Raw genomic sequence first — 53,960 nt, forward strand, 5'->3', positions numbered from 1 at the left:
AGGAGCTCCGCGAGGCCATCGAGGAAACCATCGCAGGCGACCTCATGGACGAGGACTACGACGACGTGGCCGACGCCGTTGTGCTGTGGTTCCGTGACGACGACGGCGACCTGACGGATGCGCTGGTGGATGCCACCACGTACATCGAAGAGGGCGGCGCGATCCTGCTCCTCACGCCGAAGACCGGCCGTGCGGGGTATGTGGAGCCGAGCGACATCCAGGACGCCGCCACGACGGCCGGCCTGACCGCTTCGAAGAGCGTCAGCGTCGGCAAGGACTGGAGCGGCAGCCGGCTGGCGACGCCGAAGGCGGCCAAGTCCAAGAGGTGACCGTCCTCGGACGGGCTGGACATCGCCCCAGCCCGTCCGGGAGTCCCCGGTGTCCGCTGCGTAGGGTGGAGCCGAGCGTCCTGCCGCGCTCTCACCCATGCAGCCCACCGAAGGGAAGCACGACGATGGCGATCCAGGTCGGCGACAAGGCGCCCGACTTCGAGCTGAAGGACAACCACGGCCGGACCGTGAAGCTCTCGGACTTCCGCGGCCGGAAGAACGTGGTCCTGCTCTTCTACCCCTTCGCCTTCACCGGCGTGTGCACCGGCGAGCTGTGCGAGCTGCGCGACAACCTGCCCAGGTTCGAGGACCGCGACACCCAGCTGCTCGCCGTCTCCAACGACTCCATCCACACCCTGCGCGTCTTCGCCGAGCAGGAGGGCCTGGAATACCCCCTGCTGAGCGACTTCTGGCCGCACGGCAACGTCTCGCGCGCGTACGGCGTCTTCGACGAGGACAAGGGCTGCGCCGTCCGGGGCACCTTCGTCATCGACAAGGAGGGTGTCGTGCGGTGGACCGTGGTCAACGGCCTGCCGGACGCCCGCGACCTGAACGACTACGTGCAGGCGCTCGACGCTCTGTGAGCGGACCGCGCACGACACCTGTGATTCTTCGGGTCCAGGGTCTGCGGGGCGCGGGAACCCGTCACTAGGATCGGCACGTTGATCCCATATCCGAAGCACGACGGGGCTCCCCGCCCCTGAACACCACATGGAGGACCCGTGGGAGTCAGCCTCAGCAAGGGCGGCAACGTATCGCTGACGAAGGAGGCCCCGGGCCTGACCGCCGTCATCGTCGGCCTGGGGTGGGACGTGCGCACGACGACCGGCACGGACTTCGACCTCGACGCCAGCGCGCTGCTGCTGAACAACTCCGGCAAGGTCATCAGCGACCAGCACTTCGTCTTCTTCAACAACCTCAAGAGCCCCGACGGCTCGGTCGAGCACACCGGTGACAACCTCACCGGTGAGGGCGAGGGCGACGACGAACAGATCAAGGTCAATCTGGCCGGTGTCCCGGCCGACGTCGACAAGATCGTGTTCCCGGTGTCGATCTACGACGCCGAGAACCGCCAGCAGTCCTTCGGCCAGGTCCGCAACGCCTTCATCCGCGTCGTGAACCAGGCCGGCGGACAGGAGATCGCCCGGTACGACCTCAGTGAGGACGCCTCCACCGAGACCGCCATGGTCTTCGGCGAGCTGTACCGGCACGGCGCGGAGTGGAAGTTCCGCGCCATCGGCCAGGGCTACGCGTCGGGCCTGCGTGGCATCGCGCAGGACTTCGGCGTCAACGTCTGACACGAAGGACGTGTGAGGCCCCACAGCCCGTGAGACCGGCGCCGCTCCCGTTTAGGGGCGGCGCCGGACGCGCAGGACAACCAGGGAAGCACCACCAGGGGAGGACCAGCATCATGGGTGTCACGCTCGCCAAGGGAGGCAATGTCTCCCTCTCCAAGGCCGCACCGAACCTCACCAACGTCATGATCGGACTGGGCTGGGACGCGCGGTCCACCACCGGCGCCCCCTTCGACCTGGACGCCAGCGCGCTGCTGTGCGGGGCCGGAAACCGGGTACTGGGTGACGAGTGGTTCGTCTTCTACAACCAGCTCACCAGCCCCGACGGCTCCGTGGAGCACACCGGTGACAATCTCACCGGTGAGGGCGAGGGCGACGACGAGTCGATCCTGGTGGACCTCGCCAAGGTGCCGCCGCAGTGCGAGAAGATCATCTTCCCCGTCTCCATCCACATGGCGGACGAGCGCGGGCAGACCTTCGGCCAGGTCTCCAACGCCTTCATCCGCGTCGTCAACCAGGCCGACGGCCAGGAACTGGCCCGCTACGACCTCAGCGAGGACGCCTCCACCGAGACCGCGATGATCTTCGGCGAGCTGTACCGCTACCAGGGCGAGTGGAAATTCCGTGCAGTGGGTCAGGGGTACGCGTCGGGGTTGCGCGGCATCGCTCTAGACTTCGGAGTCAACGTTTCGTAAAACTCGGTACGGCTCGGGGGAGACCCGTACACACACGATGGGGTAGCCAGTGCTTCTGAAAACCTTCGGCTGGTCGTTCGCGGTCACCGCGCTCGGTCTGGTCGCGGCGGCGTTCTACGGGGGGTGGACCGCCTTCGGCATCGTGGCGATCCTGGCCGTCCTGGAGATCTCGCTGTCCTTCGACAACGCGGTGGTCAACGCCGGAATCCTGAAGAAGATGAACGCCTTCTGGCAGAAGATCTTCCTCACGGTCGGCGTCCTCATCGCCGTCTTCGGCATGCGGCTGGTCTTCCCCGTCGTCATCGTCGCGATCAGCGCCAAGATGGGTCCGATCGAGGCCGTCGACCTGGCGCTCAACAACAAGGACCGCTACCAGCAGCTGGTCACCGACGCCCACCCGGCGATCGCCGCGTTCGGTGGCATGTTCCTGCTGATGATCTTCCTCGACTTCATCTTCGAGGACCGGGACATCCAGTGGCTGCGCTGGATCGAGCGGCCCCTGGCCAAGCTCGGCAAGGTCGACATGCTGTCGGTCTGCATCGCCCTCGTCGTCCTGCTGATCACGTCGTTCACCTTCGCCACCCACGCCCACCAGCACGGCGGCGCCCACGTGGACAAGGCGCAGACGGTCCTGATCGCCGGTATCGCCGGCCTGATCACCTACATGGTCGTCGGCGGCCTCTCGGGCTACTTCGAGGACAAGCTGGAGGAAGAGGAGGAGCGCGAGCACGAGGAGGAGGAAGAGGCCGCCCGCACCGGCAGGCAGAAACCCGCGATCGTGCTGGCCGGCCAGGCCGCGTTCTTCATGTTCCTCTACCTGGAGGTCCTGGACGCGTCCTTCTCCTTCGACGGCGTGATCGGCGCCTTCGCCATCACCAACGACATCGTCCTGATGGCCCTCGGCCTCGGCATCGGCGCCATGTACGTCCGGTCGCTGACGGTCTACCTGGTCCGCCAGGGCACCCTCGACGACTACGTCTACCTGGAGCACGGCGCCCACTACGCCATCGGTGCCCTCGCGGTGATCCTCATGGTCACCATCCAGCACGAGATCAACGAGGTCATCACCGGCCTCGTCGGCGTCGTCCTGATCGCGGCGTCCTTCCTCTCCTCCGTCCGCCGCAACCGCGCCCTGGCCGCGGCGGGCGAGGGCAGCGACGAGAAGGCCGAAGTCTCCTCCGGGGTGTGACACCCCGGACGGTGAGGAACGCTCTGAGCGGGGCGGCCGACACGGTCGGCCGCCCCGTCGGCGTCACAACAGGTACCTGGGGGCGGGAATGGGTTTCTTCGACGGACTGCTGGGCGGGCGCGCCGCCGACTTCGACTCGGGCAACGCGTCGAGCAACGCCATAGAGCTGACCAGGCGGCACCAGACGGTGTCCCTCACCAAGCAGGAAGCGGCCACCGGCCACTTGCGCGTCAACCTCTCCTGGCGGATGCGGACCTCCGACTTCGACGGAGCCCAGCGCACCAGCCTGTTCCGGCACCCCTTCAAGGCCCTGAAGCCGCCGGAGGTCCTCGGCCACGGCCAGAGCATGGTCAACGTCGACCTGGACCTCGGCTGCCTGTACGAGCTGGCCGACGGCACGAAGGGGGTCGTACAGCCCCTCGGCGGCTATCTCGGCGACGTCAACGCACCGCCGTACATCAAGCTCAGCGGCGACGACCGGTTCGGCTCGGCGTCCGGCGAGACGATGTACGTCAACCTCGACCACCGCGACGCCCTCAAGCGACTGCTGGTCTTCGTCTACATCTACGACCAGACCCCCGCCTTCGACCGTACGCACGCCGTCGTGACCCTCTACCCCAGCAACGGCCCCCGCATCGAGATAGGCCTGGACGAACGCCACCCCCAGGCGCGCTCCTGCGCCGTGGTCATGATCGAGAACATCAAGGGCGAACTGATCGTCCGCCGCGAGGTGAAGTTCGTCTACGGCTTCCAGGGCGAACTGGACCGCCTCTACGGCTGGGGTCTCCAGTGGGGCAGGGGCTTCAAGACGAAGGTGGACAGGTGACCACCGCCCGCTTCCGCGGGTGACTACCGCCCGATGAACTGCGGCCCCTGCGGCGGCAGCCGGAAGTACGCGTCCGCCGCCACAGCCGCCGGCGCCGACATCGGCTGCGGATAGCCGTACGCGGGCGGCTGCGCCGGAACCGCTGCCGTCGGCTGCTCCGGAGGCAACGGCTGGGACGAGGCCGGCCCCTCCTCCATCTCGGACTCGTCCACCGAGATGCCGAAGTCCGTGGCGAGCCCCTTCAGCCCGTTCGAGTAGCCCTCACCCAGCGCCCGGAACTTCCAGCCCTCACCGCGCCGGTACAGCTCACCGCAGATCAGCGCCGTCTCCGCGCCGGTCTCTGGCTTGATCTCGAACCGGGCCAGCGCCTCCCCGTCGGCGGCCGCCGCGTCGTACAGCAGGATGCACAGCGCCGGCACCTGGTCGAAGGCGACCCCGTCCGCGGAGGCGACCAGCAGGATCCGGCCGACCCCCGGCTCCACCCCGGAGAGGTCGGTCTGGATCGTGTCCGTCAGCCCCTCGGCGATCCGCTTCTTGCCGAGCCGCCACACCTTCCCGGAGGGGTGCCGGGGCTGGTTGTAGAAGACGAAGTCCTCGTCGGAGCGCACACGGCCGTCCGGACCCAGCAGCAGCGCCGACGCATCCACGTCCGGGACCCCTTGCCCGGGCGTCCAGCGCAGCACGGCGCGCACCGTGGTGGCTTCCAGCGGGACGTTCGACCCTTTCAGCATCGCGTGCGTCATGCGGTCATCCTGCCCTCTCGGTCCTGGTCACGACAATGCGGGGGGCGGTGCCGCCGACATGGGCGAGTTACCGGAAATTCATGCCCACAGGGAACCCCGGACACGGATCCCTACGTACTATTACCGGCCACCCTTTACCGAACCCACAGGCTCGGCCCGCACCCTGAGGGAGTCCTATGCGTCATTTCGGGCACATCGCCCCCGAGGTGCGGCAGCGCCTCTTCCACCAGGAGCCGTGCGCGTTCACCGCCGACTCCCCGGCCCGGCTGCTCTCCGCGGCCCTGGGCGCCACGCTGTACAGCCCGGCCACCCGGCCCCGGCTCGCCGACGACATCGTCAAACAGGCCGGCAACGGCGTGGTCTCGATGGTGCTGTGCCTGGAGGACTCGATCGACGACGCGGACGTCGAGCCGGGCGAGGAGAACCTCGTGCGGCAGTTCGCCGACCTCGCCGCCCGGCCCGGCACGGAGCCGCCCCTGCTGTTCATCCGGGTGCGCACCCCCGAGCAGATACCGGACCTGGTCCGCCGCCTCGGCCCCGCCGTGCGCCTGCTGTCCGGCTTCGTGCTGCCCAAGTTCACCGAGGAACGCGGCATCCCCTTCCTGGAGGCTTTGACCGCGGCCGAGAACAGCAGCGGCCGGCGGCTCTTCGCCATGCCCGTCCTGGAGTCCCCGGAGCTGCTCTACCGCGAGTCCCGGGTGGAGACCCTGGAGGGCATCTCCCGCGCGGTCGGCAAGTATCGGGACCGGGTGCTGGCCCTCCGCCTCGGCGTGACCGACTTCTGCTCCTCCTACGGCCTGCGCCGTGCCCCCGACATGACCGCCTACGACGTCCAGATCGTCGCCTCCGTGATCGCCGACGTCGTGAACATGCTCGGCCGCGCCGACGGCACCGGCTTCACCGTCACGGGCCCGGTCTGGGAGTACTTCCGCGTTTCCGAACGGATGTTCAAGCCGCAGCTGAGGCAGAGCCCCTTCCTGGAGGTGCAGGCCGTCTCACTCCGCGAGAAGCTGATCGAACACGCCATGGACGGACTGCTCCGGGAGATCTCCCTCGACCAGGCCAACGGCCTGCTCGGCAAGACCTGCATCCACCCGTCCCACGTCCTGCCCGTGCACGCACTCTCCGTGGTCAGCCACGAGGAGTTCAGCGACGCGCAGGACATCCTGCGGCCGGAACGCGGCGGCGGGGGTGTACTCCGGTCGGCCTACACGAACAAGATGAACGAAGTGAAACCGCACCGCGCGTGGGCCGAGCGGACCGTGTTGCGCGCCGAGGTGTTCGGCGTCGCCAACGAGGACGTCGGCTTCGTGGAACTGCTCGCCGCCGGCATACCCGGCTGAACCCTCCTCCGCCTCCACCCGACGCCTCTCCAAGGAACGAATGAACAACGCAGTGAACGACGGGGTCTGGTCCGGCAGCTGGGTCGCCGAGCGACTCGGGGTCGGACTCGTGGGCGACGACGGCCTGCCGGCCCTGCTCGGGCTCGCGCTGCGGCGCAACCCCAAGCGGGCGCACCTGCTGGTCTCGAACGTCCTCGGCAAGCACGTGCCCCAGTCCCCGGCCGTGGTGTACGAGTACGGCTTCCGCCTGGGCCGACGGGTGGCCGCGCTGCTCGGCGAGGAGGGAGCGGGGGCCGTCGTCCTCGGCTATGCGGAGACCGCGACGGGGCTGGGGCACGCGGTCGCCGACGGGCTGGGCGCGGTGCCGTACCTGCACTCCACGCGGCGGCCGGTACCCGGGGTCGCCCTGGCGGGCGGCTTCGAGGAGTCGCACTCGCACGCCACGTCGCATCTCCTGCTGCCGGAAGACCCTGCCCTGCTGGCCGGGGACGGGCCGCTGGTGCTGGTGGACGACGAGTTCTCCACCGGTAACACCGTGCTGAACACCATTCGTGACCTGCACGAGCGGTATCCGCGCGAGCGGTACGTGGTGGTCGCCCTGGTCGACATGCGGTCGGCTGAGGACTCCGCACGGTTGGAGCGGTTCGCGCGGGAGATCGGGGCCCGGGTCGACGTGATCGCCGCCGCGTCCGGGACCGTACGGCTGCCCGAGGGGGTGCTGGAGAGGGGGCAGCGGCTGGTCGCGGAATGTGAGTCCGCCGGGTGCGGGGCCGCCCGTGGCGGGGCGCCACAGCCAAGGCCCGTCACCAGGGTCGACCTGCACTGGCCGCCCGGGCTCCCCGACGGCGGCCGGCACGGGTTCACCCCCGCCCACCGGGCCCGGCTCGAAGCGGCGCTCCCCTCCCTGGCCGGGCGAATACGCGAGGCACTGCCCGTCGGCGCCCGGCGCGTTCTGGTGCTCGGGTTCGAGGAGCTGATGTACGTCCCGCTGCGGCTCGCCCAGGAGGTGGAGCGGGGGACGGACGCCGAGGTGCGGTTCTCCACCACCACCCGGTCGCCCGTGCTCGCGGTCGACGATCCCGGCTACGCCATCCGCAGCCGCCTGGTCTTCCCGGCCCACGACGACCCGGCCGACGGGCCCGGCGAGCGGTACGCCTACAACGTGGCCGGTGCCGGCTTCGACGCCGTCGTCGCCGTGGTCGACTCCGTCGCCGACACCCCCGCCCTGCACGCGCCCGGCGGCCTGCTGGCCGCCCTGGCCGCGCACGTCCCGCACGTCCTGCTCGCGGTCGTACCCTCCTACGTCCCGCACGCTCCCGAAAGGCCGGTCATGCTGCCCGAGCCCCTCCGTGGCCCCGCGTTCTCCTCGTACGCGCCGGAGGAGGTCGGCTGGCTGCTCCAGGACCTCTCCGACGTGACCCTGGAGGCGCCGACGGAGGAGCGGGAGGAGGCCATCCAGAGCGGCGGCGCGCACTACGCCGAGTCGCTGCCGGTGGAGTACCAGCCCAGCGCGCAGTACCAGGAGCTGTTCCACGCGGCCCTGGACGCCTCCGCCGCCCGCCTCGCGCAGGCCGTCGGTGTCGTGACCGAGACCGTACTCACCGAGCGGTCGCCCCGCCCGGTGCTGGTCTCCCTGGCCCGCGCCGGCACCCCGGTCGGCATCCTGATGCGCCGGTGGGCCCGCTTCCGGCACGGCCTCGACCTGCCGCACTACGCCGTGTCGATCGTGCGCGGCCGGGGCATCGACGCCAACGCGCTGCGCTGGCTGGCCGACCGCCACGACCCCCGGGACGTCGTCTTCGTCGACGGCTGGACCGGCAAGGGCGCCATCACCCGGGAACTGGCCGAAGCCGTCGAGGAGTTCGAGCGGAAGGAGGGCGTCACCGGGTTCGACCCGGAGATCGCCGTCCTCGCCGATCCCGGCTCCTGCGTCCGCACCTACGGCACCCGCGAGGACTTCCTCATCCCCTCCGCGTGCCTCAACTCGACCGTCTCCGGGCTGATCTCGCGTACGGTGCTGCGCGCCGACCTGGTCGGTCCGCACGACTTCCACGGCGCCAAGTTCTACCGCGAACTCGCGGACGCGGACGTCTCCGTGGCCTTCCTCGACGCCGTCGCCGCCCGCTTCCCCGAGGTGGCCGACGGCGTGGACGGCGCGGTGAAGGAGCTGCTGGCCGCGGACCGCACCCCGACCTGGGCGGGCTGGCGCGCGGTCGAACGGATCAGCGAGGAGTACGGCATCCACGACGTCAACCTCGTCAAGCCCGGCGTCGGCGAGACCACCCGGGTGCTGCTGCGCCGGGTGCCGTGGAAGATCCTCGCGCGGGCGGGCGCGGGCGCGGACCTGGACCACGTGCGGCTGCTCGCCGAGCAGCGCGGGGTGCCGGTGGAGGAGGTGGACGACCTGCCGTACACCTGCGTCGGGCTGATCCATCCCAAGTACACGCGGGGCGCCACGGGCGCCGACGGCAAGGCGGTGAACGTCTGATGCCGGTGCTGGTGGCGAGCGACCTGGACCGTACGCTGATCTACTCCTCGGCGGCTCTCGCGCTGACCATGCCGGACGCACGGGCGCCCCGGCTGCTGTGCGTGGAGGTGCACGAGGCGAAGCCGCTGTCCTACATGACCGAGACCGCGGCCCAGTTGCTGACCGACCTCGGCGACACGGCCGTCTTCGTGCCGACGACGACCCGGACGCGCAAGCAGTACCAGCGGATCAACCTGCCGGGCCCGCCGCCCGCGTACGCGATCTGCGCCAACGGCGGCCATCTGCTGGTCGACGGGGTCACCGACGAGGACTGGCACGCGAGCGTCCAGGCGCGGCTCGCCGACGAGTGCGCGCCGCTGGCGGAGGTCAGCGAGCACCTGCTGCGGTCCGCCGACCCGGTGTGGGTGCGCAAGCACCGGATCGCCGAGGACCTGTTCGCCTATCTGGTGGTGGAACGCGAGCTGCTGCCCGGGGAGTGGGTGAAGGAGCTGGCGGTGTGGGCGGAGAACCGGGGCTGGACGGTGTCCCTGCAGGGCCGGAAGATCTACGCCGTACCGAAGCCGCTCACCAAGAGCGCGGCCGTCCGTGAGGTGGTCCGGCGTACCGGCGCGCGGCTGACACTGGCCGCCGGTGACTCCCTGCTCGACGCCGACCTGCTGCTGGCCGCCGACCGGGGCTGGCGCCCCGGCCACGGCGAACTGGCCGACACCGACTGGACGGCACCGGAGATCAGCGCCCTCCCCGAACGGGGGGTCCTGGCGGGAGAGCGGATCCTGCGGGAGTTCTTGAAGGCGACCCGCACGGCGGCACCTTAGGGGCGCGGGGCTTCTGCGCGAAGGCCCATGACGGCGGCGCACCCGCCGGGACGGCATCACGCGGCACCCCCGTGGGCGACTACCCGCAGCAGCCGCCCCCGCAGCACCCGCCGCCACCGGCCCTCGGCGAAGGCGCGGGCGCGGACGCGGACGTGTTGTTCGACACGCCCACCGCCACCGTCGACAGGAGCTTCACCGTGTCGTCGTGCCCCGCGGGGCACGACGCGGGGGCGGCGGACTGGGCCATGGGCCGGTTGAGTTCGAACGTGTCGCCGCAGGTCCGGCAGCGGTACTCGTAACGAGGCATGGCCCCAGGTTAGCCGTCAAGGCCCGGCCGGGGGCGTCTCAATGTTTCATGAGTGTTGCTTTCTATCCGGCATATGTGCAGGGCATTCGAAAACGTTACTGATAATTTGTGAACGCCGTTGCGAGGATGCTCAGCTCACCCGCGCGAGCAAGACCGAGTGCGGAGGGAGACGCAGGCGTGACCAATGCGTCGCAGGGGGAGGACGGCCCCATGGGGGGTGGCCGTGGCGAGAAGCCGTTGGACGCCGATGAGACGCTGCACCTGAGAGTCGACGCCCTCAGGGCGGACCAGACCATGCAGTTGCGCGTGCCCCCGCCACCGGAGCCGCCCGCTCCGGGCGGCGGCCGGGCCGAACGCCGGCGTGACGCGCGCTCCGCCGGACGGGAGCGCGTCACGCCCGCGAGCGCGGCCCTGGGCGCCGTCGCCCGGCTGGTCGCCTCGCTGGCCCCGTACGCGCGCCGAACAGCCCCGTACGCGCGCCGCCTTAAGCCGGTGTACCCACGCCCAGGGCGTACCGGCTGGCGCCGCTGGATACCCTCCTGGCGCCAGTGGCTCGGCGCCACCCTGACCTCGTTCGGTCTGCTCAGCGCGTTCCTCGTCACCGCGTACGCGATGACGGACATACCGGAGAACCTCAACTCGTACGCCACCCAGCAGGACAACGTCTACTTCTGGTCCGACGGCACGCCCATGGCCCGTACGGGCTGGGTGCAGCGGCAGGCGATGCCGCTGAAGGACATCCCCCCGGACGTCCGCTGGGCGGTGCTCGCGGCGGAGAACGAGAGTTTCTACTCGGACCCGGGCATATCCGCCAGAGGCATTACCCGGGCGGTGTTCCGCACGCTGGGGCAGGGGGACACCGAGGGCGGATCGACCATCACCCAGCAGTACGTTAAAAATGTCTATCTGACGCAGAACCAGACGATCAGCCGCAAATTCACCGAAGCGATGATCGCCCTCAAGCTGGACAACAGGATGAGCAAGGACCAGATCCTGGAGGGCTATCTCAACACCAGCTGGTTCGGCCGCGGCAGCTACGGCATCCAGCGCGCCGCCCAGGCGTACTACGGCAAGGACGTCGGCGAGCTCAACGCCTCCGAGGCGGCCATGCTCGCCGGTCTGCTCAAGGGCGCCGGCCTGTTCGACCCCACGCTCAGCAAGGCCAACCACGCGCGGGCCGTCGAGCGCTGGTCCTGGATCCTCGACCGGATGGTCAAGATCGGCAAGCTGTCGCCGCGGGAACGTGCCAAGTACACCGAGTTCCCCGAGCCGCTGAAGAGCAACCCGCTGTACAACACCGGTGCCCAGAGCGACTACCTGGTGGAGCTGGCCTCGCAGTACGCCAAGAAGGCCGGGCACCTGACGGACAAACAGTTCGACCTGGGCGGCTACCAGATCTACACGACCTTCGACCGCAAGCGGGAGAAGGCGCTCACCGACGCCGTCACCAGGGCCCGCAAGCAGGCCAGGCGGGACAATCCGGCGGCGGCCAGGAACGGCCACTACGGCGCCGCCTCGGTGACCGCGGACGGCCGGATCCTCGCCGTCTACGGCGGCCCGGACCACCGCACCCAGGGCTACAACGAGTCCAACGCGACCACCGTCCCGGCCGGCACCGCGTTCACGCCGTTCGTCTACGCCGCCGGGCTCGAACACGGCGTGCACAAGACGCGCGGCGGACCCGCCACCCCCGTCACCCCGGACAGCGTCTACGACGGCGACGACGGCGTGCCCGTCACCACCCCCGAGGGGCCGTACTGGGACCGCAGCGGCAAGAAGGTCTCCGCGCACAACGACGGCGGCAGGTCGTACGGGGACATCAGTCTGCGCGAGGCCATGGCCCGGTCGGTGAACACCCCGTTCATGCAGCTCGGCATGGACACCGGCCTGGACAAGGTGCGCCAGACCGCCGAGGCGTCGGGACTGCTGTCCTCCAGCATCGGCCCCCAGGTCCCGGCCCTGTCGATGGGGAGCTCCACGCCCAGCGCGATCCGGATGGCCAGCGGCTACGCCACCTTCGCCGCCGGCGGCAACCACACCGAGCCGTACTCGGTGCGCCGGATCACCCGCAACGGCTCCCCGGTCGCCCTGGCCACCCCGCGCCCCCGGCGCGCGGTCGGCGCCAAGGTGGCCGAGGAGGTCACGGAGGCGCTCAGCGACTCCTTCCGCACCGCCCATCCCGAGGCGGCGGCCGGCCGGTCCGGGGTGGCCGGGAAGGCCGGCACCACCGAGAAGGACACCGCCGCCTGGTACGTCGGCACGGCCGACTCCGTGTCCACCGCGATCGTCGTCTACCGGATCGACCTGGCCAAGTCCCTGGAGCCACTGCCGCTCAAGGGCCTGGCCGGCACGTCCGCCAACAGCGTCCCGTATGCCCTCTGGTCGGCAGCGACGGGTCTCGGCTGAGCCGGGCCCGTACCCCCTCCCCTTCCGCAGAATGAGCCGCGCATGCCCCGCAAGATGTCGTCGTCAGGCCGCCGTCGCGCCCCCCGCAGCCGCAGTGCGCCCCGCGCCACCCGGCCGCAGGTCCTGACGCTGGCCGCCCTCCTCGTCGTCGCCTCGCTGGTCGCCGGGTTCCTGGCGCTGTCCGGCACGGACAGCAACAGCACGCCGGCCGCCGCGGCCGGGAAGAGACAGAAGAGCGCGCCGAAGGCCAGCCCGACCCCGGAGTGGGACGGCAGGACCAAGGTCCTCGGGGACGGCTCCACCTCCTACACCGGGCCGCAGAAGGGGCAGTTGAAGCCGGTGCCGCTCAAGCCCGGTGAGAAGCCGCCGCAGTTCGTGGTCTTCTCCTGGGACGGCGCGCTGGAGGGCAGCGACCACCTGTTCTCGCACTACCGGGAGCTGGCCAAGGAGTACGACGCCCACATGACCTTCTTCCTCACCGGCATCTACCTGCTGCCCAAGAGCAAGAAGTCCCTGTACCACGGCCCCATGCACTCGCCGGGCGACGCCGCCATCGACTACGCCACCGACGACCACATCCGCACCACGGTGGAGCAGCTCGGCAAGGCGTACGAGGACGGCAACGAGATCGGCACCCACTTCAACGGGCACTTCTGCGGGGCCAAGGGCGGCGGCGACTGGAGCGTCGAGGAGTGGAAGAGCGAGATCGACCAGTTCTACTCCTTCGTGGAGCACTGGAAGACCAACACCGGCTTCACGGACCTCGCCCCGCTGCCCTTCGACTTCAAGAATGAGGTCACCGGCGGCCGGGCGCCCTGCCTGGAGGGCCAGCCGAACCTGCTGAAGGCCATGAAGAGCTACGGCTGGCGCTACGACGCCAGTTCGCCGGGCGACTTCCAGATATGGCCGTCGAAGAAGAAGGGCATATGGGACTTCCCGCTGCAGATGCTGCCGTACGAGAGCGGCAAGTACCAGGGACTGTCCATGGACTTCAACTTCCTCTACAACCAGTCCGACGGTGAGACCCAGGGTGATTCGGCCAAGTTCCCCCAGTGGGAACAGCAGACCGTCGAGTCCTACATGGCCGGCTTCAACCGGGTGTACTACGGCAGCCGGGCCCCGCTGTTCATCGGCAACCACTTCGAGGACTGGAACGGTGGCATCTACATGAAGGCCATCGACCAGGTGGTCAAGAACGTCTGCACCAAGAAGGGCGTCAAGTGCGTGTCCTTCAAGGAGCTGGCCGACTGGCTCGACGCGCAGAAGCCGCAGACCCTGGCCGCCCTGCGCAGCCTCGACCCGGCCCAGTCCCCGGACTGGTCCACGGTCGTCAAGTGACGGGCGCGCGCCGGGGATTCCACTTGTGCAACCCCCTTCACATCCGACGCACACGGCGTGCGAAGATGCCCCTCGCCCGGTAGGTGTACCGGCGTAGAGGGGAACATCATTGAAATCTAGAAGACTGAGCCGTGGGCGGCGCCGCACGGCCATAGTCACCGCCGCGGCCGCCTCGGTGGTCGCCGGCGTGGCCCTCGTGCCCAACTGGAGCGCGGGTGCGGCGGTGACCGACGACCCGACGGTGGACGCGGCGACCAAGGCGACCTTCCAGCGGCTGGCCGACGCGGTCTTCACCGACCGCACGCAGGCACTCGTGGAGGGCGCCGGGAAGGCGGAGACCCGGCACACGTCCGGCTTCTCCGGTTCCGTGCGCCTGTCCGGCGGGCAGACCCGCCAGGAGAAGTCCGCGCTGGACGAGCTGCGTGACCGCCGCGGCCGGCTGGCCCGGCTGGGCGAGACGTACCGCGCGGGCAGCACCAAGGTCACGCTCGACGCGACCCAGGTGAAGGGCCGGCACGCCAAGGTCGCCGTCACCGAGACCACGACGCTGACCTACGACAAGGCCACCGCCAAGGGACCGAAGTCGACCGGTTTCCAGGCCCACCACGAGCTGACCTTCCAGGCGGACCGGCACGGCACCTGGCAGCTCACCGGCATCCGGGACACCGACGACGGCTACCTCGCGGTGAACCAGATCGCCAAGCCCGCCGTCACCTCGGTGAAGACCGCCACCGCGGACGACGGCCCGCCCTCCGCGGCCCGCGCCGCCACCACCTGGCCCGCACCGGTCAACAAGAAGAACTTCTCCGCGACCGGCTACGACTACAAGGCCATGGTGGCGTACGCGCAGAAGTACTGGAACAACTACAACCCGGCCTACCCGGACTTCAACGGGCAGGGGGCCGGCGGCGACTGCACCAACTTCGTCAGCCAGGTCCTGAAGGCCGGCGGCTGGAAGCACGTGCCCGGCTACACGTACGACTGGAAGAAGTGGTTCGGCACCGCCGACATCCAGTCGGACTCGTTCGTCGGCGTCAACGAGTTCTCCTGGTTCGCCCTGTCCTCGAAGCGGGCCACCAGCCTCGCCAACGTCTACCAGATGGACCTCGGCGACGTGCTGCAGATGGACTTCAACCGGGACGGGTCCAAGGACCACTCGATGATCGTCACGTACCGGGACAGCCGGGGCGTGCCGTACGTGAGCTACCACTCGACCAACACGTACAACCGGTCGGTGGCCAGCCTCGTCGCCTCGTACCCGAACGCGGCGTTCTACGCCTACAGGACCTGACCCCGTCCTGGCTGCCGCGGGCCCCGCTGCTCCTGCCTCTCCCGCTGTTCGTCCCGCGGACGCTGCTCCTGCCGCATCATCTGCTCGGGCGGCGTCCGCTGTTCCTGCGGGGGGGCGTCGGGGTGGCGGGCCCGCCAGTAGGGGTTGTCGTGCGGCAGGTTGTGACCGACGCGGCCGTACATGCCGAAGGTCATCAGCAGCAGGCCCACGATGAAGCTGAAGTAGACGTTCTGGATCTTGAACGCCAGGAAGTTGCTGGCGGTGTCCAGCAGGCCGAGGAAGAGGAAGCCGTTCAGCAGGAACAGCACGCCGAGGACCATGTTCAGGGTCGACGCGAAGTTCCCGCCGATCACCATGCCGACCAGCAGCACCGCGCCGATGACGATCGACAGCACGCTCAGCGCGCCGTTGGAGTTCAGTCCGGCGACCGTGTTTCCGCCGGTGCTGAAGAAGCCGATCTGGTCGATCAGGCCGAGGATGCCGAAGGCGACCAGGAACGCGCCGATGAGGCCGGCACCGATCCGGTAGACCTGGTTGAGCCGGTGGTCGACGGGCAGATGGTCGTCCAGCCGGGGCCGCCGTTCCTCGGCCTTCCTCGTGTGCACCGCGTGTGTGGCCATGTCCGCCTCCCTCGGGCGCTAGCGGAGGCCATCCGTCCTATTCAATATCCGCTTGCCCCGCACCCCCGGCAACACGCACAGGTCAGTGCCCGGCGCCGCGCTCCTCGCGGATCTGCGCCACCACCCGCGCCACCGTCTGCCGCACCCCTTCCGTCTCGGTGAGGAAGTGCCAGTAGTCCGGGTGCCGGCCCTCCAGCGTGCCGATCGCCCGCTCCAGCCGGGCCACCGCGTCGTCCAGCGGCCGGGCGTGCCGCGGATCGGGGGTCGTACGGCCCGTCATGGCCAGCCGCTGGGCGTCCCGGATCGCGAACCGGGTCCGCTCGATCTCCGCCTGCGGATCCTTCTGCACCGCGTTCAGTCTGCTCAGCCGGTCACCGGCGGCCGACACGGCCTCGTCGGTGGTGTTCAGCAGGGCCCGCACGGTCGACAGCAGCGCGGTGGCGTCCGCCCAGCGCTGGGCGTCCCGTGCCGCCTGCGCCTCCCGGAGCTTCAGCTCGGCCTGCCGCACGTTCTCCGCGGCCTGCTCCGGCACGTGCTGGAGGTCCTGCCAGCAGGCGGCGGTGAAGCGGCGGCGCAGCTCGCTCAGCACCGGCTCCACCTGCCCGGCCCGCGTGGTCAGCGCCTCGGCCCTGGTGCGCAGGCTCACCAGCCGGTGGTCGATCTCGGCCGCCCGCTCCGGCAGCCGCTCCGCCTCCGCCCGGATCGCCCCGGCCTCCCGCTGCACCCGCTCGGCCCGCTCCAGCGTCGCCTGCACCCCGTGCCGCCCGGCGCCCTGGTTCAGCTTGGTCAGCTCCGGCGACAAGGCCGCCAGCCGCGCGGCCAGCTCGTCGGCCCGCAGGTTCCGCTCCCGTACGGCGTCCAGCGCGTTGCTCGCCGCCAGCAGCGACTGCCGGGCCCGCTCCACGGCGGGCGCCAGCCGGGCGAGCTGCGTCTCCGCCTTGCCCAGCAGCGGCTCCAGCGAGTCGCCGAACCGGTCCAGCTCCTGCCGGACCCGGACCAGCTCGTCCTTGGCCGCCGTCAGCTCGGTCCGCGCCCGGGCCGCGGTGCCGGCCTCCAGGTCGTCCCGGTCCAGGTCGTGGGCGTCCACGGCCTGGATGTAGCGCCGGCTCACCTCGTCGATCCGGAGTCCGAGCGCCTCGAAGTCGGAGACGGCGCGCCGGGCGGCGGGGGAGTCGTCCACCGCCGAGATGGTCTCCACCGAGATCCGCAGGTCCCGCTGCGCGGTGTCGAGTTCGTAGAACGCCGTCGCCGCCGCGTCCTTCGCGGCCTGCGCCTCGGCCCGGTGGCTCTCCGCCCGCCCGCCGAACCAGCGCCGGGTGCCGCCGCCGGCGAACGCGACGGGCAGCGCGAGCGCGGCCAGCACGGGCAGACCGAGCAGCGTGAGGGCGTCCCGCAGCGGGGAGGAGCCGCGCCGGGCCCGTGCGGTGGACGGCGGCGGGTACGGCTGGCTGGCTGGCGTGCCCGGTGTCGCCGTCACATCCCTCTCCCGTGCTGTGGTTCGCCCTGGGTGGTGTCATTCTCCCACCCGTTGAAGACGAACACACGGGCCGGTCAGTTCGCCGTGCGCACCGTGACTTTCCCGTCCTGGGCGTGCGCCGACACCCGGTGCGGGCTGCTGTCGTCGCGGGGCACGGACACCGTCACCGATCCGTCGTCGGCCCCCGCGGACACCCGGTACGCGCCCTGGGGCAGACCTACCGTCACCGACCCGTCGTCGCTGCGGACGTCGACCAGGTCGGGCGGGCCGGTCAGCTCGACGTCCACCGAGCCGTCGTCGGTGGCGGCCCTCACCCGGCGTGAGGAGACCACCGCGCGCACCGATCCGTCGTCGGCCCGCAGGTCCAGCGGGCCGCTGGTGTCGGTGACGCGCACGGCTCCGTCGTTGACGTGGATGCTGACCGGGTCCCGGAACCCGGTGGCCCGCACGGCGCCGTCCTCGCTCACGACCCTGACACCGACCCCGCGCGGCACCTCGATCCGGTGCCGGGCCGAGCAGTCGGTGATGATCCCGGAGCAGTGCACCCGCAGCACGAGCCGGTCGCCGTCCATGGACCACCGCACCTCGGGCTCGCCGCCGGCGACCACGGACCCCTCGAACCAGCGGGTCACCTCGACCGTGCCGGCCTTCTGCCCCCGCGCGGCGACGATCTCCAGCGCCGAGTCGTCGGAGTCGACGGTGAGGGTACGGCCGTGCAGCGCGAAGGACCGGTGGTCCGGATGTGTGTCGTCGCCGGCGGAGGCGCCGCAGGCGGTGAGCCCCGCGAGGAGCGCACCGGCGAGCACGGCCGGGCGGGCGGCGCGGAACGAAAGCGAACGGGCCATGTGATGTCTCCCCCTGAACCGGCTCGTACCGGTCTGGTCCGGCGGCGGGACCCGGCGCCGGAGTACTTCGGTCTGCGCCGACGCTAGGGCCCGCGGCCCGGGCCGGCGATCCGGCGGCCTCCCGGAACGGGGGTGGGGACAACCCCCCTGTCACTGGTTTGCCGGGCAGCCGCTCGGGCAATGTAGGCTGTCGACCTGTCCCGGGTGCGTAGCTCAGGGGTAGAGCGCCTGCCTTACAAGCAGGATGTCGGCGGTTCGAAACCGTCCGCGCCCACCGGTCCGGCCCCTCGGAGCAGTCTCCGAGGGGCCGTTTCCTTGCCCTATTCTTCCTCCGCCGCCTTCTCGTGGGCGTGCTTCAGCCGGGAGCGGGCGTCCATGCGGTCCGCCGCCGCGACCTCGGCCCAGAAGCGGTGCGTGCTGACGAAGACCGCGAGTTCGTGCTCGCGCCGGCGCAGCTTCTCCACCTCGGCCTGCTCGTCCTCCGTCCAGCCCGGGGAGGCGGGCCGCTCCACCTTGCGCCAGCCGGTGTCGTCACTGAAGCCGTCCATCGGCTCGACCGACCAGGGCAGCCGCTTGAGCAGGGCCGACAGCTCGGCCCGGACCTGATGCAGCTCCTCCTGACCGGCGAGGAGGTCACTGGGGAATTCATAGGTCGTAGCCACGCGGCAATGCTACGCCTGTTCGATTTACGGGTGCGAGGCTGTCCGTGGGGTCCGGGGGGAGGTTCAGCCGAACGGGTGGTGCGGGGGCGGGGGACGCACAGCGTGCCGGCCGGCGCCCGGGAGGCGGGAGAGCGAGGCGCTGACCGCGAGCCGCTTCCCGGGCGTCGCGGCCGTGTGCGAGTGCGTGATCGCCGCCGCCCCGCGCCCCTGAGCGTCCCCGGCGGGGTCGTGTCGGCGGGGCCGGGTCAGCGGGTGGAGTCCCGCAGCTCTCGGACCAGCCGTGCCGTCACCGGCACCGGTACCCCGTGCCGGTCGGCCGCGCGTAGCAACGCGCCGCCGATGGCGTCCAGTTCCAAGGGGCGACCCGCCTCGGCGTCGCGCTGCATGGACGACTTGGCGGCGGGCGGGAAGGCGTCGTACCGGGCCAGGGCCTGGGCCGGGTCGGCGGGGGCGCCGCAGGCGCGGCTGACCGCGGTGGTCTCCGCGACCAGTGCCTCCAGTTCGTCGCGGTGACGGGTGCGGGCCACGCCGAGCGGGACGCCGTAGCGGGTGGTGAGCAGGGCGAACGGGGCGAGGAACGCCATCTTGGCCCACAGGGCCGCCGTCTCGTCCCCGGCCACGCGGGCGGTCGTACCGCAGGCGGTGAGGTGGGCGGCCAGCGCGTCGAGGCGGGCGCGGGGCACGGCGTCCCCGGCCAGGTCGATCTCCGTGAACGGGCTGCCGTGTTCGATCACGCCGGGGGCGATCCGGGTGGACTCCACGCGGATCACGGCCGGGGCGACCCGGTCGGCGCGGTACCGGGCGCGCAGGGCGGCGGGGTGTTCGACGCCGTTCAGGAGCGGTACGACCAGGGCGTCGCCGAGGACGGCGGGCGGGACCCGGGTCAGGGCGGGGCCGAGCGCGGTGTGCTTCACGGTGACCAGGCAGGCGTCCACCGGCTCGCGCAGCTCGGTGTCCGCGTCGACGGCGGCCGTGAAGTCGCCGAACTGCGGGCTGCGGACCGTGATGCCGGTACGGCGCAGGGTGCCGGCCGTGGCCTCCCCGGCCAGGCAGATCACGCGGTGTCCGGAGCGGGACAGCAGGGCGGCGAGCAGGCCGCCGGTACCGCCCGGGCCGAGGACGGCCACGGTGAGCGGGTGCGTCATGAAGTTGTCCTCTCGACGGGTCGGCCCCGGGTGTCGGTGGCCGCCTTCGCGCAGATCTTCGCAGGGGACGCCGGGACGCGCGAGACTGAGGGCATGTGCCGGAGCATCAAGACGCTGCGTCCGCCCGTGCTGGCCGGTGAGGCCACCGACGAGGACATCCACGCGGCCGCGTTGCAGTACGTACGGAAGATCTCGGGCTTCCGGGCCCCCGCCGCCCACAACCGCGAGGTCTTCGACAAGGCGGTGGAAGCGGTGGCGCAGGCCACGGCGGAGCTGCTCGGGGGGTTGGAGGTGCGGGGGCAGTCGGTGCGGCGAGGGGGGTAGCGCCACGGTGAACCCAGGGGCCCGACGGTCGGCGCAGTTGGCCCTCGGCGGGGCCGCGCCGCGCCCCGCCCTCGCCGGAGTCCGTGCTCGGCCACCCGTGTGACCACTCTCATAGGTGCGGCTCCCGGAACGCGAACCGCGGTGTGCGGCCGACGAGTTGCGCGCGAAGGGCTGCCGGCCGCGCACGGTGGACGGTTATGAGACAGGTGGGCTGGACGTGACGCGGCGGCCGTACCACTTGATGGAGAGTCAAGGCGTCTCGCTCACAAGGCACTTCGCGTTCCCCGAGCCCCCGGAAGGGGTGCGTCGGGTGGCCGCTGCGGGCGTCCGGCCGGGGAAGGGGCCGGTCGCCCGGTCCGTCGTCATGGCTGAATGTTGAACTTGCAAGCATTAATTAGGCACCCCTAACCTGGGTCTCCTGTTCGGTACCGCCGCCCCCACGACCGGCCTTCTCAGTCCCCGGCCGGCCCGACCGACACCGAAGAGGAGAAACCCCCCATGTCCGCACGTCTCGATTCCGCTCAGCCCTATGTCATCGGGCTCTTCCGCATCGTCCTCGGCCTGCTCTTCGCGGTGCACGGCACCGCCTCCCTGTTCGGCGTCCTCGGCGGCGCCGCGGGCACCGACGGCGGCACCATCGCGGCCGGCACCTGGCCCGGCTGGTACGCGGCCGTGATCCAGCTGGTCGCCGGTGGCCTGGTGCTGCTCGGCCTCGGCACCCGCGGTGCCGCGCTGATCGCCTCCGGCTCGATGGCGTACGCCTACTTCGACGTCCACCAGCAGGCCGCCCTGTGGCCCATACAGAACGGAGGCGAGCTGCCGGCGCTGTTCTGCTGGGCGTTCTTCCTGCTCGTCTTCACCGGCTCCGGCGCCTTCGGCGTGGACCGGCTCCTCGTCCGCCGCGCCGCGCAGGACGGCGGTCGCACGCCGGAACAGTCGCCGGTGGCCGCCTGACGGGCCGACCGGCGCGCCGTCCGGCGGGGCCGGCCTGTGAAGCCGCTGTAATCGCCCCGCGAACCCCCCGCGAACCTCCTGTCACACCCCCGGCGTACGCTGTATGGCTGTCAACGGGGGAGTGACGGGAGTCGTGGTGTTCGAGAGCGTGGGGTCGCTGGCGGCCGGGCCGTGGATCTATGCCGTGGTGGCCCTGTCGGTCCTGCTCGACGTGTTCCTGCCCGTCCTGCCCAGTGGCGTGCTCGTCATCACGGCGGGCACCGCGGCGGCGGCCGGCTCGGGCGCGGCGGGCCAGGTCCCGCACGAGGTGCCGGACATCCTGGCCCTGATCCTGTCCGCCGCGACCGCCTCCGTCCTCGGCGACCTGGTGGCGTACCGGCTGGCCTGGCGCGGTGGCGAGCGGCTGGACCGGGCGATAGCCCGCTCCCGGCGGCTGACCACCGCGCAGGAACGTCTCGGCGACGCCCTCGCCCGGGGCGGCGGCGCGCTGGTCGTCCTCGCCCGCTTCGCCCCCGCCGGCCGCTCGGTCGTCTCCTTCTGCGCCGGCGCCGCCCACCGCCGCGTCCGCGACTTCCTGCCCTGGTCCGCCCTGGCCGGCCTGTCCTGGGCCGGCTACAGCGTGGCCCTCGGCTACTACGGCGCCCAGTGGCTGGGCGCGACCTGGCTGGCCACCGGCGTCTCCGTGGCGGCCCTGTTCGGCGCGGGCGCGGCGGCGGCCTACCTGATGCGCCGCCGCCCGGTTTCCTGAACGCCCCGAAGGGGCGCGGGGAACGACGCGACCGGCCACGACGGACCGGTGGTCGCCGTACGGCCGATGGCCCCGGGCGCGGCGGCGGAACTCAGCAGCCGGCCAGGTAGTTCGTCAGCGCGCTCTTCTCGGCGGAGTCCACCGACAGGTTGTAGTAGTACTTCACCTGCACCCAGGCCCGCACGTACGTGCACAGGTACGCCGACCGGGACGGTATCCACGTGGCCGGGTCCTGGTCGCCCTTGGCCTGGTTGACGTTGTCGGTGACGGCGATCAGCTGGGGCCGGGTCAGGTCGTTCGCGAACGCCTGCCGCTGCGCGGTCGTCCACTTGCTCGCGCCGGAGTCCCACGCCTCGGCGAGCGGCACGAGGTGGTCGATGTCGAGGTCGGCGGCGGCGGTCCAGGTGGCGCCGTCGTACGGGGAGTACCAGCTGCCGCTGGTGGCGGCGCAGGAGGAGTCGGTCACGACGTTCGAGCCGTCCCGCTTGAGGACCGTCTCGCGGGTGTTGCAGGTGCCGCTGATGGTGATCCAGTGCGGGAAGAGGTCGCGGCTGTAGCCGGTGCGGTCCTCGGTGGCCACGGTGAGCTGGGAGAGGTAGCTGCGGGCGGTGGCGCCGCTGACCGGCGTGGGGAGGGCCGCGGAGGCGTTCGGGGAGTTGAACAGGGCGACGGAGGCTATCAGGCCGGTCAGGGCCGCGAGTATGCTCGTCCGTCGACGCGCGTAGAACTTCGGCATGCGTGAACTCCCTTGTGGGGTGGCGGTGTTGGGGCACGAGCGAGGGAATGCTCGCGGGGCGGTGTGGCCGGGGGGTGAGCGCTCGGTAAGAAGTTAGTGACGTGTGCATGTCACGACAAGGTTGACGGCGGAACTTTCACATCCCTTACGATGGGGAGCGCAGAAGGGGAGTAGCTCTTCGCCGGACCGTCGACATACTGCTCAGCGAGCCTGAGCCGGCGCCCGGAGGCGGACCGCCGCGTTTCATCGGAGTCCGCCAGCGAGACCTTCGGCAAGCAGTGCACGCCCGTGCCCCCAGGCGCGGGCGCCGAGTGCGCTGCCGTGCCGAGGTGTCATCGCGTGACGTACCGCACTCTCGGTGGGGCAGCCCGACCGATTGAGGAACCTTGATCAGCATTACCGTGACGGCGCTCGTCTTCGGCGTCATCTTCCTCGCCGAACTGCCGGACAAGACCGCGCTCGCCGGCCTCGTCCTCGGCACCCGCTACCGCGCCTCGTACGTCTTCGCGGGCGTCGCCGCCGCCTTCCTGCTGCACGTCGTGCTCGCCGTCGCGGCCGGCAGCGTGCTGACCCTGCTGCCGCAGCAGATCGTGCACGCCCTCACCGGTGTGCTCTTCCTCGGCGGGGCCGCGGTGCTCCTGCTGAAGAAGGGCGAGGAGGAGGAAGAGGTCAAGAAGCCCGCCGACCAGTCGTTCTGGAAGGTCGCGGGGACCGGCTTCATGCTCATCCTGGTCGCCGAGTTCGGCGATCTCACCCAGATCATGACCGCCAACCTGGCCGCCCGCTACGACGACCCGATCTCCGTCGGCCTGGGTGCGGTGCTGGGCCTGTGGGCCGTCGCCGGACTCGGCATCGTCGGCGGGAAGGCCCTGATGAAGCGGGTGCCGCTGCGGCTGATCACCCAGATCGCGGCGCTGCTGATGCTGGCGCTCGGCGTGTGGAGCCTGTGGGAGGCGGTGAGCGGCTGACCGGGACGGCTCGGCCGTGCGGCCGGACCGGGCTGCACGTCCGGTGAATGCTCGCCCGGGGTGGTGGCGGGAAGGGGGCTGGTTTTGTACCGTGGAGGAACAAAGTGGCTCCCGCCCGTTTTCCCTGACCGGCGGGCGGGGCCGCCTTGTCCCACCCGACGTCCCGCCCGACACGGGGTCTTTTCGTTCCTGGAGCTGCCGATGCCGGCCACCGCCACGCCCACCGTCCTCACCGCCCGCGCCCTCCTGCTCGACATGGACGGCACCCTCGTCAACTCGGACGCCGTGGTCGAGCGCATCTGGCGGCGCTGGGCCGAGCGGCACGGGCTGGACGGCGACGAGGTGATGAAGGTCGTGCACGGCCGGCAGGGCCACGCCTCCATGGCCGTCCTCCTCCCCGACCGGCCGGCCGAGCAGAACCTCGCCGACAACGCCCGCATGCTCGCCGAGGAGACCGCCGACACCGACGGCGTGATCGAGATCCCCGGCGCCGGTGCGTTCCTCTCCTCGCTGGAGGGGCTTCCGCACGCCCTGGTGACCTCCGCCGACGTCGCCCTGGCCACCGCCCGCATGAACGCCGCCGGGCTGCCCCTGCCGGCCGTCCGCATCACCGCCGAGTCGGTCGGCGCGAGCAAGCCGGACCCCGAGGGCTTCCTGAAGGGCGCCGCCGAACTGGGCGTCGACCCGGCCGACTGCATCGTCTTCGAGGACTCCGGGGCCGGGATCGCGGCGGGGCGCTCCGCGGGGATGCGAGTGGTCGGGGTCGGGCCGCGCGCGGTGTTCCACGAGCCGGACGTGGCGGTACGGGACCTCACGGAGGTGCGGGTCGAGGCCGTGGCCGGCGGGGGGATCCGGCTGCACATCGGCTGACGGCCCGGTTCGCCGTCCCGCCGTCGAACCGCACGGCCGGGTGCGGGTGCGTGGTGGTCGCTCGCGCGGCGGAGCCGCAGCCGGCCCCGCGTCCCTTCGGTGCGCTACGGCTCCGTCGTCTCCGACTCCAGGCTTCTGCGCGTCGCCGGGCCGTACGTTCCCCAGTCGTCACCCCTGATGCCCCGGGCCAGCTGGTAGGTGCGCACCGCGTCCTCGACCGGGCGGGTGAAGGTGCCGTTGACCTGGTCGCCGTAGAGGTTCAGCTCGCGCAGGCGCTGCTGGAGCTCGGTGACCTCCGGGCCGGTGTCCCCGCGTCGCAGGACCGGAGGTGTGGCGGGCGTGGTGCCCGGGGTGCGCGGGGTGCCCGACGGGGTCGTGGACGGAGTCGGTGAGGCGGCGGCGCGGGAAGCGCTCGCGGAGGCCGTGGGCGTCGGGGACGGCGAGGCGGAGCCCCGCGAGGGGCTCGGGTCGGCCGTGGCCGAGGGGGAGGGGCGCGACGGAGGGGGTGTGACCGGGGGCGCCGGCGCCGGCGCCGAGGAGGGTGCCCGTGTCGTCGTCTCCGGAATGCTCTCCCTGACCTCCTGAGCCGCCCGGTCCCTGGCCGGCGCCTGGTACGAGAACAGCGCGAAACCGGCCACCGCGACGACGGCCGCCCCCGCGCCCCCGGCGGCCAGCAGCACCGTACGACGGGAGCGGCGCCGAGGCCGGCCGACCGGTGTCCCGGCCGTGGGCGCGCCGGGCTCCGTCGCCGGGCCGAGCGGCGCGGGCGCCTGCGGGTGCGGTGGCGGTGCGGTCCCGGCGGGTGGCGCGGGCGGGGGCTCCTCCGGGGCGGGCCGCACCTCCACGTACGGCCGTATCCGCAGCGGGTCGAAGTCCTCCGCCGCTGCCGCCTCGGCCGTGCGGGTCTCCCGCAGGGCCTCGGACGCGCGCGCCGTGCAGTCGCACGACGGCGTGTTGTCCGGCCCCCTCGGCGTCCCGCACTCCGGGCACGTGGTGCCCCGCTCTCCCGTCACGCGTGTGTCCCCTCCCCTCGGGAACTTCAGAGATTATGCGGATTCTCTCCACATCCGCAGGACTCGACAGGCCATAAGTGGTGACACCGATCACGATGGAAGAGGTGCACCCGAGCCCCGGGAGGTCTCCATGGCCCTGGACACGCACGGCACGGCGAGGGACGTGAGCGACGGCGAACACGTTCCGGGCAACGTGCTGGTGCCGATCGGCGCGCTGCTGCTCGGGCTCCTGCTCGCCGCCCTCGACCAGACCATCGTGTCGACCGCGCTGCCGACGATCGTGAGCGACCTCGGGGGCCTGGAGCACCTCTCCTGGGTCGTCACCGCCTATCTGCTGGCCTCGACCGCCGCGACCCCGCTGTGGGGCAAGCTCGGTGACCAGTACGGCCGCAAGCGACTGTTCCAGACCGCCATCGTGATCTTCCTGATCGGGTCGGCGCTGTGCGGCACGGCGCAGGACATGCCCCAGCTCATCGCCTTCCGGGCGCTGCAGGGCCTCGGCGGCGGCGGGTTGCTGGTGCTGTCCATGGCGATCGTCGGGGACCTCGTGCCGCCGCGCGAACGCGGGCGCTACCAGGGCCTGTTCGGAGCGGTCTTCGGCACGACCAGCGTGCTCGGGCCGCTGCTCGGCGGGCTGTTCACCGAACACCTCAGCTGGCGCTGGGTGTTCTACGTCAACCTGCCCGTCGGCGTGATCGCGCTGGCCGTGATCGCCGTCGCCCTGCGCATCCCGCGCCGCACCGCCCACCACGTCATCGACTACCTGGGGACCTTCCTGATCGCCGCCGTCGCCACCTGCCTGGTGCTGGTCGCCTCCCTCGGCGGCACCACCTGGCCCTGGGGCTCGGCGCAGATCATCGGGCTCGCCGTGCTGGGCGTCGTCCTCGCCGTGGCGTTCGTCGCCGTCGAGCGCCGGGCCGTCGAACCGGTGCTGCCGCTCAAGCTGTTCCGCATCCGCACCTTCACCCTGGCCGCCGTCATCAGCTTCATCGTCGGCTTCGCCATGTTCGGCGCGCTGACCTACCTGCCGACCTTCCTCCAGGTCGTGCACGGCATCTCCCCGACCCTGTCCGGGGTCCACATGCTGCCGATGGTGTTCGGCCTGCTGCTGTCGTCCACCCTCTCCGGGCAGATCGTCAGCCGTACCGGCCGCTGGAAGGTGTTCCCGATCACCGGCACCGCCGTCACCACCCTCGGCCTGCTGCTCCTGCACCGGCTCGACGAGCACAGCACGACCGCCGTGATGAGCGTCTGCTTCTTCGTCTTCGGCGTCGGCCTCGGCCTCGTCATGCAGGTCCTGGTGCTCATCGTGCAGAACGCCGTCTCCTACGAGGACCTCGGCGTCGCCACCTCCGGCGCCACCTTCTTCCGCTCCATCGGCGCCTCCTTCGGCGTGGCCATCTTCGGCACGGTCTTCGCCAGCCGCCTCGGCGACAAGCTCACCGACGCCTTCCGGGGCGTACGCCTGCCACCCGGCGCCACCCCCGACGCGCTGAAGGCCGACCCCCGGGGCATCGCGGCCCTGCCGCCCCCGCTGCGCCCGGCCGCCCTGCACGCGTACGCGTCCAGCATCACGGACGTCTTCCTGTACGCCGCGCCCGTCGCCCTCCTCGGCTTCCTCCTCGCCTGGTTCCTGAAGGAGGACCGGCTGCGCGGCTCGGTCACCGCGCCCGACGTCTCCGAGACCATCCCGCCCAACCCGGTCCAGCGCTCCTCCTACGACGAGGTGTGCCGCGCCCTGTCCGTGCTCGGCACCCGGGAGGGCCGCCGCGAGATCTACCAGAAGATCACCGAACGGGCCGGGTACGACCTGCTGCCCGCCGCGAGCTGGATGCTGCTGCGCATCCGCCGCTACGGCTCCGTCGAACCGGCGGTGCTGGCCGAGCGCAGCCCGGTCCCGCTCCAGGCCGTCATGGCCGCCGCCCGCCAGGTCGAGGAACGGCGGCTCGCCGAGCGCCGGGGCCTGGACCTGATCCTGACCGACGCCGGTCACGAGGTCGCCGAACGGCTCGCCACGGCCCGCGAGCAGTCCCTGGCCGAGCTGCTCGGCGACTGGTGGCAGCCCGGCCGTTCGACCGACCTCACCCAGCTCGTCCGCGACCTCACCGGCGAACTCTGCGGCGCCGAACGCGAACGCCCCCACAACGGCTCGGTGAAGAAGGTCAGTTGACGGCCCGCGTCGGCAGCAGCTCCTTGCGGAACCAGTGTTCGGCGTACCGGTCGGCATTGTGCGGGGCGGTCTCCGCGTAGCCGAGCCGGGCGTACAGGGCGCGGGCCTCGACCAGGTCGCCGCGGGTGTCGAGGACGATCCGCCGGGCGCCGAGAGCACGGGCGGCCTCCTCGGCGGCGGCCACGAGCAGCGGGGCCCCGCCCCGGCCGCGCAGCTCCGGCAGCACGAACACCCGGGTCAGCTCGGCCGTGTCCGGGTCCAACAGCCGTACCCCCGCCGAACCGCCCGGCGTGCCCTCGTACCGCCCGACCAGCAACTGCCCGCGCGGCGGCGCGAGGTCGGCACCGCTGTGGGCCGCGACCTCCCGCTCCAGCTCGTCAGGGTCGGTGCGGCGCCCCTCGTGCAGCAGGTACCAGCGGTCGCTGACCTCCGTGTAGTACGCCCGCCACAGTGCGGCGGCGGCCGGGGAGTCGTACGGTTCCGGAGCGATCGTCCACGTCATGCCGGCCATTGTCGGGACCCGCCCCACCCCCCGGGCAACCGGATATGCCGGGCCGAACCGGGGCGCGGAGCCCGTTTGTGGGCGGACTTCCGGGTCACCCGAAGGGAGAACCGGCCAGCGGGGCCGGTCCGATCGGAAGGCAACCATGTCCACAGGCCTGATCATTCTGTTGATCGTGATCGCGGCGGTCGTGGTCCTCGGCGCAGCCGCCCTGACCGTGCGGGGCCGCGCCCGGCGCGGCGGGCCCAGCCTGAAGCGGCGCTTCGGGCCCGAGTACGAGCGGACCGTGGCCCTCCACGACGGGGACACCAAGGCCGCCGAGCGGGAACTGACCGAGCGCCTCGAACGCCACGGCGACTTGCGGGAACGGCCGCTGGACGGCGCCGAGCGGCAGCGGTACGCCGACCGCTGGACGGCCGTGCAGGAACACTTCGTCGACTCGCCCCGGCAGGCGGTGGCCGAGGCCGACCTCCTCATCGGAGAACTCGCCGCCGCGCGCGGCTACCCCGACGGCGGCCGGTACGAGGAGCAGCTCGCCGCGCTGTCCGTGCACCACGCCGACCACGTCGACGGCTACCGGCAGGTGCACCGGGTGGCGCACGCGGCCACCGGCGCCGGACCGGACGGAACCGGCGCGGGAACCGAGGAGCTGCGGTCGGCGCTGCTCGGCGCACGGGCCCTCTTCGAGGACCTGACCAGCACCGAACCCGGCCGGCACCGGGCCCCCGCCGGCACGGGCCGCTCGGCGCCGCCCGCCCCGACCCGCTCCCACGCCCGCTCCCACACGCCGTGGGCCCTGCACCGGAGCCGACCGAAGGAGAGCTGAACGCCATGACGGACAGGATGAGCGGCCCCGGCGGCGACCGGCACCGCCCGGAACGACTCTCGCGTGGGGACGAGTGGACGCCGGAGCAGGACTCGGAACAGAGAGACGAGTGGGCACCGGGCGACGCGGCCCCCGGCCGCCGGACCCCGAGGAAGCCCCTCCCGGAGGAACGCCTGCCCGGTGAACCGGGAGCACGCGAGAGCGGAGGCGGCCGGGCTCCGGGCGCGGGCCCGGGTGGCGCCGGCCGGCTGTCGGGCGAGGGCGCGAGCGGCTGGCTGCGGGGCGCCGACGCCAGTGGCCGCGTGCCGGAGGGGAGCACGGGCAGCCGGTCCCAGGGCGAGGGCCGGACCGGTGGGCTCGCGGGCTCGGCCGGTCCCGGCAGGGAAGGGCTGACCGGGGACGACCGCACCCCCGAGGACACGCCGCAGCCGCCCCCGGGTCCGGCGGGCAGGCCCGAGTCGGCGACGTCCGAGGACGTCGAGCCGGCCCCGGGCCCGGTGGGGAGTCCCACGTCCGGGGTGTCGGGAGAGGCCGCGGGAGCCGGTTCCCGGGAGTACGACCCGCGCCACGGCTCCGAGGGGCTGCGGCCCGGCACGGAGGAACTGGGCCCGGACACCCCCGGCTCGCAGGGGCGGGGGTCGCAGACGTACGGCGCACGGGACGCTGGTGGGCCCGCACGGGCCGGGGAGGAGGAAGGCGTGATGCCGGACAACGGGCTCGGGGCTCCGTCCGTCGGTGAGGTCAGCGGGCGCGAGGCCCGGATGACGGAGGCACGGGCGACGGACACCTGGCCGACGGCGCCGACCGCAACCGGCAGCGGCACGACCGCCTCCGCGCCCTCCGGCACGGGCGCCCCGCTGCTGCCGCACGAGGAGACGGAGCAGTGGGAGCGACGGCTGCGCGAGGTGGTCGCCGGGTTCGTGGACGAGCCCAGGCAGGCCGTCGAACAGGCCGACCACACCGTGGAGCAGATCGCCGCGCGGTTCGCCGAGGCGGTCACGCGTCGCCGCCGTACCCTGCGGATGTCCTGGGAAGGCACCGAGGGACGCGGCCCCGCCGCCGAGACCGACACCGAGCAACTGCGGCTCGCCCTGCGCGACTACCGGGAGCTGGCCGAGCGGCTGCTACACGGCTGAGCCCGCCACGCCCCCGTCACCCCTGGCGGCAGCCCTGCGCTGCCGCCATTCGCGTACGACCTCCTCGACGTCGTACGGCTTCTTCCCCAGCGGCGGACCGGGCGGCGGCTTGAACATCATGTCCTTGATCCGGACGTTGACGTCCTCGATGATCTTCCGGGCGATCCGCTCCGAGGGCGCCGCGTACGCCGCCTCCAGCGCGTCCTCCGCCTCCTTGCGCAGCGCCAGCGCGGGCGGCAGCACGGCCAGCCCTTCACGGACCAACTTCCGCTTGACCCACCACAGTTCGTCGTACGTGGAGTCGACCTCCGTGGGCAGCGGCGCCCCCGCTCCCGGCAACCGGTCGAACTCCCCCCGCCCCTGGGCGTCGCGGATCTGCTTGTCCACCCAGGACTCGAACGGGACCCCCGGTGGCTTTCGCTCGGTCATGAACCCATTGTGCCGGACGCGACCCCGCCGGGCGTTTTATCATTCGGCGGCGGTACGGCACCCCGCCCGCCGCGCCGAAGCCACCGCACAGGACGTCTCAGGGGGAACCTCGTGCTCGAACTCACCATGGCCACCGTCTCCGGGGCGGACGCGGGTGCCACCGCCGGGATGACGATGGCCGAGGCGCCCAGCGAGCCCGGCGCCGTGCTGCGGATCGGCCGCGACGGGGCGGTGTGCCGGCTGGTCACCCCCGACGACTGGCTGTTCGTCTCCCGCGTCCACCTGGAGTTCCTGTGCGGCCCGGACGGTGCCTGGCGGCTGACCTGGCTGCGCGGCTCCCAGCCCGACCCGGCCTCCGAGGTCCGGCTCACCGTCGGGGAGTACGCGCAGCCCCTCGGCTACGGCGCGACCGTCCCGCTGCCGCACGGCGGGTCCGGGGAGATCGTCATCCAGGACCGCACCGCGCCGCGCAGCGTCAACGTCGGCTTCTACCACGACCTCTGAGCCGGTACGAGTGCTCCGCGCCGAGTGGCCTCAGCCGAGCACCCGGGCCAGCGCGAACCCGTCGTACCCCTTGCTGCCGACCGTCTGGATCGCCGTACCGGTCAACCGGGGGTGGGTGGAGATCAGTTCGAGCGCGGCACGGGTGCCGACCACGTCCGGCTCGGTGCTGCTCGCGTCGGCCACCCGGCCGCCGCGCACCACGTTGTCCAGGACGATCAGGCTGCCCGCGCGGGTGAGCCGCAGCGCCCACTCCACGTAGTGCGGGTTGTTGACCTTGTCCGCGTCGATGAACACCAGGTCGAAGGGGGCCGGGTTCTCGTCGGCGAGCTTGGGCAGCGACTCCAGGGCGGGGCCCACCCGCACCTCCGCGATCCGGTCCAGGCCCGCCCGGGCGATGTTCCGGACGGCCACCTCCGCGTGCTTGGCGCTGTACTCCAGCGAGATCAGCCTGCCGTCCTCGGGCAGCGCGCGGGCCAGCCAGATCGTGCTGTACCCGGCGAGCGTGCCGATCTCCAGGATGTGCCGGGCGCCCTGCAACTCGGCGAGGAGCTGGAGGAACTTGCCCTGCGCCGCCGTCACGGCGATGGCGGGCAGCCCGGCGGCATCACTGTCCCGCAGGGCCGCGCGCAGCACCTCGTCGTCCGGTGAGAGCGTGTTGATGAAGTAGTCGTCGACGTCGTCCCAGACCTGCGACCCGCTCATAGCGCCAGCTGCCTTTCCCGAGTGTCCTCCCTCGATGATCGCAGCCGGAGGGCACGGATGGGTACGACCGCCCGCGGGTCATGGCGGCGGGACCGCCCCCTGCGGCGCTCAGCCGCGCTCCACCGCCGGCGCCGAACCGGGCAGCGGCCGGCCCGCGGACTCCGACATCCGCCACACGGCGACACCGCCCACGACAGCCGCGGCCATCATGTAGTAGGCGGGCATCATCATGTTCCCGGTCGCCCCGATCAGCGCGGTCACGACCAGCGGAGTCGTACCGCCGAACAGCGACACGGACACGTTGAACCCGATCGACAGGGACCCGTACCGCACGCGCGTCGGGAACAGGGCGGGCAGCGCGGCCGGCATGGCCGCCGTGAAGCACACCAGGAGCAGACCCAGCGCGCCCATGCCCAGCCCCACGGCGAGCAGGCTGCCCTCGCGGATCAGCAGCAGCGCCGGGACGGACAGGAACAGGAAGCCCGCGCAGCCCGCCGCGATCACCGGCCGGCGTCCGACCCGGTCGGTCAGCGCGCCCACGAACGGCTGGACGATCATCATCAGGGCCATCACACCGAGCACGACCAGCAGCCCGTGCGTCTCGTCGTACTTCAGTTCGCTGGTGAGGTAGCTCGGCATGTACGACAGCAGCATGTAGTCGGTGACGTTGAAGACCAGGACCAGGCCCATGCACAGCAGCAGGGACTTCCACTGGCCGGTGACCATCTCGCGCAGCGGCACCTTCGGCCGGGCCGCCTCCGCCTTCTCGACCTCCGCCGCGAACGCCGGGGTCTCCTCCAGCCGCATCCGCAGATACAGGCCGATGATGCCCATCGGGCCCGCGATCAGGAACGGGATGCGCCAGCCCCACGAGGTGAGGTCGTCCGAGGACAGCAGGGCGGTCATGAGCGTGACCAGGCCCGCGCCGCCGATGTAGCCGGCGAGCGTGCCGAACTCCAGCCAGCTTCCGAGGAAGCCGCGCTTCTTGTCCGGCGCGTACTCCGCGATGAACGTCGTCGCGCCCGCGTACTCACCGCCGGTGGAGAAGCCCTGCACCAGGCGGGCCGCCAGCAGCAGGAGCGGCGCGCCGACGCCGATCGTCGCGTACGACGGGATCAGGCCGATCGCGAACGTACCCGCCGCCATCATGATCATCGTGACGGCGAGGACCTTCTGCCGGCCCACGCGGTCGCCCAGCGGACCGAAGACCATGCCGCCGAGCGGGCGGACGAGGAAGGCCGCCGCGAAGGCGCCGAACGTCGACAGCAACTGCGCGGTCGGGTTGCCGGACGGGAAGAAGACCTTGCCCAGGGTGACGGCGATGTAGCTGTAGACACCGAAGTCGAACCACTCCATCGCGTTGCCGAGCGCCGCCGCCTTCACGGCGCGCCTGACGAGCGCGGGGTCGGTGACGGTGACGTCGCGGGCGGTACGGGCCTGGGCGGCCCGCCGCGACTTGAGGGGCGGGGTGACGGCTGAGGCGGTGGTAGCGGTCGCCAAAACGGGGCTCGCCTACCTTTCGACGGGGACAGCGACGGGACCCGGACGGCGACGGTGACGTACGACGGGCCGAAAATCGACCATAGGCGGAGTTCCGCCCCTTACGTCCTGCACGCATATCGATGCACAGCGCAGCTAAAGCGCGGATACGCAGGTACGTCTTCCCCCTCACGCAGTGCCATTCCAGCAGCTCACTGTGATCCTTGTCGCGCCCCCGGCGCGCAACCGGCCACACCCCGGACTATGGTCTTTCGGACAAAAGGAGACCGACGTCAGGTGAATCGGGGGTTACCTGCGTCCCTCTCCAGGGGGTCTGCGAGTCTCAGAAGGAGCGCAGAGGGGAACCCGGCGCGCACCGCGGCCGGGACGACGGGGCGGGAGGCCGACGAGGCGTGGCGAACGTGGAGCACAGCGGGCGACCGGCGGACGTCTTCGGAAGATCGGCGGTCGGGGCGCGGCTGCGCGCGACCAGGCTCGCGCTGTGGGCGGTGGCCGCGATCCTCGCCGTACGGCAGCTGGCCGTCGTCCTGACCACCCCCAGCGGCGAACGGCTCACCGACCTGGAGACCTGGGTCGGCCCCGAAGGCGTCCTGCACGTGAACGGCTCGATCTACGACTCGACGCGGTTCACCGGCACCCCCTTCAGCGGCCTGGTCCTCAAACCGCTGACCCGCTCGGCCGAGGCCGCCCTCGGCTGGGGCTGGACCTTCGGCACCCTGCTGCTCGTCGTCGCCCTCGGCCTGGTCGCCGCCCGCGCGCTGCCCCAGCCCATCAGCCGGCGCACCTCACTGCTGGCGGCGCCGGTCGCCATCAGCCTGCTCATGCTGTCGCTGCCGGTCCGCAACACCCTGTGGCTCGGGCAGACCAGCATCATCCCGGTCCTGCTCGTCCTGCTCGGCTGCTTCACCGTACGCGGGGAACGCGCGAGCGGCCTGTGCGTGGGCCTGGCCGCCGCCCTCCAGCCGACCGTCCTGCTCTTCGCCCCGCTGCTGTGGTTCACCGGCCGCCGCCGGGCCGCCCTCACCACGGCCGGGACCTTCGCCGCCTGCACCGCGCTCGCCTGGGCGGCGCTGCCGCACGACTCCCACACCTACTGGGTGCACCACATGGCCGGCGCCGGCCTCGGCGGCAAGGCCGACGCCCTCGCCAACCAGTCCCTGCACGGCGCCCTGCTCCGCCTCGGCCTGACAGGCCCCTCGGAGATCGCGCTCTTCCTCCTCCTCGGCGCCGGCGTCGCCGCCCTCGCCGTGCGCCGCGCGGTCCGCTACGCCCACGACGGCCAGCTCCTCCTCGCCGTCGCCGTCACCGGCTGCGCCGCCGTCGCCGTCTCCCCGACCACCTGGCAGCACCAGCTCCTGTGGGTGCTGCTCGCGGTGGTCGGCCGGGTCGGCAAGCGAGCCTCCGACCGTTACGTCTGGCCGGTCGCGGTCGTCCTCGTCACCACGCTCCCGGCGACGATGATGCTGCCGCACATGCCGGTGGTCTACCCGCTGCGGGACAACCTGATCCTGCTCGCGGCCCTGGCCGCCGCCACGGCGGTGCCCTTCGTGTCCCGCGCGTCGCCGTACTACCAGACCCCGATACCGGCGGAGTACGCCCCGCCGGCCCCGGCACGCTTCCGCCGCGTCCCGCTCCTGCCCTTCCTGCGCCGCGTGCTCACCCGCCCCAACCTCCTCCTGGAACTGCTCCTCCTCCGCGTCACGTACGCGGCCTACCAGCAGGTACGGCTGGCGGCGACCGGCGGCAGCAACTCCGAGGGGCGGGCCGCGGCCGAGCAGCACGGCCACCTGGTCCTCGACGCCGAACGCTTCCTCCACATCGACATCGAGCACGCGGTCAACCACGCCGTGGTGAAGATCGACTGGCTGCGGGACTTCTTCGACTTCTACTACGAGTCCTTCCACTTCGTCGTCCCGCTGACCGTCCTCGGCGTCCTGTACTGGCGCCGTCCGGTCGACTACCGCTGGGCCCGCGCGTCCCTCGGCTTCGCCACGCTGCTCGCCCTGATCGGCTTCTGGCTCTTCCCGCTGGCACCGCCGCGCCTGATGCCCACGCTCGGCATCATCGACACCGTCCACGGCGCCCAGGACTTCTCCAAGCCGGACTACGGCACCCTGACCGCCCTCACCAACCAGTACGCGGCGATGCCGTCACTGCACTTCGGCTGGTCCCTGTGGTGCGGGGTGGTGATCGCGGTGATCGCCCCCAAGTGGTGGATGAAGGCGCTGGGCCTGCTGCACCCGCTCTTCACCGTCTCGGCCATCGTCGCCACCGGCAACCACTGGGTCCTGGATGCGGTAGGGGGTGCGGTGGTGGTGGCAGCGGGCTTCGCCCTGTCGTACGCCTTCCAGGGACCGCGAGCGACGGGGCGGGCGGGGGTCCGGGGAGCCGAGGAGGTCGGGCGTGTGGGGGTCGGGAGTGCCAAGGGGGGCGCTTAAAGGGGCGGTCGTGGGGGTGGGTGGCCGGTGGGAGTGGTTCACATCTGCCAATCACCGGGACCGTGTGACCTGAGGGGCTGAGGGGGCGCAGCGGCAGGAGGATCCCCCCATGGTTCGCCGCTTAGCCACCCGGCGTGCAGGCGAGACGCGACCGCGTTCCCCTGGCGCCGGGTGCGCGACCCGCTCGGCTGGGGGCCCGGCACCGGTGAGGTGGCCGGGCTCAGCCGACGGCACCGACTCAGCCGGCGCCCGGTGTCCCGGGGCTACAGCCGCTGGATGATCGTTCCCGTTGCCAGGCCGCCGCCCGCGCACATCGTGATCAGGGCAAACTCCTTGTCGGTGCGTTCCAGTTCGTGCAGGGCCGTCGTGATCAGGCGGGCGCCCGTCGCGCCGACCGGGTGGCCCAGGGCGATCGCGCCGCCGTTGACGTTGACCTTCTCCAGGGTCTGGTCGAACACCCGGGTCCAGCTCAGTACGACGGAGGCGAAGGCCTCGTTGATCTCCACCAGGTCGATGTCCTTCAGGGACATGCCCGCCTTGCCCAGCACCGCGCGCGTCGCGTCGATCGGGCCGTCCAGGTGGAAGTGCGGGTCGGCGCCCACGAGGGCCTGGGCGACGATCCGCGCCCTCGGCTTCAGCTTCAGGGCGCGAGCCATCCGTTTCGACGCCCACATGATCGCCGCCGCGCCGTCGGAGATCTGGGAGGAGTTTCCGGCGGTGTGCACGGCCTTCGGCATCACCGGCTTCAGGCCCGCCAGCGCCTCCGGGGAGGTGTCGCGCAGCCCCTCGTCCTTGTCGACCAGGCGCCACATGCCCTGCCCGGCGTACTGCTCCTCCTCCGTCGTGGGCACCTGCACCGCGAAGGTCTCCCGCTTGAAACGTTCCTCCGCCCAGGCGAGCGCCGCCCGCTCCTGGGAGAGGAGACCGAGCGCGTCGACGTCCTCGCGGGTGAGGCCCCGGTGGCGGGCGATGCGCTCGGCCGCCTCGAACTGGTTGGGGAGGTCGACGTTCCACTCGTCCGGGAACGGCTTGCCGGGGCCGTGCTTGGAGCCCGAGCCCAGCGGCACCCGGGACATCGCCTCGACGCCGCAGCTGATCCCGACGTCGATCACGCCCGCCGCGACCATGTTGGCCACCATGTGCGAGGCCTGCTGCGAGGACCCGCACTGGCAGTCGACCGTCGTGGCCGCCGTCTCGTACGGCAGCCCCATGGTCAGCCAGGCCGTGCGCGCGGGGTTCATGGACTGCTCGCCGGCGTGGGTCACCGTGCCGCCGACGATCTGCTCGACGGCGTCGGCGGGGATGCCGGCGCGGCCGAGGAGTTCACGGTAGGTCTCGCCCAGGAGGTAGGTGGGGTGCAGGTTGGCGAGCGCGCCGCCGCGCTTGCCGATCGGGGTGCGGACGGCTTCGACGATCACGGGTTCGGCGGCCATGGGTGCGGGTCCTCTCCGAGAGGGCTCTCCTCCAGAACTAGTACGCGTTCTAGTTCTGTTCAGCAGTCTGCTGACGTGACGACCGTCACCGCAAGGGTCTTGCGGGTGTCGAGGGTGGGATCCGTACGACTTCCGCACCGATCGAGGATGCCGTACCTCTTGCGACTTGTAGAACCCGTTACTACCTTCTCGGCACCCGCTGATGGACCGTCAGATGGCTGGAGTCGCCGATGCCCTGTCCAGCGCTGCCCGACGGGTTCGACCTCACCGACCCGATCTGCTGCACCACCGTGTGCCCCTCCCGGAGTTCGCCGAGCTGCGCCGTACCGAGCCGGTCCGCTGGATCCCGCAGCAGCACGGCGTCGCGGGCTTCGCCGACACCGGCTACTGGGCCGTGACCCGGCACGCCGACGTCAAGTACGTCTCCACGCACCCGGAACTCTTCTCCTCCTCGCTCAACACCGCGATCATCCGCTTCAACGAGCACATCCGGCGCGAGGCGATCGACGCGCAGCGGCTGATCCTGCTCAACATGGATCCACCGGAACATACGCGGGTGCGCCAGATGGTGCAGCGCGGCTTCACGCCACGCTCCATCCGCGCGCTGGAGGACCGGCTGCGTACCCGGGCCGAGGCGATCGTCGCCGCCGCCCGTGCCCGGTCCGGGCCCTTCGACTTCGTCACCGAGGTCGCCTGCGAACTGCCGCTCCAGGCCATCGCCGAGCTGATCGGCGTCCCGCAGCAGGACCGGTCCAGGATCTTCGACTGGTCCAACAGGATGATCGCCTACGACGACCCCGAGTACGCGATCACCGAGGAGGTCGGCGCCCAGTCGGCCGCCGAGATCATCGCCTACGCCATGAACATGGCCGCCGAGCGCAAGCGGTGCCCGGCCCACGACATCGTCACGACCCTGGTGGCGGCGGAGGACGAAGGCAACCTGAACTCCGACGAGTTCGGCTTGTTCGTGCTGATGCTGGCGGTGGCCGGCAACGAGACCACCCGCAACGCCATCACCCACGGCATGCACGCCTTCCTCACCCACCCCGAGCAGTGGGAGCTCTTCCGGCGCGAGCGCCCGTCCACCACGGCCGAGGAGATCGTCCGCTGGGCGACCCCGGTGAACTCCTTCCAGCGGACGGCGACCGAGGACACGGAGCTGGGCGGCGTACGGATCGAGAAGGGCGACCGGGTCGGCCTGTTCTACGCCTCGGCCAACCACGACCCGGAGGTCTTCACCGACCCCGACGCCTTCGACATCACCCGCGATCCCAACCCCCACCTGGGCTTCGGCGGAGGCGGTCCTCACTACTGCCTCGGCAAGTCCCTCGCCGTCCTGGAGATCGACCTCATCTTCAACGCCGTCGCCGACGCCATGCCCGACCTGCACCTGGCCGACCCGCCCCGCCGGCTGCGTTCGGCCTGGATCAACGGCGTCAAGGAACTCCGGGTCAGCGCCGGCTGACGGGTCATTCCCGGCCCGAGGCCGTCACCGCCAGCGCCCCCGACACCAGTGCCGCCAGCAGCAGGGGGATGCCCAGGCCGTGGTGGAGGACCAGCCAGGCGCCCAGGCAGGCGCCGCCGGCCATCGCGAACACGGAGGCCGCGCGGCGCAGGTTGCGGCGGCTCGTGGCGTCACCGAGGGGGGACTCGGAGGCCAGGCCGGTCAGGGTCATCGTCACGACGGTGGTGGTGATCAGGTCGGGCACCCGGAACTTGCGGACCGTCGCGGTGCGCAGACCCATCGCGAAGGCCGTGAGGGCGATCAGGGCGTCCCGGGTTCCGGCGGAGTCCGGCCAGGCGAAGGCCACGGCCGCCGCCACGCCGACCAGCACCGCCTCCACCGCCAGGGCCAGCCGGGCCGAGCGACGGCGGGAACCCCGGCCGTATCGGCCCGTCACCCGGCCGCCGGCCACCGCGCCCAGCAGGAAGCAGACCAGGGACATGACCGCGTGGCGCACGGAGAAGTCCGGGACTCCGGCCGCGGCGAAGCCGAGGATGACCACGCTGCCGGTCACGTTGGCCGTGAAGACCCGGCCCAGGCCCAGAAAGCTGACGGCGTCGATCAGACCGCTGACCACGGTCAGCGCCAGCAGTACGGCCACCAGCCGCAGTCCGCGCGTCTCCGGGTCGCGTACCGGCGGCTTCGGCGTCGTCATCGTTCCTCCGGAGGGGCAGGAGGTGGAAGAGGGGTCCACCCGGCGCGCGAAAGAAAGTCCACCCGAGGACGGGGGCCCTCGGATGTCCGGGCGAAGCCTGCGTCCGTGACGTCCGGAACGTGACTCAGGACACGCGCAACACGGTGGAAAAGCAGCCCGGCCGGCCCATCCGCAAGGGTCCGGCGGCCGCCCTGGGCGTCCTCGCCCAGCGGGTGACGTACCGCACGGTGGACCCGCTGGGACCTCGGGCTCGTGTCCGGCACGCACGGACATGCCGCACGCGACCCGGACGCGCGACGGCGCCGGCCCGGGCGGCACGAGGGCGAGGCGACCGCTTGTTCCGGCGACTCCGCCAGCCCACCGGCGGGCACGCGGGCGAGCGCGACACCGGCGTACCGATCGGCAACGTCCGGACATGCGCGCGCACCCTCGCCCAGCGGAGGGCGAGGGTGCGGGTGCTGGAGGTCGGACCGGTCGACCGCTGCGGGTCGGACCGGGCCGCGTCGGCCGGCATCGCGCGCTGGTTCAGCGGGGGCGCGGCTCGGCGGGGGTGGCCGGAGGGCCGGTGGCCGGGAGCCGGGTGGCTCAGTACCAGCCGTTGGCCTGCCAGAAGTTCCAGGCCTTGACCGGGCTGCCGTAGCGGGAGTTCATGTAGTCCAGGCCCCACTTGATCTGGGTGGCCGGGTTGGTCTTCCAGTCGGCGCCGGCGGTGGACATCTTCGAGGCCGGCAGGGCCTGGACCAGGCCGTAGGCGCCGGACGAGCTATTGGTGGCGGCGGGGTTCCAGCCACTCTCGTGCTCGACGATCTTGCTGAACGCGGTGAACTGCGCGGCGTCCGGGATCATCTGGTGCGCGATCGCCTGGGCGGAGGAGGCCGAGGTGGTGGCGGCCTGGGCGGGCGCCGCGGTCAGAGCCATACCGGCGGCGGCAGCGGCCACGGCGGCGGTGGTGAGGGCCTTCTTCGGGGAAGCGATGCGGCGGATGAAGGAGACGGACACGGAGAACCTCTTGCGTCGGGGACGGGGGAGTCGCCCGCATGGGGAGGGCCACGCGGTGTGGCCTCATGCGGCGGCGCCGCGGCCCGGGTGGGCTCGTGGCGCCTGGCGACGTCGTCCAGAGAAGCAGGCCCGGAACCCGTCCGCAATGACCCCTTTTACTAGTTGTGGCCGGATCAGCGGCAAACGTCGGTCGTGTGATCTGGGTCGCAAAGCGCAGGTCAGAAGGGGTGCACGAAAGGATGTATCGGACAAATAGGACTACGGCCCCGGGTCGTAGGTGACGTGCGTCATGTGGGGTGCTTCACCGGCTCGTTCACATGCCGGAAACGAATCCTCACCCAGCGGGACCGTCGAATGTGACCGCGGTCTCGAAAGCGGCCCGCCGCGTGGCCCGCCGCAGCGCCCGCAGCACCGCCGGACCGAGGGCGACGGTCAGCACCACCGTGCACAGCGCCCGGCCCAGGTCCCAGCCGAGCGACGTGGCCAGGCAGTAGGCGACGAAGTGGGCCAGGTTCTCGGCGACCGGGGCATCGCCGTGGAAGGAGATGTTCGAGGCCGCCGCGTCCAGGAAGGGCCAGCCGGCCAGGTTCATGCACGTGCCGTACGCGAAGGCGGCGAGAAAGCCGTAGCCGGCGAGCAGCAGCAGCTCGCCCCGACCGCGCAGCCGGACCGGCCCGGGCAGCAGGCCCGCGCCCATCGTGAACCAGCCCATCGACAGCATCTGGAACGGCAGCCACGGTCCGACCCCGCCCGTGAGCAGCGCGGACGCGAACATCGTCACCGAGCCCAGCGCGAAGCCGAAGCCCGGGCCGAGCACCCGTCCGCTGAGCACCATCAGGAAGAACATGGGCTCCAGCCCCGCCGTACCCGCGCCGATCGGCCGCAGTGCCGCGCCCGTCGCGGCCAGCACGCCCAGCATGGCCACGGCCTTCGGACCGAGGTCCGACTCCGAGACCGTCGCCGCGACCACCGCCACCAGCAGCACCAGCAGGCCCGAGAAGAGCCAGGGCGCGTCCTGGGCGTGGGCGTTCAGCTGGGAGGCGGGCGGGGCGAGGAAGGGCCAGCAGAAGGCGACCACGCCGACCGCGCTGGTCAGCGCCAGCGCGGCGAGCGAGCGGGGGCCGAGACGGACGGCGCGCGTCCGTGCGGCGGTGCGTGTGCCGTGGCTCACGTCAGTGCCTCCCGCACCTGGGCCACCGTCAGCCACTGCTGCGGGGCCAGGATCTTGGTCACCTGCGGTGCGAAGGACGGGGAGGACACCACGATCTCGGCCGTCGGCCCGTCGGCGATCACCTCGCCCTCCGCGAGCAGCACCACCCGGTGGGCCAGTTCGGCGGCCAGCTCCACGTCGTGCGTGGCCAGCACGATCGCGTGCCCCTCGGCCGCCAGCCCGCGCAGTACGGCGACCAGGCGGGCCTTGGCCGCGTAGTCCAGACCGCGCGTCGGCTCGTCGAGGAGGAGCAGGGGCGGGCGGGCGGTCAGGACCACGGCCAGCGCGAGCGCCAGGCGCTGGCCCTCCGACAGGTCCCGGGGGTGCGTGTCGTCCGTGACACCCGGCAGCAGCTCGGACACCAGGGCGCGGCAGGTGCCGGGCGCGGCGCCCGCGTCCCGGTCGGCCGCCGCGCACTCGGCGGCGACCGTGTCCGCGTACAGCAGGTCGCGCGGCTCCTGGGGGACGAGACCGACCCGGCGCACGAGGTCCCGGGGCGGGGTGCGGTGCGGTACGGCGCCGTCGACGTCCACGCTCCCCGAGGTGGGCGCCACCAGGCCGACGAGCGAGCCGAGGAGGGTGGACTTGCCGGCTCCGTTGCGGCCCATGAGCGCGATGGTCTCGCCGGGGGTGACGGTCAGGCCGATGTGCCGGAGGGCCTGGACGTGGTCGCGGCGGACGGAGAGGTCGCGGACCTCGGCGATGTGCCGTCGCGGGGGCTGCCGGGTGGGGATGGGGCGGCGACCGAAGAATCGGCGGTGGACGGGGTTCCCGGGTGCCGGGTGCGGGGGCGGGGCGGTGGTTGGTGCCGCCACCGCGCCCGCCCCTGCCACCCCGGCGGCCCGACTGCCCGCGGCCACGGGGACGCGGGCGCCCGCAGCCGGGTGCGCGGGAGCGCCCGCAGGTGCGGTGGCGGCCAGGCGGGCGCGGAGGGGCGCCGCCTGGCGGCGGGCGTCTCGGACGGTCAGGGGGAGGGGGGACCAGCCGGCCAGGCGGCCCAGGGCCACCACCGGGGGGTGGACCGGGGACACGGCCATCACCTCGGCCGGGGGACCGGTGACCGGGGCGGCGCCGGGGGCCGGGAGGAGGACGACCCGGTCGGCGTACTGGATGACCCGTTCCAGGCGGTGCTCGGCCATCAGGACCGTCGTCCCCAGGTCGTGCACCAGCCGTTGCAGCACGGCCAGCACCTCCTCGGCGGCGGCCGGGTCCAGCGCCGAGGTCGGCTCGTCCAGGACCAGCACCTGGGGGTGCGGGGTGAGGACCGAGCCGATCGCGACCCGCTGCCGCTGCCCGCCGGACAGCGTGGCGATCGGGCGGCCGCGCAGTCCGGCGAGGCCCAGCAGGTCGAGGGTCTCCTCCACCCGGCGCCGCATCACCGCCGGAGCGAGCCCCAACGACTCCATGCCGTAGGCGAGTTCGTCCTCCACGGTGTCCGTCACGAAGTGCGCGAGCGGGTCCTGGCCCACCGTGCCGACCACGTCGGCGAGTTGACGCGGCTGATGGGTACGGGTGTCCCGGCCGGCCACCGTCACGCGGCCGCGCAGGGTGCCGCCGGTGAAGTGCGGGACCAGCCCGCTCACCGCACCGAGCACGGTCGACTTGCCGACGCCGGACGGACCGGCGAGCAGCACCAGTTCACCCTCGGGGACCTCGAAGTCGACGCCGGCGACCGTGGGCCGGACCGCACCCTCGTACGTCACGCTGACATCCTCGAAGCGGATCACGACGGCTCCCTGGGGACGACGAAGGCGGGCAGCAGGGCGAGCAGGACGGCCACGGCGGGCCAGAGCGGGAGCGTGGGGGCGACGAGGGGCACGACCCCGGGGTGCAGCGCCCGGGGATCACGGACGGAGGCGAGCGTGAGCAGCGCGGCCACCGCGGCGCCCGAGCCCGTGACCAGCCAGGCGCGCGGGCCCCACGGGTCCGGGCGGTACCGGGTGCGCGGCGAACGCCGGCCGCCCAGCCGCAGCCCGGCGAGCGCGGCGCCGACTCCGGCGAGCAGCACGGGAAGCCCGTACGTACCCCCTGCCGCCGTCAGCAGCCCGTACGTTCCCGCGCACACACCGAGCAGGCCGCCGAGGGTGAGTGCGGCCGTCGTACGGCGGACCCGGGCGGGAACCTCGGCGGTACGGCCGTAGCCGCGGGCCTCCATCGCGGCGGCGAGCGCGACCGAGCGCTCCAACGCGCCCTCCAGGACCGGCAGTCCGACCTGGAGCAGGCCCCGTACGCCCCGGTCCGGACGGCCGCGCAGGCGGCGGGCGGCGCGCAGCCGCCGCACGTCGGCGATCAGATGGGGCGCGAAGGTGAGGGCGACGACCACGGCCACGCCCGTCTCGTACAGCGCGCCGGGCAGGGACTTGAGGAGGCGGGTGGGGCTGGCGAGGGCGTTCGCGGCGCCGACGCAGATGAGGAGGGTGGCGAGCTTCAGGCCGTCGTACGCGGCGAAGACGACCGCCTCGGCGGTGACCCTGCCGCCCAGCCGGATGCCCTGCGCCCAGTGCGGGAGCGGGACTTCGGGGAGCGTCAGCAGGGTGTGGGTGCCGGGGATGGGGGAGCCGAGCGCCACCGCGAAGAGGACGCGGACGAGGAGGACGGCGAGGGCGAGTCTGACGAAGGCGGTGTAGGAGCGCGCCCAGGGGGCGGCGGAGCGGTGGGTCGCCACGACGTAGGCGGAGGCGGATATGAGGAGGGCGAGGAGCAGCGGGTTGGTGGTACGGGTGGCGGCGACGCCGAGGGACACCGCCCAGAGCCACCAGGCACCGGGGTGCAGGGTGGCACGGTGCGAGCGGCCCGCGGGGACGCGGGGCCCCGTACGCTCCGTGACCACCGCCGCGTGGGCGTGAGCGGCCACGGCGGCCCCGGACCCCCACGACCGCCCCGGCTCACCCGGACGCATCGCGCCGCCGACGTGCCTGCCACACCGCCGCGCCCGCCAGGAGGGCGACCGCGCCCGCGCCGATCGGCAGACCCAGCGAGGGCCCGCTGTCGGTCCCGCCGCCGCTCCGTTCCCCCTCGGCCGAGACCTGCTCCCCGCACCCCTCCTCCGGATAACCGGCGATGGCGCACAGCAGGGCGTTGGCGTCGTACCGGAGCGGCTTCGCCACGGCGGCCAGCGCGTCCGCGGTCGTCGCGTCGGACGGCACCCGCGCACACGCCGTGCGGCGCGCCGGAGGAGTCTCGGCGGACGGCGCGTCCGACCGCGTGCCGAAGTCGAGGACCACAGCCACCCGCTTCGTGCCAGGCTCGGCGTGCGTACCGGCACAGATCGCGTCGAAGTCCGCCGTACCACGCGGCCGGCTGGCGTCGGCCGAGTCCGCGCTCACCGCGAACCGGAAGCCCTGGACCGCGCCGTCGTCGGGGCGGACGAAGGCCGGGCCCTGGGTGGCGTACGTCCAGTGGCCGCCGGTGCGCTCCCAGAAGGACCAGTAGCGGTAGCCGGTGGCGCCGGCCGGCCCGGCGGAGCCGAGGAGCAGCAGCGAGGCGGCGAGCACCGGCAGGGTACGGCGGACGGTGGTCACGGCTGCTGCTTCTTCCGGCCGCTGAGCAGGAAGCCGATGCCGATGCCGGCGACGAGGCCGACACCGACGATCCACCAGACGCCCGTGCCGGAGTCGTCGTCGGACTTCTCCTCGTGCTCGGCCGCGGAGTCCATGTGCGGGGCGGGGCCGAGCGCGTTGAGGGAGCGGACCAGGCTGGTGCCGCCGAAGTCGCCCGGCTGCTGCCCGAGCGCGTGGGCGGCGAGGATCAACTGGGCGTACGCGGCGGGGCCGTTCTGCGCGGCCCACGGGCCGGCGTTCTTCTCCAGCCAGGCGTAGGCCTTCTTCGCCGGCTCGGTCCGGCCGTCCGCGGCGAGCGCGACGACGGCGTCGGCGGTGTTGCCGAAGTCGGGCTGGTCCTCGGCGCCGGGCAGGGCGGACTTGAGGTGGCCGGTCCTGGCGACGGCCGCCGCCAGGTACGCGCCGGCGTTGTCGGCGACCTGGGTGCGGGTCTCGGCCTTGGCGCAGGTGTCCCGGGCCGGGGCCTTGCCGGCCTGTGCCGCGAAGCCCTTGCCGAGGGCGCCGAGCAGGCCGGCCGCCGTCGCGTCCGCGTTGGCGAGCAGCTTGCCCTTCTTGTCCGCCTGGTAGGCGAGGGCACCGCCGCCGTCCTGGTCGCAGGGGATGGACCAGGCGGGCAGGGCGTCGTAGGGGGACTTGCCGGACTTCCGTACGTCCGCCGGGTCGGTGCCGGCCGCGGTCAGCGCGCCGATGACGACGGAGGTGGAGTTGGTGTCGCTGGGGCCGCCGGGGTAGTAGCCCCAGCCGCCGTCCTTGTTCTGCACGGACTTCAGCCAGTCCACGGCCTTGCCGACGGCGATGCCGTGCCCGTCGGTCGCGGCGAGGGCCTGGACGGCGGCGGCCGTGCTGTTGGTGTCCGCCTTGACCTTGTCGTCGCACGGTTTGGCGGGGGCGGCGCGGAAGGCGGCGAAGGAGCCGTTCGCGCACTGCTGGCCGGTGAGCCAGTCCACGGCCGCGGCGGCCGGCCGGTAGCCGAGGGTCCGCTGGGCGAGCAGCGTCAGCGACTGCCGCCACACGCCGTCGTACGTCGGGTCTCCCTTGCCGTACAGCCCGGACGGGACCGTCGCCTTCGGCGACGGGGAGGGTTCGGCGGCCGTGGCGGGCGCGGCGGCGGCCAGCACGCCTACGGCGGCGAGAGCCGCGGCACTGCGGCGGACGTTCATGGTCGGCGACTGCCTCTCCTGCGGGGAGCCGGGCAGCGCACGGGTGACACCCGGGCGGCTCGGCTCCGTAGACCTCGACGGTGCCGTGCGCGGCGGGCCGCCGTGCACGCGAGCCGGTCAACGTCCCGTCCGGGGCGGTCCGGCTCACCGCCTCGCTGGCGGCACACGGATGGGGGTGCCCCCGGCGCGAGCGCAGCCGAGGGCTGGGGGAGAGTCAGCGCCGGAATTGCACCGGCTTCCCCCCGTACGGGTGTGATGACGACCCCGCCACTTTACCGGCCGCCTCGCGCGGGCCGAGGGGTGGCCGTGCGCACACGGATCCGGTGACCGGGGTCACGGCAGGACCGGGGCCGGGGGAGGCGCGGTCACCGGGTGGCGGGTTCGAGGCGCAGGTAGGTCAGGGGGGCGGGTCGCGGCCGGGCGGGCGCACTGGACGGTGGCGGCCCGCTGTCGGTCGGGATCGGCCCCGCCGCCGCCCGCCGGTGCCGAGGGGCGACGCCTGTGGCCGTTCCATCAGCGGCGGGATCGGGTTACCGGGCCCGGTGCGGGTCGCCGACGAGGTCGCCGGGGTCGCGGCCGGTCAGGCACGGGTCGGCGGCACCCGGTGCCGCAGCGGCCGTGACGGTGGGTCGGCGTAGGCCGGCGTCGTCCCGCACGGCAGGCCCGGCGGGCCGAGTCGGGCCGTAAGCCGCGTCGCGATGCCCGGCCCCGATGAGGAGGGCGCCGCACCACCGCGGGGCGGACGTCCCCCGGGGCGAAGGCGGACGAGGAGGCGCCCCGGGTGCCGCTCCCCCATAGGCGGCACCCGGGGCGGGTCGGAATCTTGCTCTCCGTGCGGTGATCCTCACCCACCGCGCCCCTAACTGTCAACGATAGCTGCCTAATTAGGCAGGGAGCGTTGTCACGTCTGGTCGCCGAACGGGCGAACGGGTAGCCTCGCCGTCAGCCCAGCCACCGAACGGACGACACGCCCAGGGGGGACCTCGGTGAGTGACGCCTACGCCTCGCTGGCCGATGTCCTCGACCGGCTCGGCGAGTTGACCGGCCGGCCCGGCCGGCTGCCGGAGGCCCTGGACGTGGCCGGCCTCTCCCACCGCACGGGCATCCCCGTCGGCGTCGTCGTCGACCTGCTCTCCGGTGGCCGGGCCCCCGAGACCGGCCTGGCCGAACGCGTGCGCCAGCGGCTGGACTTCATCCGGGAGACCCGGCGCCGGCCGGACGGCAAGCGGTACTCGCTGGACGAGCTCGCCAGGATCGCCGGAACCAGCCGGCAGTGGCTCAGCGAGTGGCGCAAGAGCGGGATGCCGAGCCTGGAACACGCCGACCGGCTGCGCCGCTTCTTCGGCCTGCCCGCGGGCTTCTTCACGGCGGACGAGCCGGAGGCGCTGCACGAGGCTCTGCAACCGGTGCTGCAGAGCCTGGAGGCCGAGGCGGACCCGCTGCTGCGGCTGCGCGAGAGCGGGCTGGTACGACTGGCCGCCCGGGCCCCGCAGATGAACGCCCGGCAGCTCGCCACCCTCGCCGACCTGGCCGAGATGATCATCGCCTCCGAGCGGGCGGAGGACGCCGGGCGTGCCTGAACCGAGCGCCAGGGCCCCGAAACCGGCGCCGTACCCGCGGTCGGCGCCGTTGTCGAAGCACTTCAGGTCTCCGAGGCGCTTCCTCGACCGGCTCGTGCGCGACACCGTCCGCACCCTCACCCCGCCGACCGGCCCGGAGGCGTTCCTGCACGCGCTGTGCGCCACGCTCAGCCCGCGGCTCGACCGCCCGGTCCGGCTGAAGTTCGTCGCCTTCCCGCCCGGCCTGGACGTGTCCGGGATCACCCTCGCCCGGGACGAGGACTACATCGTCGTGGTCGAGGACCGGGCCCCGGACCCGCACAAGTTCGTCATCGCCGGGCACGAGATCGGGCACATCCACTACGGCACGCTGGACGTGCACTACCCGTCCGGACTGCCCGCCGCCGCCCGCCGGCTGCTCTCCCGCGCCGAGGACGACGTCCCGTGGGACCGCGTGGTCGCCATGGCCACCCGCTCACCCGCCACGGCGGCGGCCGAGGCCGAGTGGGAGGCCGAGGAGTGCGGGCTGCGCCTCGCCGCGAAGTTCTCCAAGGTCGTGGGGCCGGGCGCGGCCGGCCGGATGACCCAGGACACCCTCACCGACCGGCTGTCGTCCTCGCTGGGCAACATCGGCGGGCCCTGATGCGCTGGGACATCGCCGGCTCCTTCGCCGCCTACGCCGTCCCGGCCGCCCTGCTCGCCGCGGCCTTCGTGATCAAGCTGCCGCTGCTGCGGCGCGCCTGGCAGGACCCGATCCTGCGGGCCACCGCACTGCTGCTCGGCATCGGTGCGATCTGCTTCGCCTCACTGCCACCGGCCAACCTGCACCGCATCAACGTGCTGGCCGGCATCCCCAACTTCGCCGGGCTCTGGGTCTATTCGCTGCTGACCGCGTACTGCGGTGCCTGCCTGTGGCTCATCATCACCTGGCGGGAGCCGCCGTCCGCCGCGCGCCGCCGGCGCACCCGCCTGGTCCGGGTGGCGTACACCGTCATCATCCTCGGCCTGTGGACGACGTTCCTGCTCGGCGACCACCGGGTGGAGCGCACGCGCGACCTCGACACGTACTACGCGGGCACGCCCTGGATGCGCGAGTTCGTGCTGCTCTACCTCGTCGCCCACCTGGTGTCCGCGCTGGTCGCGGCGGGCATGCTGTGGGCCTGGTACCGGGAGGTCGAGAACACCTGGCTGCGCCGGGCGGTGATCTTCCTCCAGGTGGCCTACGCCCTCGGGCTCCTCTTCGACGTCGCCAAGCTCGCGGCGATCGGCGCCCGGTGGAGCGGCCGGGACTGGGACTGGCTGTCGACGTACGCCGCCCCGCCGTTCGCCATCGCCGAGGCGGTGCTGGTCGCCGTCGGCTTCCTCGCCGGGCAGGCCGGGCCGTGGGCGGCGGAGCACCGGCGGCTCGTGCGCACCCACCGGCGGCTGAAGCCGCTGTGGCAGACCATGGTGGCCGTCACCGCGCCGGCGGCGCCCGCGACCGGCCGGGTCAGCGGTGCCGCCCTCCGCCTGGAGCTGCGCCGGGCCGCCATCAACGACGGGCTGCTCAAGCTCGCCCCGCACCTGTGCGCGACGCGGCGCGAGCGGACGCGGACGGCGGCGACGGCGGCGGGCTACCCGGAGCCCGTGGCGCGCGGCATCGCGGCGGCGGTGGACATCCTCGTCGCGGCCGACGCGCTGCGCGCGCCCGACGACCGCGCCCGTCCGCTGCCGGACGGGCGGCCCGGGGCCGCCTTCGTCCCCGACAGCGAACTGGAGTCGGTCGCCCACGCGTTGCGGAACCACGCGGCGGCCATCGAACGGTTCCGCCGGCAGGCGGTCGCCACGGAAGGTCTCACCTCACATGCCTGACACACCCACCGCCCGCCGTACCGCACTCGTCATCGGCGGCAGCACGGCCGGCATGCTCGCCGCGTCCGTGCTCGCCAGCCGCTTCCACGAGGTGACGATCCTGGAGGCCGACCGGCTGCCGGCGGGCCCCGAGCCGCGCAAGGGCCTGCCCCAGGCCCGGCACGCCCATCTGCTGTGGTCCGGCGGGGTGGCCGCGCTGGAGGAACTGCTGCCGGGCGTCACCGGGGAGCTGACCGCCCGGGGCGCCGGGCTCGTCGGCGTGATGCGGGACCTGGTCAGCAAGGCGCCCTCCGGCCAGTGGTTCCGGCGGTTCACCGACTCCCGGCACCACATGATCGTGTGCAGCCGGGACCTGCTGGACGCGGTGATCCGCGCCGACGTCCTCGCCCGGCGCCGGATCACCCTGCGCGACGGCACCCGGGTGGCGGGCCTGACCGGCGACCGCCACCGGGTGACCGGCGTACGCGTGGACGCGGGTGACACGCTTCACGCCGACTTGGTGATCGACGCCGGCGGGCGCGGCTCCAAGGCGGACGCCTGGCTGCGGGCCCTGGGCCACGCGCCGGTCGAGGAGCGCGTGGTCGACGCGGGCGTCGCCTACGCCAGCCGGGTCTACGCGGCCCCCGACGCCGCGGCGACGCTGCGCTACCCGGTGGTGAACGTGCAGGCCGACCCGCGTGACGCGCCCGGCCGGGGCGGGGTCCTCGTACCGATCGAGGGCGACCGCTGGCTGGTCACGCTCGCCGGCACCCGGGGCGGCGAACCCTCCGCCGACCCGGACGCGTTCGAGCACTTCGCGCTCACCGGCCTGAAGGACCCGGTCATCGGCCGGCTCCTCGCGCGGGCGAATCCGCTGACCGACCCGGTGACCACCCGCAGCACGGCCAACCGCCGCCGCTTCTACGAGAAGGCCGGGACCTGGCCGGAGGGGTTCGCCGTCCTCGGGGACGCCGTCGCCGGCTACAACCCGGTCTACGGCCACGGCCTGTCCGTCGCCGCGCAGAGCGCGCTCGCCCTCGGCCGGACCCTCGACCGGTACGGCCCCACCGCCCCCGGCACCGCCCGCCGGATCCAGCGCGCGGTGGCCCGGCCGGTGGGCAACGCGTGGAACCTCGCGGTCGGCCAGGACGCCTACTACCCCGGGGCCGCGCCCCAGCCGCCGACCCCCGTCGAACGCCTCCTCACCGCCTACGTCGACAAGGCGGTGGCCGCCGGCTCCGAGAACCCGCGCGCCCTGCGCGGTCTGCTGGACGTCATGAGCCTGCGCACCCCGGCGGCCCGCCTGTTCGCCCCCGACATGCTCTGGACCCTCTGCTTCGGCCACCGCAAGGGCCCCCTGCCGGGCCCGCCGCTGACGGAGGCGGAACGGGAGGCGGCGGGGCTGGACTGAGGGACCGACGGCCTGGCCGAGGGGGCGGTCGGGTCGCGGTGGCCGGGGCCGGCAGGCTACACCGCCACGTACGCCACCGGCTCGCTCCCCGCCACCGGTTCCGCGCGGCCCAGTTTCACCAGGCGGCGGAGGTGGGACTCGGCCGCCGTGTGCATCGGTTCGGCCCAGTGCCTCCACCACGCCCCGGAGGACTTCCGCCTCGACTCCGCCCGCCAGTCCCACCCGGCGCGACCGGACACGGACGCGGCCGAGCAGATCCTGGCGGCGGCCGAGAACTGCCCGGTGGAGGCGATCGTGATCACACTGCCGGGCAGCGGGGAGGCGGTGTTCCCGCCCGAGGAGTAGGGCGTGACGGGCGTGTACCCCCTCGGTCAGGACCTCTCAGGAGAATTCGTGCAGCACCACCCAGTAGTCGTACTCCTCCACCGAGGCGGCGCACAGGTGGCGGCCGTCGGTCGAAACGGTCACGAACTCGGGGCTACCCGTCACCTCGGCAATGCGTGAGGGCAGACGCGTGCCGACGGTGTCCCTGACCCGTACCCAGCCGATCTCACTGCCTCCCGGCACGGGCGGCAGGATCAGGAACTCGCCCTTGTCGTCGTACAGGGACACGCTGGACGCGTGGAGGTGCCACTTCTCGTCCAGCGCGGCGGCGGCACCCGGTGACGAGGCGGGGACGGTGGCGACCGGTTCGACCTCCACTCCGGTCACGGCGTAGAGGGCGGACCGCACGGGAGGCCCGCTGCGGGCCGCCTCCTCCACCACCTGGAGTCCGCAGCGTTCCAGGACGTCCCGCCACGCGGGCTTCTCCGGTTCCTTCGTCATCTGAGCCCCGTTCCTCGTTCGCCGGGCGGTCGGCCGCGGTGTCAGTTGTTCACGCCCTCGCCGGCACCCTCATCACCCGCGCCCAGCGGACGCACCGCCCTGCTCCTGATCAGCCCGCACCGGACGTGCGCACCGGGGCCCGCGTGATGCCGCGGGCGGCCTCACTCCGGTCAGGGCGCGGCGACTGGCCACGGGTACCTCAGCACGGACGCCGGGTTCTTCGTGTTCGCGGCGACGTGGTCGGACTTCAGGTCAGCCGAGCCAGGCGAGTGGGTCCTCCTCGTCCTCCCCGGACGCCCGGACCGTCGTAAAAGTGACAGGGACTCCCAGCTCCGCAAGACCTGCGAGGACGTCTGGCGAGATGTAAAGCCCCGATCCGGACTCGGCAACGCCTGCCACATCGACCTTCACCGATCTTCCCGCCTCCTTCAGCGCGTCGAGCGCCGACTTGCGGGGCTTGAGGAATCCGATGAGTGCCGCGGCCTGTTCGTCGGCGCATTTCGAGCGTCGCTCGTCAACGGTGAGCGTGGCCCAGCCGGGGCCGGAATAAATGCCCACGCCTTCAAGTGAAGCGAACTCTTCGCTGTCGGCCAGTTCCAACTCAGTAAAAAGGGACCCTGAATCCACTTCTTGACCTGAAACAACCAGGGACGTGCTCAGGTCACCCCAGGGCTTCAGTCCCGCCGCAGGTTCCATTTCCATGATTACTCTCTCAGCGTTCGTTCATGTTGGCTGCGACCTTGAGTGGGAATCCCAGGAGTGCGATTCGCTTGATTTCTTCCGAATGAAGAGCAAGAGTGGAATCGTTTCCGGAGAAGCCGAAGAGGTTGACGGTCACCTCATATCCTTGTTCGACCAGTTGCCTGAGCTCGGTCCGCTTCCGTTCCGCGACAGAGAGGATATTGTCCAACTGTTCGTGGAAATCCCGGGTGGTGCGCTCGTCACAGCTGATCCTCCACTGTCCATCGATCTCGCCCGGGCGGTCCCATTTACTGGGGCCCGGATTTCGTACCCCAGTGGGCTCGATGGCAAGGAAAGGTGTGATCTCTTCGGGGTGCAGATCTCTTCCCTTGATGACGAGCGACACCTCCGTCAACACCCAGTAACGCTTTACTGTCACATTCATACATGGCTCCTCACGAGTCAAGTTATTCTACTTGATCTCACGACAGGCTGCCCAGTGAACATTTCCCATGCCGGGCTCCAGCAGCTCGCCCAGCTGCGTCCTCTGTCCAACGGTCGTCGAATTCTCGAACACACTGAAACCGCCGGCACCTGACGAAACAGGAGGTGCCAACGTGTAGTTCGGAATTCGGTCGCCCGCATGAAATGTCTCCGAGTACCCTCCCGGGTACACGCCCCGCTCGACGGTCAGGCCGTTGAGGCCGGGCAGTTGCTCGCCGTGTGGCACGTAGAAGGAAATGGAAGTGCCCTCCGGAACCACGATTTCACCGGCTCCCGATTCGATGTAGCCATGCCCCGCGAAGACTTTCTCCCCGTCCGGGCGGCCACCGGCGAGCACCCGGTCCGCATAGTAACGGCCATCAGTGTCCGGCCATTTCTTGCTCACGATCTGCGGGTTGGAGTCGCGCAGCGCCTGCATGACGTCGGCACGCTCGGGCATGGGGTCCCCGGAACCCCTGGCGACCTGACGCTCGAGGCCCTCCCTCACGCCGCGTCGCGCCGCCGACTCCAGGCCCTCCCTCGTCGCCATGCGCAGCCCGCCCCGGGCGAGGCCCGCGCCCTTGGTGCCGATCAGTTCCGGGATGAGGCGGCCGACGAACTCCGAGGGGTCCTTCTTGAAGCCGTCCACGGCGGCCTGCACGACCCGCTCGGGATGCGCTGCGGTGGAGACCAGGCCGGAGAGCGTCATGCTGACGTTCTGCAGGTAGGCGGCCGGGTGGGTGAGGTTGTAGGGGTCGGTGGGGTTCAGGCCGCGGACGAAGTTGACCAGGCCCGCCGTGCCCTTGAGCGCGCCGCCGACGACATGGGTGAGTTCGGTGTTGACCGCCTGGTAGCCGTCGCTGAGGTCGTTCCCGATGCGTTCCAGGGGCGGGGGCTCGGCGGGGGCGTGGGCCAGGGCCGCCTTGACCTTGCCCTGGGCTTCGGAGGCGGCGGTGTTGCGCTGTTTGCGGGCCTCGGCGAGCTTGTCCTGCGCGGCCTTGATGTCGGCCTTGCCC

Annotated in this window: 52 protein-coding genes, 1 tRNA gene and 2 pseudogenes (1 of these 55 only partly in view); 29 read left to right on the forward strand and 26 right to left on the reverse strand. The window is 72.3% G+C overall.

What is annotated here, in order from left to right:
* From OO52_RS30340 to OO52_RS30365, 6 genes are all read left to right on the forward strand, one after another.
* A protein-coding gene (locus OO52_RS30340) for a DUF3052 domain-containing protein (protein WP_030649446.1) crosses the window boundary here: on the forward strand, window positions 1–329 show its 3' portion. Its footprint begins 109 nt before the window's first position; only the last 329 of its 438 coding nucleotides appear in the window; its start codon lies beyond the left edge, outside the window; the stop codon is at window positions 327–329.
* A 125-nt stretch (window positions 330–454) separates the two neighbouring features.
* The gene (locus OO52_RS30345; RefSeq protein WP_030649443.1) at window positions 455–913 is read left to right on the forward strand and encodes a peroxiredoxin; all 459 of its coding nucleotides are present in this window, start codon (window positions 455–457) and stop codon (window positions 911–913) included.
* Window positions 914–1,051: 138 nt separating this feature from the next.
* Window positions 1,052–1,627 carry a TerD family protein gene (locus OO52_RS30350; RefSeq protein WP_014672465.1) on the forward strand — a complete coding sequence of 192 codons (576 nt, stop codon included), beginning with the start codon at window positions 1,052–1,054 and terminating at the stop codon, window positions 1,625–1,627.
* Between the two features lie 113 nt (window positions 1,628–1,740).
* Window positions 1,741–2,319, forward strand: coding sequence for a TerD family protein (locus tag OO52_RS30355; protein ID WP_030649440.1), 579 nt, complete (start codon window positions 1,741–1,743; stop codon window positions 2,317–2,319).
* A gap of 49 nt (window positions 2,320–2,368) precedes the next feature.
* On the forward strand, window positions 2,369–3,508 hold the full coding sequence (locus OO52_RS30360) for a DUF475 domain-containing protein (RefSeq protein WP_030649436.1): 1,140 nt from the start codon (window positions 2,369–2,371) through the stop codon (window positions 3,506–3,508).
* Window positions 3,509–3,596: 88 nt separating this feature from the next.
* Window positions 3,597–4,334, forward strand: coding sequence for a TerD family protein (locus OO52_RS30365; protein WP_030649434.1), 738 nt, complete (start codon window positions 3,597–3,599; stop codon window positions 4,332–4,334).
* A 23-nt stretch (window positions 4,335–4,357) separates the two neighbouring features.
* On the opposite strand, the gene OO52_RS30370 is transcribed toward OO52_RS30365, so the two are convergent.
* Complete coding sequence (locus OO52_RS30370; protein ID WP_030649431.1) at window positions 4,358–5,077, reverse strand: TerD family protein; 720 nt, start codon at window positions 5,075–5,077, stop codon at window positions 4,358–4,360.
* A gap of 176 nt (window positions 5,078–5,253) precedes the next feature.
* Between OO52_RS30370 and OO52_RS30375 the strand changes: the two genes are divergently transcribed.
* From OO52_RS30375 to OO52_RS30385, 3 genes are read left to right on the forward strand one after another with little or no spacing between them, the layout of a single operon-like run.
* Window positions 5,254–6,420 (forward strand): HpcH/HpaI aldolase/citrate lyase family protein, encoded by a 1,167-nt coding sequence (locus OO52_RS30375; RefSeq protein ID WP_030649429.1) that lies wholly within the window; start codon window positions 5,254–5,256, stop codon window positions 6,418–6,420.
* Window positions 6,421–6,460: 40 nt separating this feature from the next.
* Complete coding sequence (locus OO52_RS30380; protein ID WP_030649426.1) at window positions 6,461–8,908, forward strand: phosphoribosyltransferase; 2,448 nt, start codon at window positions 6,461–6,463, stop codon at window positions 8,906–8,908.
* Window positions 8,908–9,723 (forward strand): hypothetical protein, encoded by an 816-nt coding sequence (locus OO52_RS30385; RefSeq protein ID WP_030649422.1) that lies wholly within the window; start codon window positions 8,908–8,910, stop codon window positions 9,721–9,723. Before OO52_RS30380 ends, OO52_RS30385 begins: the two co-directional genes overlap by 1 nt.
* Window positions 9,724–9,802: 79 nt before the next feature.
* Here the strand turns inward: OO52_RS30385 and OO52_RS48065 are convergent, their stop codons facing one another.
* Entirely contained in the window at window positions 9,803–10,030 is a 228-nt protein-coding gene (locus OO52_RS48065) for an FmdB family zinc ribbon protein (protein WP_078629748.1), read from the reverse strand.
* Window positions 10,031–10,441: 411 nt separating this feature from the next.
* On the opposite strand from OO52_RS48065, the gene OO52_RS30395 reads away from it, so the two are divergent.
* The 3 genes from OO52_RS30395 (at window position 10,442) to OO52_RS30405 (ending at window position 15,065) form a co-directional block, all read left to right on the forward strand.
* Window positions 10,442–12,436, forward strand: a complete 1,995-nt coding sequence (locus OO52_RS30395; protein ID WP_030649420.1) for a transglycosylase domain-containing protein — start codon at window positions 10,442–10,444, stop codon at window positions 12,434–12,436.
* 42 nt (window positions 12,437–12,478) lie between these two features.
* Window positions 12,479–13,774: a hypothetical protein gene (locus tag OO52_RS30400; protein WP_030649417.1), complete on the forward strand. Its 1,296-nt coding sequence runs from the start codon at window positions 12,479–12,481 to the stop codon at window positions 13,772–13,774.
* 187 nt (window positions 13,775–13,961) lie between these two features.
* Window positions 13,962–15,065, forward strand: coding sequence for an amidase domain-containing protein (locus OO52_RS30405; RefSeq protein ID WP_030649414.1), 1,104 nt, complete (start codon window positions 13,962–13,964; stop codon window positions 15,063–15,065).
* Here the strand turns inward: OO52_RS30405 and OO52_RS30410 are convergent.
* The 3 genes from OO52_RS30410 to OO52_RS30420 all read right to left on the reverse strand — a co-directional run bounded on the left by OO52_RS30410 (window position 15,053) and on the right by OO52_RS30420 (window position 18,007).
* Window positions 15,053–15,685 carry a DUF4383 domain-containing protein gene (locus tag OO52_RS30410; protein WP_030649411.1) on the reverse strand — a complete coding sequence of 211 codons (633 nt, stop codon included), beginning with the start codon at window positions 15,683–15,685 and terminating at the stop codon, window positions 15,053–15,055. The two genes, OO52_RS30405 and OO52_RS30410, sit on opposite strands and share 13 nt — an antisense overlap.
* An 82-nt stretch (window positions 15,686–15,767) precedes the next feature.
* Entirely contained in the window at window positions 15,768–17,162 is a 1,395-nt protein-coding gene (locus OO52_RS30415) for a hypothetical protein (protein WP_030649408.1), read from the reverse strand.
* 74 nt (window positions 17,163–17,236) lie between these two features.
* Window positions 17,237–18,007 carry a DUF4097 family beta strand repeat-containing protein gene (locus OO52_RS30420; RefSeq protein ID WP_030649405.1) on the reverse strand — a complete coding sequence of 257 codons (771 nt, stop codon included), beginning with the start codon at window positions 18,005–18,007 and terminating at the stop codon, window positions 17,237–17,239.
* A gap of 202 nt (window positions 18,008–18,209) precedes the next feature.
* On the opposite strand from OO52_RS30420, the gene OO52_RS30425 reads away from it, so the two are divergent.
* A tRNA-Val gene (locus tag OO52_RS30425) sits at window positions 18,210–18,281 on the forward strand.
* 46 nt (window positions 18,282–18,327) lie between these two features.
* Here OO52_RS30425 and OO52_RS30430 read toward each other — a convergent pair.
* Window positions 18,328–18,669, reverse strand: coding sequence for a hypothetical protein (locus tag OO52_RS30430; protein ID WP_030649403.1), 342 nt, complete (start codon window positions 18,667–18,669; stop codon window positions 18,328–18,330).
* Window positions 18,670–18,914: 245 nt separating this feature from the next.
* On the reverse strand, window positions 18,915–19,814 hold the full coding sequence (locus OO52_RS30435) for a ketopantoate reductase family protein (RefSeq protein ID WP_030649401.1): 900 nt from the start codon (window positions 19,812–19,814) through the stop codon (window positions 18,915–18,917).
* A gap of 93 nt (window positions 19,815–19,907) precedes the next feature.
* Here OO52_RS30435 and OO52_RS30440 point away from each other — a divergent pair, with 93 nt between their 5' ends.
* The 3 genes from OO52_RS30440 to OO52_RS30450 all read left to right on the forward strand — a co-directional run bounded on the left by OO52_RS30440 (window position 19,908) and on the right by OO52_RS30450 (window position 21,840).
* Window positions 19,908–20,138: a DUF2277 domain-containing protein gene (locus OO52_RS30440; protein WP_030649399.1), complete on the forward strand. Its 231-nt coding sequence runs from the start codon at window positions 19,908–19,910 to the stop codon at window positions 20,136–20,138.
* A gap of 498 nt (window positions 20,139–20,636) precedes the next feature.
* Entirely contained in the window at window positions 20,637–21,092 is a 456-nt protein-coding gene (locus OO52_RS30445; RefSeq protein ID WP_030649397.1) for a DoxX family protein, read from the forward strand.
* 103 nt (window positions 21,093–21,195) lie between these two features.
* On the forward strand, window positions 21,196–21,840 hold the full coding sequence (locus OO52_RS30450) for a DedA family protein (RefSeq protein ID WP_106972089.1): 645 nt from the start codon (window positions 21,196–21,198) through the stop codon (window positions 21,838–21,840).
* Window positions 21,841–21,931: 91 nt separating this feature from the next.
* Here the strand turns inward: OO52_RS30450 and OO52_RS30455 are convergent, their stop codons facing one another.
* Window positions 21,932–22,576: an HNH endonuclease family protein gene (locus OO52_RS30455; protein ID WP_030649392.1), complete on the reverse strand. Its 645-nt coding sequence runs from the start codon at window positions 22,574–22,576 to the stop codon at window positions 21,932–21,934.
* Window positions 22,577–22,962: 386 nt separating this feature from the next.
* Here OO52_RS30455 and OO52_RS30460 point away from each other — a divergent pair, with 386 nt between their 5' ends.
* Both OO52_RS30460 and OO52_RS30465 read left to right on the forward strand, forming a co-directional pair.
* Window positions 22,963–23,544, forward strand: a complete 582-nt coding sequence (locus OO52_RS30460) for a TMEM165/GDT1 family protein (RefSeq protein ID WP_030649390.1) — start codon at window positions 22,963–22,965, stop codon at window positions 23,542–23,544.
* A gap of 201 nt (window positions 23,545–23,745) precedes the next feature.
* Entirely contained in the window at window positions 23,746–24,414 is a 669-nt protein-coding gene (locus OO52_RS30465; RefSeq protein ID WP_030649387.1) for an HAD family hydrolase, read from the forward strand.
* 104 nt (window positions 24,415–24,518) lie between these two features.
* On the opposite strand, the gene OO52_RS30470 is transcribed toward OO52_RS30465, so the two are convergent.
* Window positions 24,519–25,427: a peptidoglycan-binding domain-containing protein gene (locus OO52_RS30470; protein ID WP_030649384.1), complete on the reverse strand. Its 909-nt coding sequence runs from the start codon at window positions 25,425–25,427 to the stop codon at window positions 24,519–24,521.
* Window positions 25,428–25,500: 73 nt separating this feature from the next.
* Here OO52_RS30470 and OO52_RS30475 point away from each other — a divergent pair, with 73 nt between their 5' ends.
* A complete protein-coding gene (locus tag OO52_RS30475) occupies window positions 25,501–27,597 on the forward strand; it encodes an MDR family MFS transporter (RefSeq protein WP_078877073.1) in 2,097 nt (698 codons plus the stop codon).
* Here OO52_RS30475 and OO52_RS30480 read toward each other — a convergent pair.
* Entirely contained in the window at window positions 27,590–28,108 is a 519-nt protein-coding gene (locus OO52_RS30480; RefSeq protein WP_030649379.1) for a GNAT family N-acetyltransferase, read from the reverse strand. The two genes, OO52_RS30475 and OO52_RS30480, sit on opposite strands and share 8 nt — an antisense overlap.
* A gap of 136 nt (window positions 28,109–28,244) precedes the next feature.
* On the opposite strand from OO52_RS30480, the gene OO52_RS30485 reads away from it, so the two are divergent.
* Window positions 28,245–28,925, forward strand: coding sequence for a hypothetical protein (locus OO52_RS30485; RefSeq protein ID WP_030649376.1), 681 nt, complete (start codon window positions 28,245–28,247; stop codon window positions 28,923–28,925).
* 5 nt (window positions 28,926–28,930) lie between these two features.
* A complete protein-coding gene (locus tag OO52_RS53100; protein ID WP_234339804.1) occupies window positions 28,931–30,061 on the forward strand; it encodes a hypothetical protein in 1,131 nt (376 codons plus the stop codon).
* Here the strand turns inward: OO52_RS53100 and OO52_RS30495 are convergent.
* Window positions 30,050–30,490, reverse strand: coding sequence for a DUF1992 domain-containing protein (locus tag OO52_RS30495; RefSeq protein WP_030649369.1), 441 nt, complete (start codon window positions 30,488–30,490; stop codon window positions 30,050–30,052). The two genes, OO52_RS53100 and OO52_RS30495, sit on opposite strands and share 12 nt — an antisense overlap.
* A gap of 111 nt (window positions 30,491–30,601) precedes the next feature.
* On the opposite strand from OO52_RS30495, the gene OO52_RS30500 reads away from it, so the two are divergent.
* On the forward strand, window positions 30,602–30,994 hold the full coding sequence (locus OO52_RS30500; protein ID WP_030649366.1) for an FHA domain-containing protein: 393 nt from the start codon (window positions 30,602–30,604) through the stop codon (window positions 30,992–30,994).
* Between the two features lie 30 nt (window positions 30,995–31,024).
* Here the strand turns inward: OO52_RS30500 and OO52_RS30505 are convergent, their stop codons facing one another.
* Window positions 31,025–31,696 carry an O-methyltransferase gene (locus tag OO52_RS30505; RefSeq protein WP_030649364.1) on the reverse strand — a complete coding sequence of 224 codons (672 nt, stop codon included), beginning with the start codon at window positions 31,694–31,696 and terminating at the stop codon, window positions 31,025–31,027.
* Window positions 31,697–31,804: 108 nt separating this feature from the next.
* A complete protein-coding gene (gene proP / locus OO52_RS30510) occupies window positions 31,805–33,196 on the reverse strand; it encodes a glycine betaine/L-proline transporter ProP (RefSeq protein ID WP_030649362.1) in 1,392 nt (463 codons plus the stop codon).
* 392 nt (window positions 33,197–33,588) lie between these two features.
* Between proP and OO52_RS30515 the strand changes: the two genes are divergently transcribed.
* The gene (locus OO52_RS30515; protein ID WP_030938446.1) at window positions 33,589–35,634 is read left to right on the forward strand and encodes a bifunctional glycosyltransferase 87/phosphatase PAP2 family protein; all 2,046 of its coding nucleotides are present in this window, start codon (window positions 33,589–33,591) and stop codon (window positions 35,632–35,634) included.
* Window positions 35,635–35,897: 263 nt separating this feature from the next.
* Here OO52_RS30515 and OO52_RS30520 read toward each other — a convergent pair whose 3' ends face one another.
* Window positions 35,898–37,067, reverse strand: a complete 1,170-nt coding sequence (locus OO52_RS30520) for a steroid 3-ketoacyl-CoA thiolase (RefSeq protein ID WP_030649355.1) — start codon at window positions 37,065–37,067, stop codon at window positions 35,898–35,900.
* Window positions 37,068–37,297: 230 nt separating this feature from the next.
* Between OO52_RS30520 and OO52_RS30525 the strand changes: the two are divergent.
* Window positions 37,298–38,532: pseudogene (locus tag OO52_RS30525) on the forward strand (cytochrome P450).
* 4 nt (window positions 38,533–38,536) lie between these two features.
* Here OO52_RS30525 and OO52_RS30530 read toward each other — a convergent pair.
* The 7 genes from OO52_RS30530 to OO52_RS30560 form a co-directional block, all read right to left on the reverse strand.
* Window positions 38,537–39,226, reverse strand: coding sequence for a YoaK family protein (locus OO52_RS30530; protein ID WP_030649352.1), 690 nt, complete (start codon window positions 39,224–39,226; stop codon window positions 38,537–38,539).
* Between the two features lie 585 nt (window positions 39,227–39,811).
* Window positions 39,812–40,225, reverse strand: a complete 414-nt coding sequence (locus tag OO52_RS30535) for a transglycosylase SLT domain-containing protein (RefSeq protein WP_030649349.1) — start codon at window positions 40,223–40,225, stop codon at window positions 39,812–39,814.
* 334 nt (window positions 40,226–40,559) lie between these two features.
* Window positions 40,560–41,396, reverse strand: coding sequence for an ECF transporter S component (locus tag OO52_RS30540; RefSeq protein WP_030649345.1), 837 nt, complete (start codon window positions 41,394–41,396; stop codon window positions 40,560–40,562).
* Window positions 41,393–43,162 (reverse strand): ABC transporter ATP-binding protein, encoded by a 1,770-nt coding sequence (locus OO52_RS30545; protein ID WP_030649343.1) that lies wholly within the window; start codon window positions 43,160–43,162, stop codon window positions 41,393–41,395. Before OO52_RS30545 ends, OO52_RS30540 begins: the two co-directional genes overlap by 4 nt.
* Window positions 43,159–44,289 (reverse strand): energy-coupling factor transporter transmembrane protein EcfT, encoded by a 1,131-nt coding sequence (locus OO52_RS30550; RefSeq protein WP_234337777.1) that lies wholly within the window; start codon window positions 44,287–44,289, stop codon window positions 43,159–43,161. The genes OO52_RS30545 and OO52_RS30550 overlap by 4 nt, the downstream gene beginning before the upstream one ends.
* Before the next feature lie 31 nt (window positions 44,290–44,320).
* Window positions 44,321–44,956: an SCO2322 family protein gene (locus OO52_RS30555; protein ID WP_030649335.1), complete on the reverse strand. Its 636-nt coding sequence runs from the start codon at window positions 44,954–44,956 to the stop codon at window positions 44,321–44,323.
* Window positions 44,953–46,155 carry a prenyltransferase/squalene oxidase repeat-containing protein gene (locus tag OO52_RS30560; RefSeq protein ID WP_030649332.1) on the reverse strand — a complete coding sequence of 401 codons (1,203 nt, stop codon included), beginning with the start codon at window positions 46,153–46,155 and terminating at the stop codon, window positions 44,953–44,955. The genes OO52_RS30555 and OO52_RS30560 overlap by 4 nt, the downstream gene beginning before the upstream one ends.
* A 986-nt stretch (window positions 46,156–47,141) precedes the next feature.
* Between OO52_RS30560 and OO52_RS30565 the strand changes: the two genes are divergently transcribed.
* Genes OO52_RS30565 through OO52_RS30580 form a run of 4 tightly spaced genes read left to right on the forward strand, consistent with a single transcriptional unit; the run spans window position 47,142 to window position 50,955 of the window.
* Window positions 47,142–47,735 (forward strand): helix-turn-helix domain-containing protein, encoded by a 594-nt coding sequence (locus tag OO52_RS30565; protein ID WP_030649329.1) that lies wholly within the window; start codon window positions 47,142–47,144, stop codon window positions 47,733–47,735.
* Complete coding sequence (locus tag OO52_RS30570) at window positions 47,728–48,357, forward strand: hypothetical protein (RefSeq protein ID WP_234317115.1); 630 nt, start codon at window positions 47,728–47,730, stop codon at window positions 48,355–48,357. Before OO52_RS30565 ends, OO52_RS30570 begins: the two co-directional genes overlap by 8 nt.
* Window positions 48,357–49,565, forward strand: coding sequence for an MAB_1171c family putative transporter (locus tag OO52_RS30575; protein WP_030649323.1), 1,209 nt, complete (start codon window positions 48,357–48,359; stop codon window positions 49,563–49,565). Before OO52_RS30570 ends, OO52_RS30575 begins: the two co-directional genes overlap by 1 nt.
* Window positions 49,558–50,955, forward strand: a complete 1,398-nt coding sequence (locus tag OO52_RS30580) for an FAD-dependent oxidoreductase (protein WP_030649320.1) — start codon at window positions 49,558–49,560, stop codon at window positions 50,953–50,955. Before OO52_RS30575 ends, OO52_RS30580 begins: the two co-directional genes overlap by 8 nt.
* A gap of 56 nt (window positions 50,956–51,011) precedes the next feature.
* Here the strand turns inward: OO52_RS30580 and OO52_RS54705 are convergent.
* Window positions 51,012–51,134, reverse strand: a pseudogene (locus OO52_RS54705) (MBL fold metallo-hydrolase); the annotation flags it as partial.
* On the opposite strand from OO52_RS54705, the gene OO52_RS30585 reads away from it, so the two are divergent.
* Complete coding sequence (locus OO52_RS30585; RefSeq protein ID WP_051818717.1) at window positions 51,103–51,300, forward strand: ferredoxin; 198 nt, start codon at window positions 51,103–51,105, stop codon at window positions 51,298–51,300. The pseudogene OO52_RS54705 and the gene OO52_RS30585 sit on opposite strands and share 32 nt — an antisense overlap.
* A gap of 36 nt (window positions 51,301–51,336) precedes the next feature.
* Here the strand turns inward: OO52_RS30585 and OO52_RS30590 are convergent, their stop codons facing one another.
* The 4 genes from OO52_RS30590 to OO52_RS53105 form a co-directional block, all read right to left on the reverse strand.
* Window positions 51,337–51,780: a hypothetical protein gene (locus tag OO52_RS30590; protein ID WP_030649314.1), complete on the reverse strand. Its 444-nt coding sequence runs from the start codon at window positions 51,778–51,780 to the stop codon at window positions 51,337–51,339.
* A 252-nt stretch (window positions 51,781–52,032) separates the two neighbouring features.
* On the reverse strand, window positions 52,033–52,482 hold the full coding sequence (locus tag OO52_RS30595) for a hypothetical protein (protein ID WP_158712582.1): 450 nt from the start codon (window positions 52,480–52,482) through the stop codon (window positions 52,033–52,035).
* 10 nt (window positions 52,483–52,492) lie between these two features.
* Window positions 52,493–52,906, reverse strand: a complete 414-nt coding sequence (locus tag OO52_RS30600) for a DUF4279 domain-containing protein (RefSeq protein ID WP_078877069.1) — start codon at window positions 52,904–52,906, stop codon at window positions 52,493–52,495.
* 27 nt (window positions 52,907–52,933) lie between these two features.
* Window positions 52,934–53,960 (reverse strand): putative adhesin (locus tag OO52_RS53105; protein ID WP_030938453.1); only part of this gene is annotated, 1,027 nt, incomplete at its 5' end.

Origin of the sequence: Streptomyces flaveolus, from assembly GCF_000716535.1 — a bacterium.
Taxonomy (GTDB): domain Bacteria; phylum Actinomycetota; class Actinomycetes; order Streptomycetales; family Streptomycetaceae; genus Streptomyces; species Streptomyces flaveolus_A.

Coding starts and splice junctions, on each gene's coding strand:
- OO52_RS30410 (WP_030649411.1), bottom strand. CDS start 15,685: ATGGCCACACACGCGGTGCACACGAGGAAGGCCGAGGAACGGCGGCCC.
- OO52_RS30595 (WP_158712582.1), bottom strand. CDS start 52,482: ATGGAAATGGAACCTGCGGCGGGACTGAAGCCCTGGGGTGACCTGAGC.
- OO52_RS30450 (WP_106972089.1), top strand. CDS start 21,196: ATGGCTGTCAACGGGGGAGTGACGGGAGTCGTGGTGTTCGAGAGCGTG.
- OO52_RS30355 (WP_030649440.1), top strand. CDS start 1,741: ATGGGTGTCACGCTCGCCAAGGGAGGCAATGTCTCCCTCTCCAAGGCC.
- OO52_RS30560 (WP_030649332.1), bottom strand. CDS start 46,155: ATGAACGTCCGCCGCAGTGCCGCGGCTCTCGCCGCCGTAGGCGTGCTG.
- OO52_RS30370 (WP_030649431.1), bottom strand. CDS start 5,077: ATGACGCACGCGATGCTGAAAGGGTCGAACGTCCCGCTGGAAGCCACC.
- OO52_RS30440 (WP_030649399.1), top strand. CDS start 19,908: ATGTGCCGGAGCATCAAGACGCTGCGTCCGCCCGTGCTGGCCGGTGAG.
- OO52_RS30420 (WP_030649405.1), bottom strand. CDS start 18,007: ATGGCCCGTTCGCTTTCGTTCCGCGCCGCCCGCCCGGCCGTGCTCGCC.
- OO52_RS30445 (WP_030649397.1), top strand. CDS start 20,637: ATGTCCGCACGTCTCGATTCCGCTCAGCCCTATGTCATCGGGCTCTTC.
- OO52_RS30480 (WP_030649379.1), bottom strand. CDS start 28,108: ATGGCCGGCATGACGTGGACGATCGCTCCGGAACCGTACGACTCCCCG.
- OO52_RS53100 (WP_234339804.1), top strand. CDS start 28,931: ATGACGGACAGGATGAGCGGCCCCGGCGGCGACCGGCACCGCCCGGAA.
- OO52_RS30530 (WP_030649352.1), bottom strand. CDS start 39,226: ATGACGACGCCGAAGCCGCCGGTACGCGACCCGGAGACGCGCGGACTG.
- OO52_RS30580 (WP_030649320.1), top strand. CDS start 49,558: ATGCCTGACACACCCACCGCCCGCCGTACCGCACTCGTCATCGGCGGC.
- OO52_RS30575 (WP_030649323.1), top strand. CDS start 48,357: ATGCGCTGGGACATCGCCGGCTCCTTCGCCGCCTACGCCGTCCCGGCC.
- OO52_RS30385 (WP_030649422.1), top strand. CDS start 8,908: ATGCCGGTGCTGGTGGCGAGCGACCTGGACCGTACGCTGATCTACTCC.
- OO52_RS30400 (WP_030649417.1), top strand. CDS start 12,479: ATGCCCCGCAAGATGTCGTCGTCAGGCCGCCGTCGCGCCCCCCGCAGC.
- OO52_RS30485 (WP_030649376.1), top strand. CDS start 28,245: ATGTCCACAGGCCTGATCATTCTGTTGATCGTGATCGCGGCGGTCGTG.
- OO52_RS30520 (WP_030649355.1), bottom strand. CDS start 37,067: ATGGCCGCCGAACCCGTGATCGTCGAAGCCGTCCGCACCCCGATCGGC.
- OO52_RS30495 (WP_030649369.1), bottom strand. CDS start 30,490: ATGACCGAGCGAAAGCCACCGGGGGTCCCGTTCGAGTCCTGGGTGGAC.
- OO52_RS30465 (WP_030649387.1), top strand. CDS start 23,746: ATGCCGGCCACCGCCACGCCCACCGTCCTCACCGCCCGCGCCCTCCTG.
- OO52_RS30455 (WP_030649392.1), bottom strand. CDS start 22,576: ATGCCGAAGTTCTACGCGCGTCGACGGACGAGCATACTCGCGGCCCTG.
- OO52_RS30435 (WP_030649401.1), bottom strand. CDS start 19,814: ATGACGCACCCGCTCACCGTGGCCGTCCTCGGCCCGGGCGGTACCGGC.
- OO52_RS30345 (WP_030649443.1), top strand. CDS start 455: ATGGCGATCCAGGTCGGCGACAAGGCGCCCGACTTCGAGCTGAAGGAC.
- OO52_RS48065 (WP_078629748.1), bottom strand. CDS start 10,030: ATGCCTCGTTACGAGTACCGCTGCCGGACCTGCGGCGACACGTTCGAA.
- OO52_RS30380 (WP_030649426.1), top strand. CDS start 6,461: ATGAACAACGCAGTGAACGACGGGGTCTGGTCCGGCAGCTGGGTCGCC.
- OO52_RS30600 (WP_078877069.1), bottom strand. CDS start 52,906: ATGAATGTGACAGTAAAGCGTTACTGGGTGTTGACGGAGGTGTCGCTC.
- OO52_RS30505 (WP_030649364.1), bottom strand. CDS start 31,696: ATGAGCGGGTCGCAGGTCTGGGACGACGTCGACGACTACTTCATCAAC.
- OO52_RS30590 (WP_030649314.1), bottom strand. CDS start 51,780: ATGACGAAGGAACCGGAGAAGCCCGCGTGGCGGGACGTCCTGGAACGC.
- OO52_RS30365 (WP_030649434.1), top strand. CDS start 3,597: ATGGGTTTCTTCGACGGACTGCTGGGCGGGCGCGCCGCCGACTTCGAC.
- OO52_RS30375 (WP_030649429.1), top strand. CDS start 5,254: ATGCGTCATTTCGGGCACATCGCCCCCGAGGTGCGGCAGCGCCTCTTC.